The sequence below is a fragment of the Nitratireductor sp. StC3 genome (genome assembly GCF_003015025.1).
In the GTDB taxonomy this organism is placed as follows: Bacteria; Pseudomonadota; Alphaproteobacteria; order Rhizobiales; family Rhizobiaceae; genus Mangrovimarina; species Mangrovimarina alexandrii.
In genome coordinates this window covers 1-55,840 of the sequence record NZ_PYBP01000004.1, presented here as the reverse complement: position 1 = coordinate 55,840, position 55,840 = coordinate 1, and the positions used below count along the sequence as shown (strand labels likewise).

At 66.8% G+C, this 55,840-nt stretch carries 55 protein-coding genes (1 of these 55 cut by a window edge); 21 read left to right on the top strand and 34 right to left on the bottom strand.

Annotation, left to right across the window (positions count from 1 at the left end):
* From C7T96_RS09660 to C7T96_RS09625, 8 genes are all read left to right on the top strand, one after another.
* On the top strand, positions 1-293 hold the 3' portion of the coding sequence (locus C7T96_RS09660; protein WP_106571412.1) for a heme lyase CcmF/NrfE family subunit. The gene continues 1,690 nt to the left of window position 1, outside the view; 293 of the gene's 1,983 nt are visible here — the last part of the coding sequence; its start codon lies beyond the left edge, outside the window; it ends in the stop codon at positions 291-293.
* Positions 290-769: a cytochrome c-type biogenesis protein gene (locus tag C7T96_RS09655; RefSeq protein ID WP_106571025.1), complete on the top strand. Its 480-nt coding sequence runs from the start codon at positions 290-292 to the stop codon at positions 767-769. Before C7T96_RS09660 ends, C7T96_RS09655 begins: the two co-directional genes overlap by 4 nt.
* 37 nt (positions 770-806) lie before the next feature.
* The gene (locus tag C7T96_RS09650; RefSeq protein WP_106571024.1) at positions 807-2,042 is read left to right on the top strand and encodes a bifunctional alpha/beta hydrolase/OsmC family protein; all 1,236 of its coding nucleotides are present in this window, start codon (positions 807-809) and stop codon (positions 2,040-2,042) included.
* 155 nt (positions 2,043-2,197) lie between these two features.
* The gene (locus tag C7T96_RS09645; RefSeq protein WP_106571023.1) at positions 2,198-3,727 is read left to right on the top strand and encodes a Do family serine endopeptidase; all 1,530 of its coding nucleotides are present in this window, start codon (positions 2,198-2,200) and stop codon (positions 3,725-3,727) included.
* Positions 3,728-3,851: 124 nt separating this feature from the next.
* The gene (locus C7T96_RS09640; RefSeq protein ID WP_106571022.1) at positions 3,852-4,526 is read left to right on the top strand and encodes a response regulator transcription factor; all 675 of its coding nucleotides are present in this window, start codon (positions 3,852-3,854) and stop codon (positions 4,524-4,526) included.
* Positions 4,523-5,962, top strand: a complete 1,440-nt coding sequence (locus C7T96_RS09635) for an ATP-binding protein (RefSeq protein WP_106571021.1) — start codon at positions 4,523-4,525, stop codon at positions 5,960-5,962. Before C7T96_RS09640 ends, C7T96_RS09635 begins: the two co-directional genes overlap by 4 nt.
* Positions 5,959-8,925, top strand: coding sequence for a bifunctional [glutamine synthetase] adenylyltransferase/[glutamine synthetase]-adenylyl-L-tyrosine phosphorylase (locus tag C7T96_RS09630; protein WP_106571020.1), 2,967 nt, complete (start codon positions 5,959-5,961; stop codon positions 8,923-8,925). The genes C7T96_RS09635 and C7T96_RS09630 overlap by 4 nt, the downstream gene beginning before the upstream one ends.
* A 61-nt stretch (positions 8,926-8,986) precedes the next feature.
* The gene (locus C7T96_RS09625) at positions 8,987-9,460 is read left to right on the top strand and encodes an acid-shock protein (RefSeq protein ID WP_238720009.1); all 474 of its coding nucleotides are present in this window, start codon (positions 8,987-8,989) and stop codon (positions 9,458-9,460) included.
* Between the two features lie 64 nt (positions 9,461-9,524).
* On the opposite strand, the gene C7T96_RS09620 is transcribed toward C7T96_RS09625, so the two are convergent.
* Together C7T96_RS09620 and pepN are read right to left on the bottom strand one after the other, a co-directional pair.
* Positions 9,525-11,849: an ATP-binding protein gene (locus tag C7T96_RS09620; RefSeq protein WP_106571019.1), complete on the bottom strand. Its 2,325-nt coding sequence runs from the start codon at positions 11,847-11,849 to the stop codon at positions 9,525-9,527.
* A 149-nt stretch (positions 11,850-11,998) separates the two neighbouring features.
* A complete protein-coding gene (gene pepN, locus C7T96_RS09615; protein WP_106571018.1) occupies positions 11,999-14,647 on the bottom strand; it encodes an aminopeptidase N in 2,649 nt (882 codons plus the stop codon).
* 160 nt (positions 14,648-14,807) lie between these two features.
* Between pepN and C7T96_RS09610 the strand changes: the two genes are divergently transcribed.
* Entirely contained in the window at positions 14,808-17,117 is a 2,310-nt protein-coding gene (locus tag C7T96_RS09610) for a xanthine dehydrogenase family protein molybdopterin-binding subunit (protein WP_106571017.1), read from the top strand.
* Positions 17,114-18,067, top strand: a complete 954-nt coding sequence (locus C7T96_RS09605) for a DMT family transporter (protein WP_106571016.1) — start codon at positions 17,114-17,116, stop codon at positions 18,065-18,067. The genes C7T96_RS09610 and C7T96_RS09605 overlap by 4 nt, the downstream gene beginning before the upstream one ends.
* A 5-nt stretch (positions 18,068-18,072) precedes the next feature.
* Here the strand turns inward: C7T96_RS09605 and C7T96_RS09600 are convergent, their stop codons facing one another.
* Positions 18,073-18,897, bottom strand: a complete 825-nt coding sequence (locus tag C7T96_RS09600; RefSeq protein WP_106571410.1) for a helix-turn-helix transcriptional regulator — start codon at positions 18,895-18,897, stop codon at positions 18,073-18,075.
* A 148-nt stretch (positions 18,898-19,045) separates the two neighbouring features.
* Between C7T96_RS09600 and C7T96_RS09595 the strand changes: the two genes are divergently transcribed.
* The gene (locus C7T96_RS09595) at positions 19,046-19,444 is read left to right on the top strand and encodes a hypothetical protein (RefSeq protein WP_106571015.1); all 399 of its coding nucleotides are present in this window, start codon (positions 19,046-19,048) and stop codon (positions 19,442-19,444) included.
* A gap of 51 nt (positions 19,445-19,495) precedes the next feature.
* The gene (locus tag C7T96_RS09590) at positions 19,496-19,927 is read left to right on the top strand and encodes a PaaI family thioesterase (RefSeq protein WP_106571014.1); all 432 of its coding nucleotides are present in this window, start codon (positions 19,496-19,498) and stop codon (positions 19,925-19,927) included.
* 15 nt (positions 19,928-19,942) lie between these two features.
* On the opposite strand, the gene C7T96_RS09585 is transcribed toward C7T96_RS09590, so the two are convergent.
* From C7T96_RS09585 to C7T96_RS09575, 3 genes are all read right to left on the bottom strand, one after another.
* Positions 19,943-20,410, bottom strand: a complete 468-nt coding sequence (locus C7T96_RS09585; protein ID WP_106571013.1) for an MAPEG family protein — start codon at positions 20,408-20,410, stop codon at positions 19,943-19,945.
* A gap of 40 nt (positions 20,411-20,450) precedes the next feature.
* The gene (locus tag C7T96_RS09580; RefSeq protein ID WP_199190442.1) at positions 20,451-21,302 is read right to left on the bottom strand and encodes a uracil-DNA glycosylase; all 852 of its coding nucleotides are present in this window, start codon (positions 21,300-21,302) and stop codon (positions 20,451-20,453) included.
* 69 nt (positions 21,303-21,371) lie between these two features.
* Positions 21,372-21,965, bottom strand: coding sequence for a hypothetical protein (locus C7T96_RS09575; RefSeq protein ID WP_238720019.1), 594 nt, complete (start codon positions 21,963-21,965; stop codon positions 21,372-21,374).
* A gap of 254 nt (positions 21,966-22,219) precedes the next feature.
* Between C7T96_RS09575 and C7T96_RS09570 the strand changes: the two genes are divergently transcribed.
* On the top strand, positions 22,220-23,902 hold the full coding sequence (locus C7T96_RS09570; RefSeq protein ID WP_106571011.1) for an electron transfer flavoprotein-ubiquinone oxidoreductase: 1,683 nt from the start codon (positions 22,220-22,222) through the stop codon (positions 23,900-23,902).
* A 38-nt stretch (positions 23,903-23,940) separates the two neighbouring features.
* On the opposite strand, the gene C7T96_RS09565 is transcribed toward C7T96_RS09570, so the two are convergent.
* From C7T96_RS09565 to C7T96_RS09550, 5 genes are all read right to left on the bottom strand, one after another.
* Positions 23,941-24,933, bottom strand: coding sequence for an endonuclease/exonuclease/phosphatase family protein (locus tag C7T96_RS09565; RefSeq protein ID WP_106571010.1), 993 nt, complete (start codon positions 24,931-24,933; stop codon positions 23,941-23,943).
* A 92-nt stretch (positions 24,934-25,025) separates the two neighbouring features.
* Positions 25,026-26,528 carry an AMP nucleosidase gene (locus tag C7T96_RS09560; RefSeq protein ID WP_106571009.1) on the bottom strand — a complete coding sequence of 501 codons (1,503 nt, stop codon included), beginning with the start codon at positions 26,526-26,528 and terminating at the stop codon, positions 25,026-25,028.
* A gap of 58 nt (positions 26,529-26,586) precedes the next feature.
* Positions 26,587-26,784 carry a hypothetical protein gene (locus tag C7T96_RS09555; RefSeq protein WP_106571008.1) on the bottom strand — a complete coding sequence of 66 codons (198 nt, stop codon included), beginning with the start codon at positions 26,782-26,784 and terminating at the stop codon, positions 26,587-26,589.
* A gap of 57 nt (positions 26,785-26,841) precedes the next feature.
* A complete protein-coding gene (locus C7T96_RS24160) occupies positions 26,842-27,009 on the bottom strand; it encodes a hypothetical protein (protein ID WP_164749965.1) in 168 nt (55 codons plus the stop codon).
* A gap of 327 nt (positions 27,010-27,336) precedes the next feature.
* Positions 27,337-27,681: a DUF2147 domain-containing protein gene (locus C7T96_RS09550; RefSeq protein WP_106571007.1), complete on the bottom strand. Its 345-nt coding sequence runs from the start codon at positions 27,679-27,681 to the stop codon at positions 27,337-27,339.
* Between the two features lie 398 nt (positions 27,682-28,079).
* Here C7T96_RS09550 and C7T96_RS09545 point away from each other — a divergent pair, with 398 nt between their 5' ends.
* Positions 28,080-28,346, top strand: a complete 267-nt coding sequence (locus C7T96_RS09545) for a sel1 repeat family protein (RefSeq protein ID WP_106571006.1) — start codon at positions 28,080-28,082, stop codon at positions 28,344-28,346.
* Positions 28,347-28,463: 117 nt separating this feature from the next.
* On the opposite strand, the gene sugE is transcribed toward C7T96_RS09545, so the two are convergent.
* Both sugE and C7T96_RS09535 read right to left on the bottom strand, forming a co-directional pair.
* Entirely contained in the window at positions 28,464-28,784 is a 321-nt protein-coding gene (gene sugE, locus C7T96_RS09540) for a quaternary ammonium compound efflux SMR transporter SugE (protein ID WP_106571005.1), read from the bottom strand.
* Between the two features lie 43 nt (positions 28,785-28,827).
* Positions 28,828-30,783 carry an acetyl/propionyl/methylcrotonyl-CoA carboxylase subunit alpha gene (locus tag C7T96_RS09535; protein WP_106571004.1) on the bottom strand — a complete coding sequence of 652 codons (1,956 nt, stop codon included), beginning with the start codon at positions 30,781-30,783 and terminating at the stop codon, positions 28,828-28,830.
* Positions 30,784-30,942: 159 nt separating this feature from the next.
* Here C7T96_RS09535 and C7T96_RS09530 point away from each other — a divergent pair, with 159 nt between their 5' ends.
* Entirely contained in the window at positions 30,943-31,539 is a 597-nt protein-coding gene (locus tag C7T96_RS09530; protein ID WP_238720017.1) for a DUF922 domain-containing protein, read from the top strand.
* Positions 31,540-31,745: 206 nt separating this feature from the next.
* Positions 31,746-32,804, top strand: a complete 1,059-nt coding sequence (locus tag C7T96_RS09525) for an ionic transporter y4hA (RefSeq protein WP_199190466.1) — start codon at positions 31,746-31,748, stop codon at positions 32,802-32,804.
* A 96-nt stretch (positions 32,805-32,900) separates the two neighbouring features.
* On the opposite strand, the gene C7T96_RS09520 is transcribed toward C7T96_RS09525, so the two are convergent.
* Genes C7T96_RS09520 through C7T96_RS09505 form a run of 4 tightly spaced genes read right to left on the bottom strand, consistent with a single transcriptional unit; the run spans position 32,901 to position 35,491 of the window.
* A complete protein-coding gene (locus tag C7T96_RS09520; RefSeq protein ID WP_106571001.1) occupies positions 32,901-33,791 on the bottom strand; it encodes an HNH endonuclease in 891 nt (296 codons plus the stop codon).
* A gap of 54 nt (positions 33,792-33,845) precedes the next feature.
* On the bottom strand, positions 33,846-34,307 hold the full coding sequence (locus C7T96_RS09515) for a DUF2019 domain-containing protein (RefSeq protein WP_158264333.1): 462 nt from the start codon (positions 34,305-34,307) through the stop codon (positions 33,846-33,848).
* Positions 34,308-34,338: 31 nt separating this feature from the next.
* Positions 34,339-34,800, bottom strand: a complete 462-nt coding sequence (locus C7T96_RS09510) for a DUF2019 domain-containing protein (RefSeq protein ID WP_106570999.1) — start codon at positions 34,798-34,800, stop codon at positions 34,339-34,341.
* Positions 34,781-35,491: a hypothetical protein gene (locus C7T96_RS09505; RefSeq protein ID WP_106570998.1), complete on the bottom strand. Its 711-nt coding sequence runs from the start codon at positions 35,489-35,491 to the stop codon at positions 34,781-34,783. The genes C7T96_RS09510 and C7T96_RS09505 overlap by 20 nt, the downstream gene beginning before the upstream one ends.
* Positions 35,492-35,899: 408 nt before the next feature.
* On the opposite strand from C7T96_RS09505, the gene C7T96_RS09500 reads away from it, so the two are divergent.
* The gene (locus C7T96_RS09500; RefSeq protein ID WP_106570997.1) at positions 35,900-36,364 is read left to right on the top strand and encodes an ATP-binding protein; all 465 of its coding nucleotides are present in this window, start codon (positions 35,900-35,902) and stop codon (positions 36,362-36,364) included.
* 44 nt (positions 36,365-36,408) lie between these two features.
* Here the strand turns inward: C7T96_RS09500 and C7T96_RS09495 are convergent, their stop codons facing one another.
* The 4 genes from C7T96_RS09495 to C7T96_RS09480 form a co-directional block, all read right to left on the bottom strand.
* The gene (locus C7T96_RS09495; protein WP_106570996.1) at positions 36,409-36,762 is read right to left on the bottom strand and encodes a DUF2200 domain-containing protein; all 354 of its coding nucleotides are present in this window, start codon (positions 36,760-36,762) and stop codon (positions 36,409-36,411) included.
* Positions 36,763-36,866: 104 nt separating this feature from the next.
* Positions 36,867-37,538, bottom strand: coding sequence for a hypothetical protein (locus C7T96_RS09490; protein WP_106570995.1), 672 nt, complete (start codon positions 37,536-37,538; stop codon positions 36,867-36,869).
* Between the two features lie 34 nt (positions 37,539-37,572).
* Entirely contained in the window at positions 37,573-39,180 is a 1,608-nt protein-coding gene (locus C7T96_RS09485) for a carboxyl transferase domain-containing protein (RefSeq protein WP_106570994.1), read from the bottom strand.
* 128 nt (positions 39,181-39,308) lie between these two features.
* Positions 39,309-40,028, bottom strand: coding sequence for an NAD(P)H-dependent oxidoreductase (locus tag C7T96_RS09480; protein ID WP_106570993.1), 720 nt, complete (start codon positions 40,026-40,028; stop codon positions 39,309-39,311).
* A 285-nt stretch (positions 40,029-40,313) separates the two neighbouring features.
* Here C7T96_RS09480 and C7T96_RS09475 point away from each other — a divergent pair, with 285 nt between their 5' ends.
* Positions 40,314-41,471 (top strand): PcfJ domain-containing protein, encoded by a 1,158-nt coding sequence (locus C7T96_RS09475; protein ID WP_106570992.1) that lies wholly within the window; start codon positions 40,314-40,316, stop codon positions 41,469-41,471.
* Between the two features lie 184 nt (positions 41,472-41,655).
* On the opposite strand, the gene C7T96_RS09470 is transcribed toward C7T96_RS09475, so the two are convergent.
* From C7T96_RS09470 to C7T96_RS09435, 8 genes are all read right to left on the bottom strand, one after another.
* The gene (locus C7T96_RS09470; protein ID WP_158264332.1) at positions 41,656-42,036 is read right to left on the bottom strand and encodes a type II toxin-antitoxin system VapC family toxin; all 381 of its coding nucleotides are present in this window, start codon (positions 42,034-42,036) and stop codon (positions 41,656-41,658) included.
* Entirely contained in the window at positions 42,033-42,521 is a 489-nt protein-coding gene (locus C7T96_RS24275) for an AbrB/MazE/SpoVT family DNA-binding domain-containing protein (protein WP_210203188.1), read from the bottom strand. Before C7T96_RS24275 ends, C7T96_RS09470 begins: the two co-directional genes overlap by 4 nt.
* Before the next feature lie 154 nt (positions 42,522-42,675).
* Entirely contained in the window at positions 42,676-43,449 is a 774-nt protein-coding gene (locus C7T96_RS09460) for an inositol monophosphatase family protein (protein WP_106570990.1), read from the bottom strand.
* A 109-nt stretch (positions 43,450-43,558) separates the two neighbouring features.
* Positions 43,559-43,777 (bottom strand): hypothetical protein, encoded by a 219-nt coding sequence (locus C7T96_RS09455; RefSeq protein ID WP_106570989.1) that lies wholly within the window; start codon positions 43,775-43,777, stop codon positions 43,559-43,561.
* Between the two features lie 38 nt (positions 43,778-43,815).
* A complete protein-coding gene (locus C7T96_RS09450; protein ID WP_106570988.1) occupies positions 43,816-44,211 on the bottom strand; it encodes a cupin domain-containing protein in 396 nt (131 codons plus the stop codon).
* A gap of 134 nt (positions 44,212-44,345) precedes the next feature.
* On the bottom strand, positions 44,346-45,098 hold the full coding sequence (locus C7T96_RS09445) for a ZIP family metal transporter (RefSeq protein ID WP_106570987.1): 753 nt from the start codon (positions 45,096-45,098) through the stop codon (positions 44,346-44,348).
* A gap of 131 nt (positions 45,099-45,229) precedes the next feature.
* Positions 45,230-46,393: an isovaleryl-CoA dehydrogenase gene (locus tag C7T96_RS09440; RefSeq protein ID WP_106570986.1), complete on the bottom strand. Its 1,164-nt coding sequence runs from the start codon at positions 46,391-46,393 to the stop codon at positions 45,230-45,232.
* Entirely contained in the window at positions 46,359-47,003 is a 645-nt protein-coding gene (locus tag C7T96_RS09435) for a TetR/AcrR family transcriptional regulator (RefSeq protein ID WP_106571407.1), read from the bottom strand. Before C7T96_RS09435 ends, C7T96_RS09440 begins: the two co-directional genes overlap by 35 nt.
* A gap of 497 nt (positions 47,004-47,500) precedes the next feature.
* Between C7T96_RS09435 and rnk the strand changes: the two genes are divergently transcribed.
* The 3 genes from rnk (at position 47,501) to C7T96_RS09420 (ending at position 50,017) form a co-directional block, all read left to right on the top strand.
* A complete protein-coding gene (rnk, locus tag C7T96_RS09430; RefSeq protein WP_106570985.1) occupies positions 47,501-47,953 on the top strand; it encodes a nucleoside diphosphate kinase regulator in 453 nt (150 codons plus the stop codon).
* A gap of 148 nt (positions 47,954-48,101) precedes the next feature.
* Entirely contained in the window at positions 48,102-48,641 is a 540-nt protein-coding gene (locus C7T96_RS09425) for a nucleoside-diphosphate kinase (protein ID WP_106570984.1), read from the top strand.
* Positions 48,642-48,763: 122 nt separating this feature from the next.
* Positions 48,764-50,017: a D-amino acid dehydrogenase gene (locus tag C7T96_RS09420; RefSeq protein ID WP_106570983.1), complete on the top strand. Its 1,254-nt coding sequence runs from the start codon at positions 48,764-48,766 to the stop codon at positions 50,015-50,017.
* A 16-nt stretch (positions 50,018-50,033) separates the two neighbouring features.
* Here the strand turns inward: C7T96_RS09420 and C7T96_RS09415 are convergent, their stop codons facing one another.
* From C7T96_RS09415 to C7T96_RS09395, 5 genes are all read right to left on the bottom strand, one after another.
* A complete protein-coding gene (locus tag C7T96_RS09415; protein WP_106570982.1) occupies positions 50,034-51,146 on the bottom strand; it encodes a pyridoxal phosphate-dependent aminotransferase in 1,113 nt (370 codons plus the stop codon).
* Between the two features lie 156 nt (positions 51,147-51,302).
* The gene (locus C7T96_RS09410; RefSeq protein ID WP_158264331.1) at positions 51,303-52,400 is read right to left on the bottom strand and encodes a porin; all 1,098 of its coding nucleotides are present in this window, start codon (positions 52,398-52,400) and stop codon (positions 51,303-51,305) included.
* Between the two features lie 272 nt (positions 52,401-52,672).
* The gene (locus tag C7T96_RS09405; RefSeq protein WP_106570980.1) at positions 52,673-53,836 is read right to left on the bottom strand and encodes a serine hydrolase; all 1,164 of its coding nucleotides are present in this window, start codon (positions 53,834-53,836) and stop codon (positions 52,673-52,675) included.
* A gap of 151 nt (positions 53,837-53,987) precedes the next feature.
* The gene (locus C7T96_RS09400) at positions 53,988-54,881 is read right to left on the bottom strand and encodes a site-specific integrase (protein WP_348627234.1); all 894 of its coding nucleotides are present in this window, start codon (positions 54,879-54,881) and stop codon (positions 53,988-53,990) included.
* Positions 54,882-55,169: 288 nt separating this feature from the next.
* On the bottom strand, positions 55,170-55,840 hold a 671-nt coding region (locus C7T96_RS09395; RefSeq protein WP_146149157.1), incomplete at its 5' end, for a porin.

The following is a 55,840-nucleotide window of genomic DNA, read 5'->3' as shown; positions in this document are numbered from 1 at the left end:
ACCGGATCGCCACCATCATGTCGTCGAAACGGCTCTACACGGCGCGCCGGATGCCGACCACGGAGGCCGGTATCGAGACGCTGGGTCTGAGCCAGCTCTACGTCTCGCTCGGCGACGAAACCGATGATGGCGGCGTCGTGGTGCGGATCTGGTGGAAGCCGCTGGTGACGCTGATCTGGCTCGGCGCGCTGGTGATGATGATAGGCGGAACCCTGTCGCTGGCCGACCGGCGCCTGCGCGTCGGCGCGCCGGCGCGTCCCAGGAAGGCCGAGCCGGCGGCCGCCGCTCCATGAGGCCGACGGCGCGCCATCTGGCCGCCGGGCTGTTGGTCCTGGCCTGGGCATGGGCCATCCCCGCCTTGGCCGTCGAGCCCGACGAGGTGCTCGACGATCCGGCACTGGAGGAGCGCGCGCGCGCGCTGTCGGTCAATCTGCGCTGCCTGGTGTGCCAGAACCAGTCGATCGACGATTCGAACGCCGAACTTGCCAAGGATCTGCGCGTTTTGGTGCGCGAGCGTCTGGTTGCCGGCGACAGCGACGAGGAGGTGATCGACTTCGTGGTCGCACGCTACGGCGAGTTCGTCCTGCTCAGGCCGCGCTTCAGCCTGCGCAATGCCGCGCTGTGGGCGACGCCGGCTGTGCTGCTTGTCGTCGGCGGCATGTTCATCTTCCTCAACAGTCGTGCCAAGCGATCCGGTCCGCTTCCGCTGAGCGCGGAGGAGCGGAAGAAACTCGACGCCATCCTGCGCAAGTCGCGCGACACGGACTGAGCCGGCCCGGCGACTGGTTCGGGCAAAGAGGAGTGCCATGAAGGAAACGATCGTGCGCGTGGATTTCGAGGGCCATTCGGGTGCCAAGCTGTCGGCGCGCCTCGATACGCCGAGCGGGCCGGTGCGCGCCTATGCGCTGTTTGCCCACTGCTTCACCTGTTCCAAGGATCTGGTCGCCGTGCGCCGGCTCGCTTCCGAACTGTCGCGTTCCGGGGTGGCGGTGCTGCGTTTCGACTTCACCGGGCTGGGCTCGTCGGAGGGCGAATTCGCCTCGACCGATTTTTCCTCCAACGTCGCCGACATTTTGTCGGCGGCCGCATTTCTGCGCGAGCGCTACGAGGCGCCGTCGCTGTTGATCGGTCATTCGCTCGGCGGCGCTGCCGTGCTGGCGGTCGCCAAGGACGTGCCCGAAGCCAAGGCCGTGGTCACCATTGGCGCCCCGGCCGACACCGGCCACGTGCTGAAGAATTTCGGCTCCAGCCTGTCGGAGATCGAGGCCAGGGGCGAGGCCGACGTGACGCTGGCCGGGCGCAGCTTCCGCATCGGCAAGAAATTCGTCGACGACGTTCGCGCGACCCATCTGGCCGACGCGATCGCGCGCATGAAAAAGCCGCTGCTCGTGCTGCACTCGCCCGTCGATGCCGTCGTCGGTATCGAAAACGCCACGACGATCTTCACCAGCGCCAAGCATCCCAAGAGCTTCGTGTCGCTCGACAAGGCCGATCATCTGCTCACCAATCCCGACGACGCCGAGTTTGCCGCCCAGGTGATCGTCGGCTGGGCCGGCCGCTATATGCGCCGCGACACGCCCCAGGGGACGGAGAATGTCGAGCATGTGCGGGTGACGGAAACCGGCGCCGGCAAGTTCCAGAACGCCGTCCAGGCCGGCCGCCACCGCCTGTTCGCCGACGAGCCCGAAAGCGTCGGCGGCCTGGACACGGGCCCGTCGCCGTATGATTTCCTGTCGATGGCGCTTGGCGCCTGCACCTCCATGACGCTGCGCATGTATGCCGATTTCAAGAAGCTCGAACTCGGCCGGGTCAGCGTCGACGTGTCCCATGCCAAGGTGCATGCGCGCGACTGCGAGGAATGCAGCGACAAGGAACGCTCCAACGGCGGCAAGATCGACCGCTTCGAACGGGTGATCACCGTCGACGGCGCGGTGCCCGAGGCGCTGGCGGACAAGATCGAGGAGATCGCCAACAAATGCCCCGTCCACCGCACGCTGGAGGCGCGCGCCAAGGTCAAGACGGTCGTCCGCACGGGCGCGTGACGGCAAGGACGTGACCCGGCCGGACGGCGAGGCCGCGCCTTGTCAACATTACCAAATTTTCATGCGACGGAAATGGTGCCGTAATGTGATGCCAACTACCTGTCGGGTCCAGAAGAGTTCATCGTGAACGTGGATCCGAAAGGAAACAGCATACCATGACTTCACCGCAAAACACTGCCTCCCGAACCAGCAAGCGGCTCCTGGCTGCGGTCGCCTCCGTCGCGGTCGCCTCGGCGGTCGGCTTTACCGCCATCACCTCCGGCACCCAGCCCGTCCTGGCCGAGGCGGTCAGGGTCGACGCGCCCGCCGCGCCCGGATTTGCCGACATCGTTGAGCGCGTCTCGCCGGCCGTCGTCAGCGTTCGGGTCAAGGCGAAGCTGCAGCCGGCGAACGATCGCGGTCCAGGCTCGTTTTTCGGCGGGCCGGGCTTCGACGACCTGCCGGACGGTCACCCGCTGAAGCGTTTCTTCCGCGAGTTCCGCGGCGACCGGTTCTTCGGGCCCGGGCCGCGCGGCGGCCGCCCCGAAGGACGCGGACGCGCCCGGCCCGTCTCCCAGGGCTCCGGCTTTTTCATCAGCGAAGACGGCTATCTCGTCACGAACAACCATGTCGTGGACGGCGGTTCCGAATTCACGGTGATGATGGATGACGGGACGGAAATCGACGCGACCCTGATCGGCACCGATCCGCGCACCGACTTGGCCGTGCTCAAGGTCGCTGAGGAGCGCAAATTCACCTATGTGGCCTTTGCCGACGACGCCAAGGTGCGGGTCGGCGACTGGGTGGTGGCCGTGGGCAACCCGTTCGGTCTCGGCGGCACGGTCACCGCCGGCATCGTCTCCGCGCGCGGCCGCGACATCGGCGCCGGCCCCTATGACGACTTCATCCAGATCGACGCTGCCGTCAATCGCGGCAATTCCGGCGGTCCGGCCTTCAATCTGAACGGCGAGGTGGTCGGCATCAACACCGCCATCTTCTCGCCCTCGGGCGGCAATGTCGGCATTGCCTTCGCCATTCCCGCCTCGATCGCCAACGAGGTCGTCAAGGAACTGATCGAAGATGGCACGGTCGATCGCGGCTGGCTCGGTGTCCAGATCCAGCCGGTTACCGACGATATCGCCGAATCGCTCGGCCTGGCCGAAAACAAGGGCGCGCTGGTCACCGAACCGCAATCCGACGGCCCGGCGTTCGCCGCCGGCATCAAGCCGGGCGACGTGATTGTCGACGTCGACGGCAAGGAGGTGGCCTCGCCGCGCGAACTCGCCCGCCTGATCGGCGGCATGACGCCCGGCACCAAGACCGAGATCACGGTGTGGCGCAATGGCGAGAGCCAGAAGATCGCGGTCGAGCTGACCGAGATGCCGGGCGTGGAAAAGCAGGCCGCCCTGCAGACCGACGAGCAGTCCGAAGGCGATCTTCTGGAGAATTTCGGCCTGACCGTCACTGCCGCCGACAGCGGCGAGGGCGTGGTCGTGACCGCGGTCGAGCCGGGCAGCGCCGCCGCCGATCGCGGCATCCGCTCCGGCGATATCGTGGTGGCGGTGAATTCCGTACCCGTCGACAGCGCCGACGCCGTCGAAAAAGCGGTGGCGGAGGCCTCGCGCGCCGGGCGCAAGGCGGTGCTGTTCCAGTTGCAGCGCGACGACACCAACCGTTTCGTCGCCCTGCCGGTCGCCCGCGGCTGACGGGGTAGACCAAGCCGGGCGTCCGGGCTTTTGGCCGCGGCGCCCGCCAAAGACGGTTCAAGGCACCGGGCCGCCTCGCCGCGGCCCGGTGCGCGTTGCAAGACTTGTGTCGTATAAGGCCGCCATGAAGATTCTGCTGATCGAGGACGACCGCGAGGCGGCCGATTATCTGGAGCGGGCCCTGAACGAGGCCGGCCACACCACGCATGTGGCCGGCGACGGCGAAACCGGTTTTACGCTCGCCGACGGCGGCGACTACGACGTGTTGATCGTCGACCGCATGCTGCCGCGCCGCGACGGCCTGTCGGTGGTGGCCGGCCTGCGGGCGCGCGGGCAACGCATGCCTGTCCTGATCCTGTCCGCGCTCGGCGAGGTCGACGACCGCGTGACCGGCCTCAAGGCCGGCGGCGACGACTATCTCACCAAGCCGTTTGCCCTGTCCGAGCTTCTGGCCCGCATCGAGGTGCTCAACCGGCGTGCCGGCGCCGGCGACGTGGAAACCGTCTACCGGGCCGGCGACCTCGAGCTCGACCGGCTGTCGCACACGGTGCGCCGCGCCGGCCGCGAGATCGCCCTGCAGCCGCGCGAATTCCGGCTGCTGGAATATCTGATGCGTCACGCCGGCCAGGTGGTGACCCGCACCATGCTTCTGGAAAATGTCTGGGATTATCATTTCGATCCCCAGACCAATGTCATCGATGTGCACGTGTCGCGCTTGCGCGGCAAGATCGAAAAGGGCTTCGACAAGCCGCTCCTGCACACGGTGCGCGGCGCCGGCTACATGCTGAAAGCCGGCTGACGATGCGGCTGCCGGCCATCATGAAGACGACGGCCGCGCGGCTTTCCGCGCTCTATCTGCTTTTGTTCGGCGCCTGCGCGGTGCTTCTGGTCATTTACATGACCTCGATCTCCGTGCGCATCATCGCCGCCCAGAACCAGGAAACCATCCAGGAGGAGGCGCGCAATCTGGCACGCGCCTACGAGCGCGGCGGCATTCCCCGGCTCGTGCGTGTTGTCGAGCAGCGCGCGCGCCAGCCCGGCGCCAATCTCTATCTGATCGCCGATCCCAATGGCCGCATCCTGTCTGGCAATGTCGAAAGCCTGCAGCCGGGCGTGCTCGAGCTGGAAGGCTGGACCCAGCGCCCCTTCGCCTATGAGCGCTACGGCGACAACGGGCTTGGCCAGCGCGCGCCGGCGCCCGAGACCGCGCGCGGACGTCTGGCGCATACCGCCATGGCGCTGGTCATCCGCCTGCCCAACCGCATGATCCTGCTCGTCGGCCGCGATCTCGGCGAGCCGGAGCGCTTCCGCCGGGTGGTCCAGCGCGCGCTGATCCTCGCGCTCGCCTTCATGGGCATCGGCGCCTTCGTGATCTGGTTTTTCGTCGGCCGCGCCGCGCTGCGCCGCATCGACAGTATTTCCGCGGCGAGCCAGCGCATCATGGGCGGCGACCTTTCCGGCCGGCTGCCGGTCAGCGCGGCCGGGGACGAATTCGACCGGCTCTCCGACAATCTCAACGCCATGCTGACGCGCATCTCGGCCCTCAACGAGGGGCTGAAACAGGTCTCCGACAACATCGCCCACGACCTGAAGACGCCGCTGACCAGGCTGCGCCAGCGCGCCGAATCCGCCCTGGCCGGCTCCAAGGACAAGGCCGCGCTGCGCGAGGCGCTGGAGGCGGCGATCGCCGAATCGGACCAGCTCATTCGCACCTTCAACGCCATCTTGATGATTTCGCGGCTGGAGGCCGGCTATTCGGCCGAATCGACCGACCGGATCGATCTCGCCGGCATCATCGCCGACGTGGCCGAACTCTACGAGCCGGTCGCCGAGGAACGCGGCGTCGCGCTCAAAACCCGGATCGCCGGGCCGCAGACCGTGACGGCCAATCGCGAGCTCGTCGCCCAGGCCTTGTCAAACGTGGTCGACAACGCGATCAAGTATTGTGCGGGGCACGCCACGGCGCCGGCCGTGTCGATCGCGCTGGAGAAAACCGAAGGGGAGGTGCGCATCGTGATCGCAGATAACGGCCCGGGCATTCCCGCCGGCGACCGCAAGCGCGCCACCGAGCGGTTCGTGCGCCTCGAGGCGAGCCGCTCCCAGCCGGGTTCCGGCCTTGGGCTGAGCCTGGCCCGTGCCGTCATGACCTTTCATCGCGGGCGGCTCGAGCTCGCCGATGCCGATCCCGGCCTGAAAGTGGCGATGATCTTTCCCGCCGCGGGCGCGGCATCGTGAGTGCCGCCGGCGACAGACCGCGCGACGACGGCCGCGCCTGGTTCGGCGCGCCGGCGCGTGCGATCAACGCACCGTCGGCCGAAGAGGCAGCCGAGCAGCTCGAAGCGCTCGGCGAATCCGCGCGCGAGGCCGATCTGCCGCGACTGGCCGCGCTTGCCGGCTCCGATACGCCGCTCGCCGCCTTTCTGGCGGGTGTGTTCGCCCTGTCGCCCTATTTGCGCGACGTCGCCCGGCGCGACCCGGCGATCCTGGAGCGCCTGTTCGAGCAGCAGGCGGATGCAAGGCTCGAAACCCTGTTCGGCGAGATCGAAAACCTCGCATGCGGCGGCGATGCGACCGAGGCCGGCCTGATGGCGCAGTTGCGCCGGCTGAAGGCCGAGGCGCATTTTTTGATCGCGCTGTGCGACATTGCCGGCGCCTGCGATACCCGCACAACGGTCATGCGGTTGAGCCGCCTGGCCGACGCTGCGATTGGCGCGGCGGTCCGCTTCCTGCTGCGCGAGGCGCACGACAAGGGCAAGCTCGCTCTGCCCGACCCGGACGATCCCGAAACCGGCTCGGGCTGGGTGCTGCTAGGCATGGGCAAGCTCGGCGCGCACGAGCTCAACTTTTCCTCCGACATCGACCTGATCGCGTTTTTCGACCCCGAGGCGCCGGCGGTCGGCGACCCTTATGAGGCGACGAACCTGTTTTCACGGCTGACGCGCCGGTTGGTGCGTATCCTGCAGGACCGCACCGAGCACGGCTACGTCTTCCGCACCGATCTGCGCCTGCGGCCCGATCCCGGCTCGACCCCGCTCGCCATTCCGGTCGAGGCGGCGCTCAACTATTACGAAAGCCGCGGGCAGAACTGGGAACGCGCGGCCATGATCAAGGCGCGCCCGGTCGCCGGCGACCGCAAGGTGGCGGCGCATGTGCTCAAGGAGCTGACGCCCTATGTCTGGCGCAAATATATGGACTACGCCGCGATCGCCGACGTCCATTCGATCAAACGCCAGATCCATGCTCACAAGGGGCACGGCGAGATCGCCGTGCGCGGCCACAACGTCAAGCTCGGCCGCGGCGGCATCCGCGAGATCGAGTTTTTCGTCCAGACCCAGCAACTGATCGCCGGCGGCCGGTTTCCGGAACTGCGCGGACGCGAAACGGTGCCGATGCTCGCCTGTCTGGCCGAACGGGGCTGGATCTCGGACGAGGCGCGCGACACGCTGTCGGCGCGCTACTGGTTCCTGCGCGACATCGAACACGCGCTGCAGATGATGACCGACGAACAGACCCATACGCTGCCGGAGGACGACGGCGGGCTCGAGCGGGTTGCGCGGCTGCGCGGCTTCGCCTCCATCGGGGATTTTTCGCAGGCGTTCCGGGCCGCGCTCAAGGATGTGGAAGATCATTATGCCGCGCTGTTCGAAAGCGCCCCCCAACTGTCCAGCGGCGTCGGCAACCTGGTCTTCACCGGCGATGTCGACGATCCCGGCACGCTCGAGACGCTGAGCAATCTGGGCTTCGAACGGCCGAGCGACATTTGCCGCGTCATCCGCACCTGGCATTTCGGCCGCTATCGCGCCACCCAGTCGGCCGAAGCGCGCGAAAGGCTGACCGAGCTGACGCCGGCGCTGCTGGAGGCCTTCGGCGCCACCAGGCGGGCCGACGAGGCGATCCTGCGCTTCGACGAGTTCATGCGCGGCCTGCCGGCCGGCATCCAGCTTTTCTCGCTGCTGCAGTCCAATCCCGGCTTGTTGCGGCTGCTCGCCACCATCATGGGCGCCGCGCCGCGTCTGGCCGCCATCATCACCCGCCGTCCGCACGTCTTCGACGGCCTGCTCGATCCCGGCTTGTTGTCTGAACTGCCCAACAAGGCCTATCTGGCCGCCCGGCTCGACGCCTTTCTGGCGGGCGCGGTCGCCTATGAGGAGACGCTCGACCGGCTGCGCATTTTCGCCGCCGAACAGAAATTCTTGATCGGCATGCGGCTTTTGACCGGCGCGATCGACGCGACCCGCGCCGGCAAGGCGTTCTCCGATCTCGCCGATCTGACGATCGGTGCCGCGCTCGACGCGGTCTCGGCCGAATTCGCCAGCCGCCACGGCACGGTTTCCGGCGGCCGCGTCGCCATATTGGGCATGGGTAAGCTCGGCAGCCGCGAATTGACCGCGGGCTCGGATGTCGATTTGATCCTGCTTTACGACCATGACGAGAAGGCCGAGGATTCCTCCGGCGCCAGGCCGCTCGCGCCGTCGCACTATTTCGCCCGTTTCACGCAACGGCTGATCGCCGCCGTCTCCGCGCCGACGGCCGAGGGCGTGCTCTACGAGCTCGATCTGCGCCTGCGGCCGTCCGGCAACAAGGGCCCGGTCGCCACCCATATCGACGCGTTCCGCAACTATCAGCGCAAGGACGCCTGGACCTGGGAGCGCATGGCGCTGACCCGCGCGCGCGTCGTGGCCGGCGATCCCGGTTTTGGCGAGGCGGTGGCGGCGGAAGTCGAGGCGCTGCTCGCGATGCCGAGCGACAGGCAGAAGGTGTTCGGCGACGCCCGCGATATGCGCGCGCTGATCGAGGACGAAAAGCCGCCGCGCGGCCTGTGGGACCTGAAGCTCGTTCCCGGCGGTCTGATCGACCTCGAATTCATCGCCCAGACGGCCGTGCTGACCGGCGGATTGGCCGGCGAGCGCTCGACGGCGACCGCGGACCTGCTTGCACGCCTGGCGCCGGATTTCTGCGCACCGCAAATGCGCGACGAGCTGGTCGAGGCGTTTGCCCTGTTCATGGGGCTGACCCAGGTGACGCGGCTTTGCCTGACCGGCGAGATCGAACCGGACGACATGCCGCCGGGTTTGGCCGATCTGATGCTGCGCAACACCGATCTGCCCGAACTGAAGATATTGGAGGCGCATATCGAAGAGACGTCACGGCGCGTTCGCACCCATTTCGACGCGCTGTTTCGTGGGACGCATGGCTGAAAGCCGGGATGCACGGCCATGCTCCGTTCGCAACGGGGGCGACCACCCAAAGGAGCAAACGATGAAGACGAGAACCAATGCGGCGATGACCTTCCTGGCTTTGGCCGGCCTGCTCGGCGCCGCCACCGCCCAGGTCCAGGCCCAGGACGACGACATGCGGCAGGGCTGGAAGGGCGGCCACGGCCACGGCATGCGCCTGGAACGCGCCGACGCCGATCGGAGCGGCGACCTCACCTTCGAGGAATATGCCGCCACGATCGACGCCAGGCTCGCCAATGCCGATGCGGATGGCGACGGCCAGATGACGGTCGGCGAAATCGCCGACGAGATCGTGCGCATCCGCGCCGAACGCCAGGCACGGCGCCTGATCCGGCGTTTCGACGTCAATGGCGACGGCGCGCTGACGGCGGACGAGATCGAAAATCGTCAACGCAAGATGTTCGCGCTTCTCGACCGTAACGATGACGGCGTGATCGACCGGTCCGAGATGCCGCGGCGCGGCAAGGGCCATCACCGCCGGCACCGCCCGCAGTAGCCAAGAGAATGCCCGGGAGCCCCCCGACTCCCGGGCATTGCCGTGGCCCCCGCCACCGGCGGCCTCACGCCGCCATCTTCAGTTCCGCGACCGGTATGCGCACCGATACGATCGTGCCCCGGCCCTGGGTCGATTTGATCTTCAGCGAACCGCCGTGCATTTCGGTGAGCGAGCGCGAGATCGCCAGGCCGAGCCCCGAGCCGCGATGGCTCTTGGAAAACTGGTTTTCGACCTGTTCGAACGGGCGCCCGAGCTTTTTCAGCGCGTCGCGCGGGATGCCGCAGCCATTGTCCTCGATCGACAGCACCAGCGCGCCGCCGGCCTTGCGCGCCCGCACGCTGATGCGTCCGCCTTCGCCGGTGAACTTGACCGCGTTGGACAGCAGGTTGAGCGCGATCTGCTTGACGGCCCTGCGGTCGGCGTGAAGCGTCGTGGCCTGGGCGATATTGGTCTCGATCTCGATCGCCTTTTCCGAGGCCTGAACCGAAATCACCCGCACCGCCTCCGACATCAAGGCGGCCAGTTCGATCTCCTCGCGCTGCAGCGAGAACTGACCGGCCTCGATCTTGGACATGTCCAAAATGTCGTTGATCACGCCCAGCAGGTAGTTGCCGCTGGCGTGAATGTCGCGGGTATATTCTTCGTAGCGCTCCGAGCCGAGCGGTCCGAACAGGCTCGACTGCATCAGTTCCGAAAAGCCGATGATGGCATTGAGCGGCGTGCGCAGCTCGTGCGACATGTTGGCCAGGAATTCCGATTTCGCCCGGTTGGCGGCCTCGGCGCGCTCGGTTTCGCGCATATATTTCCGGTTGAGGTCGACCAGCTCGCGGGCACGTTCTTCCTCCGCCCGGCGGGCGAGGCTCAAATCGTGGATCGTCGCCATCAGCCGGCGCTCGCTTTCCACCAGCTTTTCCTGGTGCAGCTTCAACTGTGTGATGTCGGCGCCGACCGAGACCGTGCCGCCGTCCTTGGTGGGAAGCTGGTTGACCTGCAGCCAGCGCCCGTCGGCCAGTTGCCGCTCGTAGGTCGCCCCGCCGCCGCGCCCCTGCGGGCTCGCCAGTTTGCGCTCGAAGGCGTAGCCGTTCATGCTTGCCTCGAGATTGGGGCGCGACGTGCCCGAGACCACCTGCGAGGCCGACAGGCCCATCTGCTCCTGGAATTTGGTGTTGCACATCACCAGCCTGTCGTTCGGATCCCACAGCACGAAGGATTCGGATATGCTTTCGATGGCGGTGCGCAGCCGCATGTCGGCCTGTTCGGACTGGCGTGCCAGATTGTGCTGCTCGGTGACGTCGACGGCGATGCCGATCAGGTGGACGTCGGCGGAATCGGGGTCGATCACCTGGGCGCGCGCCCGCATCCAGACCCAATGGCCCTTGGCGTGGCGCATGCGGAAGATCTGGTCGATCTGGTCGACTTCGCGCGAGACGATGCGGTTTGCAATGCCGAACAGGTCGCCGTCGTCGGCGTGGATGATCCCGGCGACGTCGCCGAAGGACAGCATGTCCTCGCACGGCTCGTAGCCGAGCATGTCGTACATCGAGCGCGACCAGTACATCTTGCCGCGGCCCATGTCCCAGTCCCACAATCCGCAACGTCCGCGCACCAGCGCCAGGTCGATGCGCTGGTGCGCTTCGTTGTAGATGCGGTCGGCGGCCTGGGCGCGGGCGGCCTGGCTGAAATAGGCGTAAAGCACGACGATCAGCACGCCCGACGTGATCACGAACAAGGTAACGTTCAGCGACACGGCGCGGCGCCATTCGGCCAGCATCGTCTCGCGCGGCAACAGCGCGGCGGTGGCGCCGCGATTGTCGGCAAGCAGCCTGACGGTGGCAAGCCACGGCTCGCCGCCGATCGTCACCGGCATCACGCCCGCCCGCTCGCCGAACAGAAACAGCGGCTGGCCGGCCGAAATCAGCTCTTCCAGCGACTGTCCCGTCCACGACAGCAGTTCCGGTGTCGCGGCCACCACCTGGAAGCGTCCGTCGGTGATCAGCAGCGCGTGCTGGTTGCGCAGCGCCGCAAGCGGCGCCGAGCGCTCCAGAAAGGCCTGGCTCGGTCCGTGCGGCTGCGGGTCGTGTCGGGCAGCCTCCACGGCGCTGGCGATCTGGGCCGCGCCCAGGCCGAGCGTCATGTGCGCGGTGCGCTCGATATCCTCGCGCCACGACATCAGCGACGTCGCCCGCGCCGCTGCCACGATGACGAGAAAGACAATGATGAGGGTAGGGATCGAACGACGCAGATAGGGCTCGGCGGCGATCAGCCGTTCATAGGCGGGGGCCGCGATGATGCGCGCGTTTCCCGAAAGTCCGCGCATCGGTCGACGGCGCCCCGTTCGCCGCGCAAAAATATCCGCCTCGGGCGCGCTACGCGCGTCCGTCTCCGCCATAGGCTTCTCGCCTCTCAATGTCCCCGAAAAGATCCGGCTACGCCGCACGCCCGAATCGCTATTAAAGAATCAAACGCGATTCGCCTTGTCCAGAGCCGGGAGGCGAAATTCGTAAAATTTTAAGGTTTTCGGCCGGGCGATTCGCGCGCTCAGGCGAGTGTCCGCTCGACGATGTCGCGCAGATCGACCGACAGCCCGTCGGCAGAGGCCAGACGCAGCAGCGCCTCGCGCGCCACGGCCTTGCGCTCCGGTTCCAAGGACCGCCAGGATCGCAGCGCCGTTGCCAGCCGCGCCGCGACCTGCGGGTTCTTGCGGTCGACCGCGAGGATGATGTCGCCGAAGAAACGGTAACCTTCGCCGTCGGCGCGATGAAATCCGGTCTGGTTGGCGCTGGAAAAGGTTCCGACCAGGGCGCGCAGCCGATTCGGGTTGGCGACCGAGAAGGCGGGGTGAGCGGCAAGCGCGCGCACCGCTTCGAGCGTTTCCGGCCCGGGCGCGGCCGCCTGGATCTGGAACCATTTGTCGAGCACCAGCGGATCGTCGCGATAGCTGCGCTCGAAATCCGCCAGCGCCTGCATCGTTTCGGCGCTGCCGGCGTGGCGGTTGACGAGCACGGCGAGCGCGGCCGCCCGGTCGGTCATGTTGGTGGCCCCGGCATAGTGTTGCGCCGCCGGCGCGGCGTCGGCACCGCGGGCCGCCAGATAGTCGAGCAGCACGTTCTTCAGCGCCCTGCGTCCTGCGCTTTCGGCGTCGGGGCTGAACGGTCCGGCCTGCGACATCTCAGCGTGCAGCGCCTCGAAGTCGGCGCCATGCGCGTGTGCGATCGCTTGCACCAGCAGGGTCCGTGCCGCCAGGATCGCGTCGGGGTCGATATTGCTGCCCATCTCGCGCGCAATGTCGGCTTCGCTGGGCAATGTCAGCGCTAGCGCCCGATAGGCCGGCTCCAGCGCGTCGTCTGCGGCGATATCGCCGCACAACGCCACCAGATCCTCCGGCAGCACGGCGTCGCGGCCGCCGCGGATATGGCGCGCGCTGCGGATCAGCGTATCGACCAGCAGCGTGTTGAGCGCCTGCCAGCGCCCATAGAGATCGCCGTCGTGGCGCGCCAGAAACAGCCGGTCGGCGCGTTTTTCCTCGACCGACAGCGTCACCGGCGCCGAAAAGCCCCGATTGAGGGACAGCCGCGGCCGTTTCGCGATTCCCCCGAACCGCAGCCTGTGCTTGCGTTTGCGCAAATGGATGACGCCGTCCTTGACGGTCGCCCCCTCGACGTGATCCCAGCCCATATCCGCGCCGTCCGGCCCGACCAGGCCGAAGGCCAGCGGGATATGCATCAGGCGCTTGCGGCTCTCGCCCGGCGTCGGCGGAACCGACTGCTCGATCTCCAGCACCAGTTCCTTGTCGGCGGCCGAATAGCTGGCCTTGGCGGTGACGTTGGGCGTGCCGGCCTGCTGGTACCACAGGAAGAATTGCGACAGGTCCTGGCCGGAGACGTCCTCGAACGCCCTGACGAAATCCTCCACCGTCGCCGCCTCGCCGTCATGGCGCTCGAAATAGAGATCCATGCCCTGCCGGAACGTTTCCGCGCCGACGACGGTGCGGATCATGCGCACGACTTCCGACCCTTTTTCGTAGACGGTCGCGGTGTAGAAATTGTTGATCTCGCGATAGCGGCGCGGGCGCACCGGATGGGCCAGCGGCCCCTGGTCCTCGGGAAATTGATGCCCTTTCAGAAGCCGCACCTCGGCGATGCGCTTGACCGCGCGCGAGCGCTGGTCGGCGGAGAATTCGTGGTCGCGATAGACGGTTAGCCCCTCCTTCAGGCAGAGCTGGAACCAGTCGCGGCACGTGATGCGGTTTCCCGTCCAGTTGTGGAAGTATTCGTGCGCGATGATCGCCTCGATATTGGCGAAGTCGGCGTCGGTGGCGGTGTCTTCGTCGGCAAGCACATATTTGTCGTTGAAGATGTTGAGGCCCTTGTTCTCCATCGCGCCCATGTTGAAGTCGGATACGGCGACGATGTTGAACACGTCGAGATCGTATTCGCGCCCGAACACCGTCTCGTCCCAGATCATCGAGCGTTTCAGTGCGTCCATGGCATAGGCGGTGCGGCCTTGCTTGCCGTGCTCGACATAGATGCCGAGCTCGACCGGCCGGCCCGAGCGCGTGACGAAGCGGTCCTTGACGACCGCGAGGTCGCCGGCGACCAGGGCGAACAGATAGGACGGCTTGGGAAAGGGATCGTGCCAGACGGCGAAATGGCGGCCGTCGGGCAGGGGGCCGGTTTCGCCCGGATTGCCGTTGGACAAAAGCAGGGGCGCCGACCCGCGATCCGCCTCGATGCGCACCGTGTAGACCGACAGGATGTCCGGCCGGTCGAGGAAATAGGTGATGCGGCGAAACCCCTCGGCCTCGCATTGCGTGCAGTAGACGCCGTTGGAGCGGTAGAGCCCCATCAGCGCCTCGTTGCCGGCCGGTGCGAGTCGGGTCGTGACGGTGAGCGTGAAGCTGCGGGCCGCAGGCGGCGCATGCAGGCTCAGCCGGTCTGGAGAAACCGTGTAGTCGTCCCCGGAGACCGGCGCCCCGTCGATTTCGAGCGAGACCAATTCAAGCCCGTCGCCATCGAGCACCAGCGGCGTCTTGGCCGCTCGCGCGCCGTCGCGCCGTTCGATCGACAATTGGGCGACGACGATCGTCCGATCGGGGTCGAGCCGGAAGGTCAGGTCGGTCTCGGGGATAAGATAGTCGCAGGGCCTGTAGTCCTCGAGTTTAAAAACCTGACCGGTATCCGAACGCATGCGCCGACCTTTCCTGGAGCGCGCCCCCGCCGTTGCCGGTTTCGACCTGACGTGGCACAACAAATTCGTTCGCCTGCCCTTTACACGACACGGCGGCTCGACAAAACTGAGGCGTGGCTTACCCCGCCCTGGTTCTCCAAAGCAACGATCGGACTATGACATGACGGTGTTGACGCCGAAATTCGGAATGGGCGCTTCGGTCCTGCGCGTCGAGGACGCCGCCTTCATCACCGGCAAGGGCCGGTACACCGACGATTTTGCGCCCGAGGGCACGCTGCACGGTTACGTGCTGCGCTCGCCGATGGCCAATGCCGGGTTCGAGATCGCTTCGACGGACGCCGCCAGGGCCGCGCCCGGCGTGCACCTGGTGCTGACGGGCGCCGATATCGCCCATCTCAACCCGCTGAAATCGCCGGCCATGCAGCGCCAGCCCGACGGCACGCGCGCGCCGACCCGCGATATTCCGATCCTGTGCCGGGACCAGGTGCGTTATGTCGGCGACGCGATCGCCTTCGTCGTCGCCGAAAGCCGGGCCCAGGCCCAGGACGCCGCCGAGCTGATCGATGTCACCTATGAGGACCGGCCGGCGATCGCCGCCACCGCCGACGCCCTCAACGCCGGCGCGCCGCTGGTGTGGCCCGAGGCCGGGTCCAACAAATCCTTCGAATATCTGCTCGGCGAGCGCGACAAGGCCGAGGCCGCCTTCGCCAAGGCGACGCGCTTTGCCCGTATCGCCTTCCACAACAACCGGCTGGTCTGCAACTATATGGAGCCGCGCGCCGCGCTGGGTGAATGGCATGCGGACGAGGACCGCTTGGTGCTGACCACCGGCTCGCAGGGCGTGCATTCCATGCGCCGCATCATCGCCGAGCAGGTGTTCGCCATGCCGGCCGAGAAGCTGCGGGTGGTGACGCCCGACGTCGGCGGCGGGTTCGGACCCAAGACCTTCGTCTATCGCGAATACCCGCTGGTCCTGGAGGCGGCCAAGCGTCTCGGCCGTCCGGTCAAGTGGACCGGCGACCGGGCGGAGCATTTCATGACCGACGCGCAGGGGCGCGACAATCAGGTCGAGGCGGAAATGGCCATGGACGACGACGGTCGCTTCCTGGGCCTGCGGGTCGCCATCGTCGCCAATATGGGCGCCTACAATTCCCAGTACGGGCCGTTCATCCCGTTTGTCGGCGCCACCATGTCGACCGGCGTCTACGATATCGAGGCCCTCGACGTTTCGATCACCGGCGTGTTCACCAACACCTGCCCGGTCGACGCCTATCGCGGCGCCGGACGGCCGGAAGCCGCCTTCTTGTTGGAAAAGCTGGTCGACGAATGCGCGCGCGAGATCGGGCTGGCGCCCGACGAGATCCGGCGGCGCAATTTCATCCGCCCGGAGCAGTTTCCCTATCGTACCCAGACCGGGCGTCTTTACGATGTCGGCGAGTTCGAGGGCCATATGGACCAGGCAATGGAGCGGGCCGACTGGACCGGCTTTGCCGCGCGCGCGGCCGACTCGCGTGCCCGTGGCCGGCTGCGCGGGATCGGCATGGCGACCTATATCGAGGCCTGCGCCTTCGCCGGCTCCGAGCCGGCCCATGTCGAGTTGAACGGCGACGGCACGGTGACGCTCAGGATCGGCACCCAGTCGAACGGGCAGGGGCATGCCACCGCCTATGCGCAATTCGTGTCGGAAAAGCTCGATCTGCCGATCGACCGTATCACGGTGCATCAGGGCGACACCGACGCGCTTGCCGCCGGCGGCGGCACCGGCGGTTCGCGCTCGATCCCGCTCGGCGGGGTGTCGGCCGCGCGCGCCGGCGAGGATCTTGCCGGCAAGATCCGCAAGATCGCCGCCGACGAGCTGGAAGCGGCCGCCGCCGACATCGAACTCGTCGATGGCACGGCGCGCATCGTCGGCACGGACCGGTCGATGGACTTTGCCGCGATCGCCAAGGCGGCCAGCAAGCCCGAGGACTTGCAGGGCATGGGCGAGTTCGTCCAGGACGAGGCCACCTATCCGAACGGCACCCATATCTGCGAACTCGAAATAGAGCCGCAAACGGGCGACGTCGAAATCCTGGCCTACACCATCGTCGACGATTTCGGCGCCACGGTGAACCCGCTGCTTCTGGCCGGCCAGGTCCATGGCGGCGTGGTTCAGGGTGCGGGCCAGGCCCTTGTCGAAGACACTGTCTACGCCGAGGACGGCCAGCTCATCACGGCGAGCTTCATGGACTACGCCATGCCGCGCGCGGACGACGTGCCGTCCTTTTCCTTCGAGACCCGCAACGTGCCGTCGACCACCAATGCGCTCGGCATCAAGGGGGCCGGCGAGGCCGGCACTATCGGCGCCACACCGGCGGTGATGAACGCCGTCACCGACGCGCTTTATCGCGGCTACGGCATCCGCCATATCGACATGCCGGCCACGCCGTCGCGTGTCTGGCAGGCGATCAAGGACGCTGCCACGGCGTGAGTCCGCTCCCGGACGACGACGACGACCGAAGACCGCTCACCGGGATCACGCTCAAGATCGCCTCGGTGTGCGCCTTCGTCGCCATGTCGACCTTCATCAAGGCGTCGGGCGAGGTGCCGCCCGGCCAGACCGTGTTCTTCCGTTCGCTGTTCGCCGTCATCCCGGTGGTGGCGGTCATGGCCTTTCGCCGGGAGCTGGCCGTCGCCTTCCGCACCAGCCGGCCGCTCAGCCACGTCGCGCGCGGTGTCGTCGGCGTCATCGCCATGGGGCTGGGCTTTTTCGCCCTGACGCGTCTGCCGCTGCCGGAATGGATCGCCATCAACTACGCCCAGCCGCTGATCGTGGTCATGCTGAGCGCGCTGGTGTTCGGCGAGACGGTGCGCATTTTTCGCTGGAGCGCGGTGATGGTCGGGCTGGTCGGGGTCACCATCATTTCATGGCCCAAGCTGACGCTGTTGTCGTCGGGCGCCGAACTGGGCCGCGGCGAGGCGCTGGGCGTGCTGGCCGCCCTGGTCGGCGCGGCGGTTTCGGCGGTCGCCATGCTGCTGGTGCGTCGGTTGGTCAAGACGGAGGGATCGCCGACGATCGTGTTCTGGTTTTCCATCACCGCCACCGTCGCCGGACTGCTGACGCTGCCCTTCGGCTGGGCGGCACTGACGCCGTTGCAGGCCGTCATGCTGGTGATGGCGGGGCTGTGCGGCGGCATCGGCCAGATCCTGATGACGGAAAGCTATCGCCATGCCGACATGTCGACCATCGCCCCGTTCGAATACACCTCCATGCTGCTCGGCATCGCCATCGGCTATACGGTTTTCGGCGACGTTCCCACCATTCACGTCATGGTCGGCGGGACGATCGTCGTCGGCGCGGGCCTGTTCATCATCTGGCGCGAGCATCGGCTCGGCCTGGAGCGGGGTGCTGCCCGCCGGGTGACCCCGCCGCAGGGCTGAGCGCGTCACGAGGCCGTGCCGTTCGTCCACCCGGCAGCGAGCGCGCGCAGGATTTCGCCGGAGCAGGCATCGGCGGGAAAAAACGATTCGATCGCCAGTTCCGACAACGATATGTCGAGCGGCGTGCCGAAGACGGTGATCGTCGAAATCAGCGACAGCACGTTTTCGCCGATCTTAAGCTTCAGCGGAACCGCCACCAGCGGACCGTCCGGCTGAGGCCGTTCCGGCCGTTCACGCGCGGGCGCCGGATAGCCCCGCAATTCGTGTTCCAGCGTCGCAAGCCCTGCGTCGGCCACGGTTTCGTTGAGACGGCGCAGGCGTTCCAGAAGGTGGTCGCGCCATGCGACGAGATTGACGATACGCGGCGCGAGCCCGCCCGGATGCAGGCTGAGCCGCAGCACGTTGACGGGCGGCTCCAAGAGAGCGGGATCGGCAACGGCCTGTAGAAACGGCGCGATCGCCCGGTTGGCCTTGACCAGGTTCCAGTGGCGATCGACGGCGATCGCGGGAAACGGCTCATGGCCTTTCAGCACCTGCTCGACGGCGGCCATTGCCTGGCCGAGCGCGGGATCGTCGAGCCGACGCTCGGTGAAACCCGGCGCATAGCCGGCGGCCAGCAAGATGCGGTTGCGCGCGCGCAGCGGCACCTCCAGCCGTTCGGCCAGATGCAGCACCATGTCGCGCGAGGGCGTGGCGCGACCGCTTTCCACGAAACTCAGATGGCGCTGCGATATCTCGGCCTCGAGCGCGAGGTCGAGCTGGCTCATCCGCCTGCGGGTGCGCCATTCTCGGATCAGACCGCCGACGGTCGGCGAGGGTTTGGTGCTCATACCCGATAGATAGCCGAGCACGGCGCGCAATCCCATTACCTTGCGGGTAATCGCCAGCAACACGATCCCGCGCCATGCTTCCTCCAGTCGGGCGCAGACGCCTCACAAAGGCCATGCCGCCGGCCAGCTCGCATCAAGGAGATTTGCCATGACCGTCGCCATCACACCCTTACTGCGCAACGCGCTTTATCTCGACGCCGCCGTCAGCGGCGCGGCCGGCCTGTTGATGGCCGGCGGCGCGGGGGTGCTGTCGCCGTTGCTCGGCCTGCCGCAGCCGCTGTTGTTGTGGGCGGGTCTGGTGCTCATTCCTTTCGTCGCCATGCTGGTCTTCACCGCCCGCAAGGAGCGGGTGCCGCGCCTGCTGATGATCGACATTGTCGCTCTCAACGCGCTGTGGGTTGCGGCGAGCCTCGGCATGCTGGTCGCCGGCCTGGTCGAGCCGAGCCTGCTCGGCATCGCCTTCATTGCCGCCCAGGCGCTCGCCGTTGCCGGCTTCGCTGGGCTGCAGGCGGCGGCTGTGCGCGCGGCCGGAGCGCAACGCGTCTGATCGCGGCCCGGTCTCCGGGCGAGGTCGGGCGTGAAACGGAGGGAAAGGCCGATGGTGCATGAGGATGCGCGACGCTGGATCGACCGCGTGCTCGCCGGCTCGCCGGTCGCACGCGGGATCGGTCTGCGGTTCACGACGATCGAGCCGGACCGGATCGTCGCCACGCTTCCCTTCGGACCCGACCGGGTAACCCTCGACGACCTTGTCCATGGCGGCGTCATCGCCACGCTGATCGACATTGCCGGCGCGGCCGCGGCCGCGTCGGGGATCGGCGACGGCGTTGCCGGCGGGGCCACCGCGACCATGAGCATCGCCTATCTCGCGCCGGCGCGCGGTTGCGACCTCACGGCCGAGGCGGTCGTGATTCAGCGCGGGCGCATCCAGACCGTGACCGATGTCTCGGTGCGCGACCCGTGCGGGCGGGCGATTGCCAAGGGCATCGTCACAAGTCGCCTCTTCTTGCGCAAAAAGGCTGCGGGGTGAGGGGCTGGGCCTGTATCAGAACCCGACGGCGGCCAGCAGGACGCAGCCGCTCATGAACGCGATGATCAGCGAGCCGGGCGTCCACAGTGCCGCGCGGATATCGTGGGTCTGGCCAGTGGCATAGGCGGCGAAATGCAGGAGCCGCGTGACGACGTAGCCGTAGAACAGGAGCTGCGCCAGCCAGAGCGGCGGCGTTGTCAACGTGTAGAGAAAGCCGGCGGCCAGGAAGAACGGCACGTTTTCCAGATCGTTCATCTGGATGCGCCGGATGCGCTCGACGCGTTCGTTGGGGTGAAGCTGCGTGGGATCGGGCCGGGGGTTGAGCCGCGTCGGCTTCAGATCTTCCGGGGCGCGCAGCCCGGCATTTTCCTGCTTCATGCGGACCACCGTCAGCCACGACATCGCCACGACCTTCAGGATCATCAGGCTTGCCGCGATCGCGTAGGTGGCAAGGACGGGGTCGGACAGCGACAGCAATTGCATCGTCTCCTCCGAATGTGCGGCCTGCCGTTTCGACCGGCCGTCAGGCGTCGTCCTTCAGCTCCCGCAATTTCAGTTTCAGGGCCAGAAAATCCCGCCAGGCCAGCCGTTTGTGGGCCGGATTGCGCAAAAGATAGGCCGGGTGCAGGGTCGGCATCGTCGGAATTTCGACCCCCGAGGCGGTGATATGCGTGCGCCAGTTGCCGCGCATGCGCAAAATCCCTTCCTGGGTGCGCAGCAGCGCCTTGGTCGATGGGCCGCCGAGCGTGACGAGCACTTTCGGCGCGGCAAGCTCGATCTGGCGTTCGATGAAGGGCCGGCAGATTTCCGTCTCCAGCGGCGTCGGCGTACGGTTGCCGGGCGGGCGCCACGGGATCACGTTGGCGATATAGGCCTTGCCGCGGTCGAGGCCGATCGCGGCCAGCATTCGGTCGAGCAGCTTGCCCGAGCGCCCGACGAAGGGCAGGCCCTGAATGTCCTCCTCGCGTCCAGGCGCCTCGCCGACCAGCATCACCTCGGCGGCGGGGTCGCCATCGGAAAACGCCAGGTTCTTGGCGGTGAATTTCAGATTGCAGCCGTCGAAATCCGCCAGCAAGTCTCGCAAATCCTCCAGCGAGCCGGCGCTGCGCGCAAGCTCGCGCGCCCGTTCGGCCTGGCGTTCGTCGGGAACCGCCGCCGATACCGGCCCGGTCGGCGGGCGCGGCGCGGCCGGCACCGTGCGCGCGGGCGCGGCCTGGCGCGGGGGCGCCGGCGCGTCGCGGTCGCCGACGGCGGGTTCGGCCGGTTGCGGGGGCGCCGGCTGTTTCGGGGCCAGGCGGTTGACGGGCTCGTCCTCCAGCGCCTCGTCGGCGCCGCTGTCGGCATAAAAGAAAAGCAGTTCGCGCAGGTCGCTCACGCCGTCACCTTGTCCTTGCTCGCCGATCAGTAGAGCTTTCGCGCCGCGATGAAAACGGTCTGCGTTGTCTCATGACAGCGGGATGCGTGGATCCTGGACCAGAAAGAAGGTCAATTTCGGCGTAAAATCCGAAATCAGGAAGCCGAAATCGGTCTGTTTGCCGGGATCGACGGTGCCTTCTGTGAAAAGCAGCCGGTCATAAGGTTCGAAATCGCGCTGGTGACGGGAAAATCCGCCGGAAAACACCGTGTCCCGTGCGGTGTCGCGCTGGTTGAAGGACAGTCCGTCGCCGAACACGCTCGGCTGCCCGAGTCTTTCTTGAAGCTCGAACTCGAATTCGGTCCAGGCAAGTCCGCTGGCGTTGCGCGCCACCACGACCAGCCTGAGGAAGCCGTTGGCGAACTTGCCGTCGAAACTGTAGAGCCGGATCGGCGCCTCGGCCCGGATCACCAGCGTCACCGGGCTGGCGGAATAGAATTCCTGCGTCAGCACGACCGGATCGTCGCGCGTGCCGACGCCGCGGGCCGACAAGATCCTGAAACCGCCCAACTCGTCGGAAAAGGAATAGGCGCCGGCGCGCCAGCGTTTGCCGTCTTCCGCCGCGGCGGGCAACGCCAGGGCGGTCAGCCACAAAAGGGCGGCAAGCCGACGAACCAGTCGCATGGCCGCGCGCCGTTTGCGTGCCGTATCCATCGCTAAAGTATGCCCGACTTTGCGGCCCGGGCAAGGCGGCGCGTCGGCTTGGCATATTTTGACGTTTACGTTAAGGTAACTAAATAGATGCGCGAAACAGCGGCGCTGTGTCGCCATCGCGGTTTCTTTCGTTCGTGCCGGCACTAAGGTATGGCGAAGCGAGCTTTTTTGTGACAGGCGATGGCCGCAAGGATAGTGCCGCGCGCGCCGATTTGGAGGAGTGAATGAGCGAAGCCGAACGCGAAAGCATGGAATTCGACGTGGTGATCGTCGGCGCTGGGCCGGCGGGACTGTCCGCGGCGATCCGTTTGAAGCAGCTCAATTCCGACCTGTCCGTCGTCGTTCTCGAGAAGGGCGGCGAGGTCGGCGCCCATATTCTCTCCGGCGCCGTGGTCGACCCGGTTGGCATCGACAAGCTGTTGCCGGACTGGCGCGACGATGCCGAACACCCCTTCAAGACGCCGGTGACCGACGACCAGTTTCTGCTTCTGGGGCCGGCGGGGTCGGTCCGTCTTCCCAATTTCCTGATGCCGCCGCTGATGAACAATCACGGCAACTACATCGTTTCGCTCGGCAATGTCTGCCGCTGGCTGGCCGGCCGCGCCGAGGCGCTCGGCGTGGAAATCTATCCCGGTTTCGCCGCCGCCGAGGTGCTCTACGACGATGCCGGCGCCGTCATCGGCGTGGCCACCGGCGACATGGGCGTCGAGCGCGACGGCAGCAAGGGGCCGAACTACGCGCCGGGCATGGCGCTGCTGGGCAAATACACGCTGATCGGCGAGGGCGTGCGCGGCTCGCTCGCCAAGCAGCTGATCGCCAAGTTCGACCTCGATCGCGACAGCGAGCCGCAGAAATTCGGCATCGGGCTCAAGGAACTCTGGCAGGTCAAACCCGAAAACCACAAGCCGGGCCTGGTCCAGCATTCCTTCGGCTGGCCGCTCGACAAGCAGACCGGCGGCGGTTCGTTCCTCTATCATCTGGAAGACAATCTGGTCGCGGTCGGTTTCGTCGTCCACCTGAACTACAAGAACCCCTACCTGTCGCCGTTCGCCGAGTTCCAGCGTTTCAAGACGCATCCGGCCATTCGCGACACGTTCGAGGACGCCAAGCGCGTCTCCTACGGCGCCAGGGCGATCACCGAGGGCGGGTTCCAGTCCGTGCCCAAGCTCGTCTTCCCGGGCGGCGCGCTGATCGGCTGCTCGGCCGGCTTCGTCAACCTGCCGCGCATCAAGGGTTCTCACAACGCGGTGCTGTCGGGCATGATGGCGGCCGAAAGCGTCGCCGAGGCGTTGGCCGCCGGCCGCGCCGGCGATGCGCTTACCAGCTATGACGAGACCTGGCGGGCGAGCGAGATCGGCCGCGACCTGAAGAAGGTGCGCAATGTCAAGCCGCTCTGGTCGCGCTTCGGGCTCTATCTCGGCGTCGGCCTCGGCGGCTTCGACATGTGGCTGAACACGCTGTTCGGCTTTTCGCCGTTCGGCACGCTCAAGCACGGCAAGACCGATGCGGCAGCACTCGAGCCGGCCTCCGCGCACAAGAAGATCGACTACCCCAAGCCCGACGGCGTCCTGACCTTCGATCGTCTGTCCTCGGTGTTCCTGTCCAACACCAACCACGAGGAGGACCAGCCGGTCCACCTCCAGGTCAAGGATATGGACCTGCAGAAGGAGTCCGAGTTCGACAAATTCGCCGGGCCCTCGACGCGCTATTGCCCGGCCGGGGTCTACGAATGGGTCGACGCCGACGGCGATTCCGTTGCCGACAAGCCGGGCGCGGCCGGTGCGCGCTTCGTCATCAACGCGCAGAACTGCGTGCACTGCAAGACCTGCGACATCAAGGATCCGAACCAGAACATCAACTGGGTGCCGCCGCAGGGCGGGGAGGGGCCAGTCTACCCGAACATGTGATCCTGGCGCGCCGCGCCGGCCGCGTCAAACACGCCCCGTCACCGGCCGGCCGCGCGCGCGACCGTGGTGGCCGGCGCCGCGTTGGCGGGAGCGTCGAGGACGAAATCCGCCACGACCGGCACATGGTCGGAGCCCGCATCCGCGCCGCGTCGGGTTTGCACGAGCCGGACGCCTTGCCGGGTCATCACATGATCGATCGGCAAGCCGAGCGCCGGCCTGAGCGCCTGCGGCAAGGCATGATATAGCCAGGTGGCGCCGAGGCGCGGCGGCGGCTCGAACCCGCCATCGGCCACGAACCGGCTGAAAAACGCGCTCCACGGCGTGGCGTTGAAATCGCCGGCCAGGATCGTCGGGCCGTCCAGTGCGGCGATCACCGGGGCAAGCCTGGCGGCCTCGGCAGCCTGTCGCGACGGCCACGGCCAGCCGAAATGCACCGCCGCCACGCGAACCGTCGTGCCGCCGAGATCGATGCCGGCATGCGCGAAGCGGCCATTGAGGGTGCAGGCTCGCCGCGCATCGGCAGCAAACGGCCGGCGCGACAGGATCGCCACGCCGCCGACGCCCGCGCTCGCCGCGCAAACAAGTCGGTATGGATAGGCGGCGGCGATCGGCTCGAGCGCCGCGCGCCACCGCGGCGACACCTCGTTGAGGGTGACGATATCGGGGTGCTCGCGGGCGATCAGCGACAGCACCCGTTTGGGATCGGGGTGGTCGAAACGCAGGTTCAACTGCAAAAGCCGGTAGCGCGCCACATCCTGCTGTAGAGTCCCCGCTCCGGCGGCGGCCGGGCTGTGCCAGAACGGGCCCGCCAGCGTCGCCACCGCGGCCAGGATGGCCACCGTCGCCGCGCCGGCCCCGGTCCGGCGGGCGCCGAGCCAGGCCATGACCAGACCCGCGACAACCAGCAGCCCGGCGACATGGAGGCGCAGATGCGCGAAGGAATCGAACGCCGGGTGCAGCGCGCCGGCGAAGCCGGCCGCCAGCGCCAGCGTCAGTCCGAGCGCGGCGGCCATGGAGAGCTTGGCGAGCATGCGTCGCCCACGATGTCGTTTATGCGTCGATCCGGTCATGCCTCGCCTTGAAGCCGGCAAGTGCGGCACGATCATGGTCGCGCCGCGCCACGCTACTGGAAGGCTGTTTCCGAAAAGCTCCTGAGCTTGCGCGAATGCAGCCGCTCGGGCGGCATCTCGGCAAGCTTTTCCAGCGCCCGGATGCCGATGGTCAGGTGCTGGGCGACCTGGCGCTTGTAGAAGTCGGTCGCCATGCCCGGCAGTTTCAACTCGCCGTGCAGCGGTTTGTCCGAAACGCATAGCAGCGTGCCGTAGGGCACCCGGAAGCGGAACCCGTTGGCCGCGATGGTGGCCGATTCCATGTCGAGCGCGATCGCCCGCGACTGCGACAGGCGCTGCACCGGCCCGCGCTGATCGCGCAGTTCCCAGTTGCGGTTGTCGATCGTGGCGACCGTGCCGGTGCGCATGATGCGCTTGAGCTCGTAGCCGGCGAGCCCGGTGACTTCCGCGACCGCCTCCTGCATGGCCACCTGCACTTCCGCCAGCGCCGGGATCGGCACCCACACCGGCAGATCGTCGTCCAGCACGTGGTCCTCGCGCACATAGGCGTGCGCCAGCACGTAATCGCCGAGCGCCTGGGTGTTTCTCAGTCCCGCGCAATGGCCCAGCATCAGCCAGGCATGCGGCCGCAGCACCGCGATATGGTCGGTGATGGTCTTGGCGTTGGAGGGGCCGACGCCGATATTGACCATGGTGATGCCGGAATGGTCGGGCCGGGTCAGGTGATAGGCCGGCATCTGCGGCAGGCGCGGCGCGGCCTGGCCGCTTCCCGGCGCGCTTTCGCCGGCCGCCGTCACCAGATTGCCCGGTTCCACGAAGCTCGTGTAGCCTTCCCCGCCCTTGGCCATCAGCGTGCGCGCATGGGCGCAGAATTCGTCGATATAGAACTGGTAGTTGGTGAACAGCACGAAGTTCTGGAAATGGTTCGCGCTGGTGGCGGTGTAGTGCGACAGCCGGTGCAGCGAATAGTCGACCCGCTGGGCGGTGAACGGCGCGATCGGCAGCGGCTCGCCCAGGCCCAGCTCGTGCGTGCCGTTGACGATATGGTCGTCCGTGCCGTTGAGGTCGGGCACGTCGAAAAGATCGCGCAGCGGCCGCTTGATGCTGTCGGCGACCGCCGCTTCGACATAGGCGCCTTCGCCGAACGCGAAATGCACGGGGATCGGGGTTTCGGATTCGCAGACCGTGACCGGCACGCCGTGATTGCGGATGATCAGCGCCAGCTGGTCGATCAGATAGTTTTCGAACAGGTCCGGCCGGGTGATGGTGGTCGAATATTGCCCCGGTGTGGGCATGTGACCGTAGGCGAGGCGGGTGTCGATCTGGTCGTGGCTCGACACGGTGACGCCGATTTCGGGGTAATAGGCGCGGTAGCGCCGGTCGACCGCGCCGCCGTCGGCGAGGCCGTTGAAGGAGGCGCGCAAAAACGCGGTGTTGCGTTCATAAAGCGCCTTGAGCGCCTGCACCGCCGCCTTGGCGTCGGTAAAGCTCTGGCGGATATAGGGTTCGGGTCGCGCGATCGTCTCGATCGGTTGTGGGTAGATTCGCTTTTCCATATCCCATTATAGAGAGACTTGGCGCGCTCGGGGAGGGGGGCAACGATGTCGCGGCGGTTTATCGCGCCCGGCGCAGCCCGACGACGATCACCAGGCCCGCGCCGCTGGTCGCGTTAATGTCGCCGCCGACCAGAATGGCTTCGTTCCCGCCCTTCGCCGGCATGGCGAGCAGCGGCACGCACAGGGCCGCGGCGAGAAGCGCGAGGCGGGCGCCGGCGGCAAGAGCGGCCGGGAGACGGGCGATGACATCGTTCATGGGGGGCTTTTCCGGACTGGAACTCTACTGGAACTGTTATCTTTATGGACGGCGGCTTCAGCGCGCCGGCGGCGTGCAGACGAGGCCCTGTTCGAACACACACGGGATGAACAGGCCGATTTCGAACGAGCGCGCCGGACGACTGCCTTCGGCGACGAGGATCGAGAAGCCGAACCCGAAAATCAGGATGAGCAGCGAAACGATGGTGAGGCGGCGCGCGAGCATGTGGTTTTCCCTTCTTGCGCCCCCTTGTGCCACCGCCGGCCTGAACCCGCCCTGAGAGCGGCGTTCATCGGCCGTTCATGTGGCCGCGGCGTGGTGGGAAAAAGGCGGCTCGCATGCCTCCGCCCACCATACGCGAAGAAAAACCCCGCCGCGCGGCGACGGGGTTTGCCAAGGTTTTTTCGAGGAGACCGGCGGCGCGCACGGTCATGCCGCCGCGTCGCGGCCCAAAAAGGCTCCAGGCGAAGCGCAAGCCGGTTCGCCATTCGCAAACGCGTTGAACCGATCGGTTAGAGCCGGACTGCGAATCCGCCAAAAAGCAGAGCGGTTCTAAAGTTTTTGCCAGGACTGCGACTGGCACAGCAGCCCGCCGAACACGCAGCCGCTCATCTTCATCGAGGATCCCGACAGCGATGCCTTGCCCGTATAGGTCTTGTCTTCGGCCGGGTCGGTGATCTTGCCCTTGTATTTGCCGTTTCCGGTCGCCTGCATCTTGCCGATCTGCTTGCCCTTGTGGTCGCCGGTCTTCAGCGTGATGCAGAAACTGCCGCCGCATTTGGCGATGCCGGCGGTTTCGCCGGACTGCGTTCTCCAGTTTCCCTCGATCGGATCGGCCAAGGCCGCGCCGACCGACATGATCACGGTGGCAAGGGTGATCGCGAAAAGTCTCTTCATCCGTTTCCTCCCTGGTCGGGCTTCAGCCCCTCGTCTTACGCGAACGTTAACGTAAACCAGCCCGGGCCGCGGCGAAAGCCGTCATGGGGAGGAATTTGCCGCCTGCCGGCGCGCGCAAGATCGCGCCTTGCCGACACGCCCATTCGCGCCCGTGGTTAGCCAAACCTTGCCGGCGGCCATCGGCATTTTAACGACAAGGGCGCCGATTTCCCGGAAATCCGCGGGGTTCGATCGTTAACGAATCCCTTGGTTTACCTCTTGTTTTCATTTCATTTTCTCCAAATTAAGCACGCCATTTAACGACGGATTCAAGCCTCGTCGCCATTCTCGGAACCATCGAAACGGCGGCACACCGAACGCAACCAGGCCGCCACAACGCGACAACAGGGGACTGAAAAATGGCGCGATATGAGATGCTTGAAGCCGGTGCCGGCGACATCGGAAACACGGCCCAGGCCGACATTCTGTTCGAGCTCGGTATGATGTATGCGACCGGTCGCGATTGCGACGTCGACATGGTGGCGGCGCATAAATGGTTCAACATCGCGGCCATCAAGGGCTCGGAGCGCGCCGTGGCGCTGCGCGGCGAGATCGCCGCCTCCATGTCCAAGATGGAAATCGCCCGCGCCCTGCGCGAGGCGCGCGAATGGATGACCATGCATTGAGCCCGGCCATCACGGCCAGGCGGTGCGCGGGGGCGGGGGCTGCCGGGGCGCTGCCGACGACGAAAGCCGCGCTGGCCATTGACGGGCCGACGCGGCTTTCCTGTTTTGGGCCGCGCCTCAGGTGCCCGAAAAGATCTTCAGGCCCAGAATGCCGGCCACGATCAGCGCGATGCAGGTAAGCCTGGCCGCCGTCGCCGGCTCGCCGAACAGCACGATGCCCAGGATCGCCGTGCCGACCGCCCCGATGCCGGTCCACACCGCGTAGGCCGTGCCCACCGGAAGGGTGCGCAACGCCGCGCTCAACAGATAAAAGCTGATCGCCATCGCCGCCACCGTCAGCACGGACGGCACCAGACGGCTGAAGCCTTCGGTATATTTGAGCCCGATCGCCCAGCCGATCTCGAACAGACCGGCAAAAAACAACATCACCCAGGCCATCTGCGGTCCTTTCGATAAGCGAACCGTTCGCCGCGAAGGGCAATCAATCGGCGGCGAAGCGTACCAGTACCGTGCCGTCGGTGACCTGCGCGCCCTCGGTCACGATTTCGGCGATCGTGCCGTCCTGGCCGGCTGCGATGGTGTGTTCCATCTTCATCGCCTCCAGCACCAGCAGCGCCTGGCCTTTCGTGACCCGCTCGCCCTCGGCCGCGCGCGCCACCTTGACCAGCCCCGGCATCGGGGCGCGGATCGTGTCGGTTCCGGCGGCCTGTTCCTCGGCCTCGGCCACCGGGTCGGGGATTGAGAAACTGTGTCCGACCGCGCCCTCGAACACGGTCACGTGGCCGGGCCACAGCGCGACCGCTGCCGAACTGGCATGCAGCGCGTCGAACACGAACTCGTTCTTGGCGCCGAGCCCGACCGCGAAGGCGCCGCCTGGCCGGGCGGTGACGCTGGCCGTGATCTCCTCGCCGTCGCGGACAAGCCGCACGCGCCGGGCGATCGGGTTGAAATGCGCATAACCGGCAAGCGTGTCCCATGGATCGGCCGAGGTCGCGTCGTGCACCGCGCCGGAGGCGGCGAGCGCGGCGCGCGCCACGATCGCCGCGCCGGGCGGAGCGATCGCGGTCAGGGCCTCCTGCTTGCGCGCGATCATGCCGGTGTCGACGTCGCCGGCGGCAAAATCGGCGTCGCCGGCAAGCGCGGCCAAAAACGGGATGTTGACGGTCGAGCCCGCGACCTGGGTTTTTTCGAGTGCCGCGACCAGGCCGCCAAGTGCTGCCGCGCGGTCGGCGCCCTTGGTGATCAGCTTGGCGATCATCGGGTCGTAGAAGGGCGAGATCGCGTCCCCGGCCGCAACCCCGGTGTCGACGCGCACGCTCGTGTCGTCGCCGAGCCGGCGCGGAAACTCCAGATGGTGCAGGGTGCCGATCGCCGGCAGGAAATCGCGCGTGGCGTCCTCGGCATAGATCCGCGCTTCGAAGGCGTGGCCGTCGAGCCGGATTTCCTCCTGCGTCTTGGGCAGGGTCTCGCCGGCGGCGACGCGCAACTGCCACTCGACCAGGTCGACGCCGGTCACCATCTCGGTGACGGGATGCTCGACCTGCAGTCGCGTGTTCATCTCCATGAACCAGAACCGGTCCGGCCTGAGCCCGTCCGAGGCGTCGACGATGAACTCGATCGTGCCGGCGCCGCTATAGTCGATCGCCATCGCCGCCTTCACCGCCGCCGCGGTCATGGCCGCGCGCATCTCGGCGGTCATGCCCGGTGCGGGCGCCTCCTCGATCACCTTCTGGTGACGGCGCTGGGCCGAGCAGTCGCGTTCGTAAAGATGGACCGCATGGCCGTGATTGTCGCCGAACACCTGCACCTCGATATGGCGGGGTTTTTCGACATATTTTTCGATCAGCACCCGAGGATCGCCGAAGGCCGCCTTGGCCTCGCGCTGCGCGGCCGCCAGCGCCTCGGCGAAATCGGCCGGGTCGTCGACGCGGCGCATGCCCTTGCCGCCGCCGCCGGCGCGCGCCTTGATGAGCACCGGATAGCCGATCTCCTTGGCCTTGCCGGCCAGAAGCACCAGCGCCTGGCCGTCGCCGTGATAACCCGGCACGACCGGCACCCCGGCCTTTTCCATCAGCCGCTTGGCGGCGTCCTTCAGGCCCATGGCGCGGATCGAATCGGCCGACGGGCCGATGAACACCAGCCCGGCGGCGACCACCTGGTCGACGAAATCGGGATTTTCCGACAGGAAGCCGTAGCCGGGATGGATCGCCTCGGCGCCGGTCTCGCGCGCCGCCTCGATGATCCGGTCGCCGACCAGATAGCTTTCCGCCACCGGCGCGGGGCCGATCGCCACCGCCTCGTCGGCCATCGCCACATGCATGGAGCGCCGGTCGGCCTCGGAATAGACCGCGACCGTCTTGACGCCGAGGCGCCGGGCGGTGCGGATGACGCGACAGGCGATTTCGCCGCGATTGGCGATCAGAATCTTGGAAAACATTCATCCTCCACGAAAGGCGCCGAACGACCCGCCGGTTAAGCCATGTCCGGGCGGCCAAGTCCAGCCGGCGCCGGCGCGGGAAGCTTGCCAAATCGGGCCGTTTGTGAACAGTGCCTGTCACTGCACCCCGTCGAACCGAACGGCAAAGAGGATCATCGATTGCGGACCGGCCTGCGCGCGCTCTGTCTCCTTGCCGGTCTGGCGGCCTCGTCGCCGGCGGCCGCGGGCGACTGGAAACCGGTCGAGAAGATCGTGACCTACGCGATCTCGGGGCGAACCGGCATCGAGCTTTATCGCTCGATCGGCGAGAACGGCCCGAAGATCGGCGTCGGCCGCGCCATCGCCTACACCGATTTCGATCTGAAATGGTCGCGCAACTACGTGCCGGAGCGGGGCGGCTGCACGCTCGCCGCCGCGCGGCCGCATCTCGTCATCACCTACCGGCTGCCGAAGCCGAAGGGCACGCTGCCGCCCGAGACGCGTCCGCGCTGGAAGCGCTTCATCGACGGAATCGAAAAACACGAGCGCGTGCATGGCGCGCTGATCGTGGAATTGGTCGAGCAGATCGAGGCGGTCTCGGTCGGGCTGCGGACGGAAAACGATCCCAAATGCCGGAAGATCCGCGCCGAACTGACCGAAAAACTGGCCGCGCTGTCGCAGGAGCAGCGCCGCAAGAGCCGCGAGTTCGACCGGGTCGAAATGAGCCAGGGCGGCAATGTCCAGCAATTGGTGCTGGCGCTGGTCAATGGCGGCTAAGGCGGTCGCGCCGCCCGTCGTGGAGCCGATTTTCTTAACCCTCTGGACAGCTTCAGCCCGTAAGGCGTGATCTTCGGCAATGGGGCCGGCGGCGGCCGGGCGCCGCCACGGCGCAAGACCATCGGAGGGCGGAGGGTGACACGATGAACAGCGCAACCGAACCGGAGGCTGCGCATTCGGCCTCCCACGGCGCCGCCTGGCGGCCGATGCTGGCCCCGCTCGTCGCGGTCGTGCTGATCGCGCTGGAGCATCTCCACATCGTCGACGCCGCGTCGGTGCCGTTCCTGGCGCTTGCCGGTCTCGTGCTGGTGGCGACGGTGTTTTCGGCCGTGCATTTCGCCGAGATCATCTCCGCGCGCATCGGCGAGCCGTTCGGGTCGATCGTCCTGGCGGGTGCGGTCACCGTCATCGAGGTGGCGCTGATCGTGTCGATGATGCTGGCCCCGTCGGAGGGCGACGTCACCGTCGCGCGCGACACCGTGTTCGCCACCGTCATGCTGGTGCTGAACGGCGTGGTCGGCCTGTGCCTGCTGACCGGCGGCATGCGCCACCGCGAGCAGTCCTTCCAGAGCCACGGCGCTGTCGCCGCCTTTTCGGTGGTCGGCGTGTTGGCGACGCTGACCCTGATCCTGCCGAATTTCACCCTGGCCGTCGAGGGGCCCTATTATTCGACGGTTCAACTCGCCTTCGTCACCGTCGTGTCGCTGGTGCTTTACGGCACCTTCCTGTTCGTTCAGACTGTGCGTCATCGCGGCGACTTCCTCGACATCTCCACCCCGGGCGAGGCCTCCGGCCACGCCGTGCCCTCGAACGGCCAGACCGCGCTCGGCGCGGCGTTTCTGGCCTTGTCGCTGGCCGCCGTCATCATGCTGGCCGAGGCGCTGGCGCCGGCGGTCGAAAAGGGCGTTACGGCGATCGGCTTCGCCGAGGCCTTTGTCGGGGTGGTGATCGCCGCCATCGTCTTGCTGCCGGAAGGCATGACGGCGGTGCGCGCGGCCGCCCTCAACCGTCTGCAGACCAGCCTCAACGTGTCGACCGGTTCGGCGATCGCCAGCGTCGGCCTGTCGATCCCGGCGATCGCGATCGCCTCCTTCCTGCTCGGCAAGCCGCTCACGCTCGGGCTGGAGGGCGAACATGTCGTGCTTCTGGCGCTGACCCTGTTTTCCGGCACGCTGACGCTGGCGACCGGCCGCACCACCATCCTGCAGGGCGTGGTGCACCTGGTGATCTTCGCCTCCTTCGTGCTCCTGGCCGCCGCGCCGTAGCGGCGGCGAAGGCCGGCCGTCGAAAGGCCGTAATCGCGAGGGCTGGCGAGCGGCGGTCGGCGGCGCGGATCATCGGCGCGTTCCCTGCCGCGTCGCTTACGCCTTGAAGCAGTGGGCGCGGTGCCAGGCGAGAAATCGCGGATGCGGGCGTTGCAGGCTGCGATCGGGAACGAGGGCACGCCCGCTGCGGTTGATCATCGCCCGCACGCTGTCCTGGTCGTTGACCTGCCGCGACACCAGGATGCCGAAATCGTCGGCAAGCGAGATGAGCCCGCGATCGAACATCCAGTGGACGGTGCCGGAAAGCGCGATGCCATTGCGCAGACTGTCCGGCCCATTTGCCTCCACCGGGCGGATATGGGCGGCCTCGACCTCGGCGCGCCCGCGCCCGTTGATCAGCTTCAGGCCGGTGACGGCGCAGCGCTCGCCATAGGCACGAAGCACGACGCGGCGGAAGACGCGGTCGCGCACGATCCGCGACGTCAATTGTATCACGCGCTCGCGCTCGTGCTCGAACGGCACCTGCTCCTCGTCGATCTCGTAACGGGCCGCCTCGCCGACCCGCGGCAAAAACGCGTCCTCGTCACCTAGTCCGGCGGCAAGGATGCGGTGGAAATCGGCCGGCGCGAGCGGGCGCACGGCAGCCTGGGCACGGCCGGAGATCCTGCCGGCCTCGTTCAGAAGGCCACGCTCGATGACGCCGTCAGGACTGCTGAACGGCACCGGATCGGCAAAATCGAGATAGCTGCCTGGCTCGATGATCGCGAGATACATGCCGGGCACTGCTGGATCAGCGATCACCTCTTGAACTTTTGCCACCGCAAAATAGCCGCGCGTGGCAGGGACCTTGGTCGGTTCCAGATAGACGATCCAGCCGCCGACGCAGGCTTCCACACGGCTGAGATACATCGGCGGGAACTGGTAGCGCTCCGATGGGCTGTCGTCGTAGATAGAATCGGAGCGGTGAATGAAGACGCCGAAGGACATGAAGCCTTCGTAGCGCGATATTCGCGTGCCGACTATCTCCCGCTAGGCGGCAGCCTAGCGATCGAAATGCGGCCGGTAGGGCCAGTCGATGCCGTAGGCCTTGAGCGGCTCGATGAGATGGTTCGGATTGAAGCTGCGAATGCCGAAATGGCGGTAGAGCAGACCTTTCGCGGTCAGGCGGACGCTGCCGCTCTCGGCGGGGGTGTAGGCGGGTTTGAGGTCCTCGGTGTAAAGCCGCCCCAGAACCGGGATTGCCTTGTTCGGAGCCCAGCCGAGCACCTTTGCCGCCGCCGACAGGCGAACGAAGGCCGAGGAATGCTGAAGCAGGGCCTCCAGCGCGTCGCGGCCCTCGGGCTCTCTCAGCACCAGTTCTTTCAGGATGGGGACCGTCTTGTCGTAGAGCCGGTTTGCGGCCGGCGTGTCCTCGCGGCGGATCGCGAGCCGCCGCTGCTCCTCGTATTCGACCAGGGCGGCCACGAGCGCGCCAGTCGGCTTGTCAGAGATTGTCCGGGTCATAGCCAAGTCTGCCCTCCCGCTTGGCGGCAGCCTAGCGATCGAAATGCGGCCGGTAGGGCCAGTCGATGCCATAGGCCTTGAGCGGCTCGATGAGATGGTTCGGATTGAAGCTGCGAATGCCGAAATGGCGGTAGAGCAATTCTTTCGCGGTCAGGCGGACGTCACCGCTCTCGGCGAGGGAGTAGGCGGGTTTGAGGTCCTCGGTGTAAAGCCGCCCCAGAACCGGGATTGCCTTGTTCGGAGCCCAGCCGAGCACCTTTGCCGCCGCCGACAGGCGAACGAAGGCCGAGGAATGCTGAAGCAGGGCCTCCAGCGCGTCGCGGCCCTCGGGCTCTCTCAGCACCAGTTCTTTCAGGATGGGGACCGTCTTGTCGTAGAGCCGGTTTGCGGCCGGCGTGTCCTCGCGGCGGATCGCGAGCCGCCGCTGCTCCTCGTATTCGACCAGGGCGGCCACGAGCGCGCCAGTCGGCTTGTCAGAGATTGTCCGGGTCATAGCCAAGTTCTTCCGCTGCCTCTCTGATCAAGTCGATGCCGTGATTGTATTGGTCGCGAAACGAGAACCGACTTACGTAGAAGCGGCGAACGATATCGTTCGTGGCCGACGACTTGCGGCTCATCTTGCCATTGATGTGGCGGTGCAGGTCAACCGGCAGGTTGATGATGTTGTCCGTGCTGTGAATGAGTTCAGGCGAAAAAAGCACCTCCAGTCTTTTCTCGACGATGTGATGCCATTCACGGCCGGGACCTGCGGGTCCGAGGTAATTGCGCAGTTCGCGCTCGTTCCGGAACCGCAGCACCGGCTGGCCCGGCCGTTGCCGCGACATGGGGCCGATCCTGCGTGTTTCCGTATCGAATTCCTCCTCGTCGGGAAACTTCGACTTCTCGCCCCATTGTTTCGGCAGCCGGCGGAGCGTCGGCCCGACGCGGCGAGCGATCTCGCGGAAGAGGCGCACGGCCTTCGGGCCCAGGCGCATCAGGACGGGCAGGATCGATGCGGCGCCGGCGGTAAGATAGGCGATCCACTGCCCACCCTCGGGCGTTCCTGCCGGCGCTCGCGGCTGGAGGTGCCAGTTTGGGTTCGCTTTGATGACCGATCGCATCCCGCTGCTGGCACGGCGCACGCGTTCCGCGGCGAGATGCCAAACGAGCCGGTTGTATTTCACTGTGAGGTCGGGTCCGCGCATTCCATGTCCTCGGTCACTTCGGGAAGGATACCGGCGAGCAGGAAGGCGTGGACAAGTTTGGTGTCGTAGGCGTCGGTCGGGACCGTTCAGGCATGGATCCTCGGGTCAGGCCCGAGGATGACGATCACGACCGGGTCGCACGCTGGCGCGGCGTCGCGGACTGGACGCTAGGTGCGTCATCCGCCGGGGCGACGTCGGCGCGGCATCGCGGGTCGGGCGCTGGGCGCGATATCAACGGGTTGGTCCCTGGAACAACCGGCGCGGAACCGGACCTCGTGTCGGTTCCAGTCCGAACGGAACCCCATCGCCAAGCTTGACGACCGATCCAAAAATTCCTGTGATCCGCGCCGGCCCTGTCAAGTCGGGCTTACCAGAACGGAAAAGCAATTGTCTCGTCCAAAGCTCCTGATGATCTGCGGCAAGATCGCCTCCGGCAAGTCGACGCTGGCGGCGAGGCAGGCGCGGGCGCCGGACACCGTGTTGATTAGCGAGGATTTCTGGCTGGCGCGGCTCTATCCGGGCGAGATCGCGACGATCGACGACTATGCGCGCTGCACGCGGCGGCTGCGCGAGGCCGTCGCGCCGCTGGTCGCCGACCTGCTGCGCTCGGTGTCCGTCGTGCTCGACTTCCAGGCCAACACGCCTGCCTCGCGCGCCTGGATGCGCGCCATCTTCGAAAAGGCGGGTGCGGCGCACGAACTGCATTATCTCAGGGCGAGCGACGCCGTGTGCAAGGCGAGGCTCGCCGGCCGCAATGCGACGGGCGAACACGAATACCGGGTGAGCGAGGCCGAGTTCGACCTCTTCACCAGCCACTTCGTCGAGCCTTCGGCTGACGAAGGGTTTTCGATCGTCCTGCACGATCAGGGGTAGGGGCGAGCGGCGCGCCCGGGGGCGGCGAATGCGGCGCGGGCGCGTCAGGTCGTCCGCAAAATCTTCTCCATCGCCTTGCCCTTCGCCAACTCGTCGACCAGCTTGTCGAGGATACGGATTTCGCGCATCGTCGGCTCCTCGACCTCCTCCACGCGCACGCCGCAGATCACGCCGGTGACCTTGTCACGGGCCGGGTTGGGCTTCGGCGCCTCGGCGAAGAAGGTCTCGAAATCGGTCTTTGCCGCGAGCACGGCGTCGAGCTCGGCGGGGCCGTAGCCGGTCAGCCAGGCGATAATCTCGTCGACCTCCTGCTTCGTGCGCCCCTTCTTCTCGGCCTTGGCGACATAATGCGGATAGACGCTGGCGAAACTCGTCGTGTAGATGCGGTGCCTGGCCATCAGGGCTCCCCGGTGATCGTGGTGCGCGGTGCGGCGGAGCCTGCGGTGGGCGGCCGCCAAATGCAAGGCCTGCGCGGCGTGAGGCAAATGGGGTGGCGCAAAGGTCACGCCTTGCTGGCCAGCCAGATGACGTGGCGGGCGCCGCGTCTGGTGGTGCCGGCGCGCACGGAAACTTCCTCCACCGCCAGGCCGGTGTCGCGCAGGCGGCGGGTAAACCCACGGTCGGGTCCGGCCGACCACACCGACAAGACGCCGCCGGGCGCCAGCGCGTTGTGGGCCGCGGCCAGCCCGCTGGCGCTGTAGAGCGCATCGTTGCCGGCCCGGCTCAGCCCTTCGGGGCCGTTGTCGACGTCGAGCAGGATGGCGTCCCATCGCGACCGCTGCGCCCTGATGACGGCGCCGACATCGGCCTCCACGATTGACACGCGCGGGTCGATCAGACTGTCGCCGTGCAGCGCGGCGAGCGGGCCGCGCGCCCAGGCAATCACCGCCGGCACCAGCTCGGCCACGGTGACGTGGGCTTTGGGCGGCAGACGGGGCAGGGCGGCGCGCAGCGTGAAACCGAGACCGAGGCCGCCGACAAGCAGCCGCGGGGCTGGCGATGTCAGGCGCTCGATGCTCAGCCGGGCGAGCGCTTCCTCCGAACCGCTCAGCCGGCTGTTCATCAATTCGTTGCTGCCCAGCATGACGGAGAACTCGCCGCCGCGCCGTTTCAGCCGCAGCGTCTCCCGGCCGCCGGGCACGGCGGCGGTGTCGAGTGTTTCCCAGGGGATCATCGGGACGGCTCCGAAGGCGCGCGCAAGGTCGCGCTCACATTCTGAAGACGCCGAATTTCGTCTCCTCGCGTTCGCCGTTGAGCGCGGCCGACAGGCTGAGCGCCAGCACCTCGCGCGTCTTGGCCGGGTCGATGATGCCGTCGTCCCAGAGCCTTGCCGATGAATAGAGCGGGTGGCCTTCCTTCTCGTATTTTTCCAGGATCGGCTTTCTGAATTCCGCCTCGTCCTCGTCCGACCATTCACCGCCCTTGCGCTCGATGCCCTCGCGCTTGACCATCGACAGGACGGTGGCGGCCTGCTCGCCGCCCATCACCGAAATGCGCGCGTTCGGCCACATCCACAAGAAGCGTGGCGAGTAGGCGCGCCCGCACATGCCGTAATTGCCGGCGCCGAACGAGCCGCCGATGATGACGGTCACTTTCGGCACGCGCGCCGTGGCCACCGCCGTCACCAGCTTGGCGCCGTCGCGGGCGATGCCGCCGGCCTCGTATTTCTTGCCGACCATGAAGCCGGTGATGTTTTGCAAAAACACCAGCGGAATGTCGCGCTGGCAGCACAGTTCGATGAAATGCGCGCCCTTGAGGGCGGATTCCGAAAACAACACGCCATTATTGGCGATGATGCCGACCGGCAGGCCGTGGATGCGGGCAAAGCCGGTCACCAGCGTCGTGCCGTAATTCTGCTTGAACTCGTCCAGTTCGGAACCGTCGACGATGCGCGCGATCACCTCTCGCACGTCGTAGGGCTGCCGCGTGTCGGCCGGCACCACGCCGTAAATCTCGTCGGCTGCGTAAAGCGGGGCGACCGGGGCGCGGGTCTCCAGCCGGGCGGGTTTTTTCCGGTTCAAATTGGCGACGATGCGGCGCACCAGGCCGAGCGCGTGCTCGTCGTCGATGGCATAGTGGTCGGCCACGCCCGACTGGCGGGTATGCACCTCCGCTCCGCCCAGTTCCTCGGCGGTGACGTCCTCGCCGGTCGCCGCCTTGACCAGCGGCGGGCCGCCGAGAAAGATCGTCGCCTGGTTGCGCACCATGATCGATTCGTCCGACATCGCCGGCACATAGGCCCCGCCCGCCGTGCACGAGCCCATCACGCAGGCGATCTGCGGGATGCCGGCGGCCGACATGTTGGCCTGGTTGAAGAAGATGCGGCCGAAATGCTCGCGGTCCGGGAAGACCTCGTCCTGATTGGGCAGGTTGGCCCCGCCCGAATCGACCAGATAGATGCAGGGCAGGTTGTTTTCGCGCGCGATCTCCTGCGCCCGCAGGTGCTTTTTCACCGTCAACGGATAATAGGTGCCGCCCTTCACGGTGGCGTCGTTGACCACCACCATCACCTCGCGACCCGACACCCGGCCGATGCCGGCGATCATGCCGGCCGACGCGATGTCGCCCGAATACATCGCATGCGCGGCGAACTGGCCGATTTCCAGAAATGGCGAGCCGGCGTCGAGCAGCTGCGCCAACCGCTCGCGCGGCAAAAGCTTGCCGCGCGCGGTGTGGCGCTCGCGCGCCGCCTGCGGGCCGCCGCGCTCGATCTCGGCCGCCGTTTCGGCGATCTCGGCCACCAGCGCCTTCATGCGGCTGGCATTGTCGCGAAAATTCTCGGCGGCGGGGGAAATCTGGGAGGAAAGCGTGGCCATGATGATCCTTGCACTGTCCGGTCGGGGGCGGAGCCCCGGCATGACCTATCGATAGGGGGGCAAGCGGAGCCTGTCCAGCATTGCGGCCGCGACCGCGCGGCGCGGCCGCCGCCAGAGACGTCCGATCTTCAGGAGGCGGCGGTGTTGCCGTGCGCGGGCAGGCCGCCGGCCCGTTTGAGCAGGCGCGCGACATGCATCAGGTTCCACGTCATGAAGGTCAGGTTGCGGCGGGTGAAATCATTGTCGAAACCGGCGCGGCTGCCGTCGTCGAGCGTGTCGCCGTAGGACGGGCCCGGCCCGGCCTCGCCGATCCAGCCGCAATCGGCCTGCGGCGGGATCGTGTAGCCGACATGCTGCATGGCGTAGAGGCAGCTCATCGACACATGCTTGATGCCGTCCTCGTTGCCGGTCACCATGCAGCCGCCGGTCTTGCCGTAGAAAACATACTGGCCCTTGTCGTTGCGCTGGGCGGAATGGGCGTAAAGCCGCTCGATGATCACCCGGCACAGCGAGGATTCCTCGCCGAGCCAGATCGGCGTGCCGAGCACCAGAATGTCGGCGTCGCGTATCTCGGGCCAGAAAACCTCCGGCCAGTCGTCGTGGCTCGCGCCATGCTCGCGCATGTCGGGCTGGACGCCGAAGGCGAGGCGATGGTCGGCCGCGCGCAGGTTCGTCACGGCGACGCCGTTCTGCCGCATGATCGCGATCGCGTCGTCCATCAGCGCCTGCGTGTGCGAGGCGCCCTGGTGCGAGGCCTTGAGCGTGCAATTCACGAACAGGGCGGTGAGGCCGGAGAAGTCGAAATCGTGGCCGCGATTGAGCCGTTGCTGGGCGTCGCTGAGCGTCATGGTTCGTCTCCCGTTGCTATGCTGTCGTGCTTGGCCAACGCGGGCTGGATGGCGCGGTTCCAGCGCACGATACCAGCCCCGCAGGGCGCGAAAAGGCCCGAGGCACGGCTTCGGCGCCGCCCTTGCCGGCCGCGGCCGCCATATCTTTGCCGCCTTGTCCGCCTATCGAGCCGGTCCATTCCGGCCCCAAGGAGCCTGTCATGAGATCGCATTCGAGTTCGCCACGTTTCGTGCCGACGCTCGTAGTGCGTCCGGCTGACAGCAATCCATTGAGGCCCGAAGGCCATGGCCCGTTCCATGATCCAGCGCCGGCAGGAGGCCGCGCGCGAAAGAGATGAAGCTTACGACGCCACGCTGAAGCGCGTTGTCCGCGCCGCGCGTCCGGCTCCCGATTTCAACAAGGCGCTCGCCGAGGCGAGGGGCGGTTTCGTCGGCGAGGCGATCCGCGACCCGGCCGCCTGGCGTCCGCGCATGAAGTCGCGCGATCCGGCCCGGCTGCGGCTTGCCGCTGCGCGTCATCTTTATGCGCGCTATCCGGTCTCCGGCGCGCTCGAGCGGATCTGGATCGATGCCGGCGGGCTCGACGTCGGCGAGGTGCGGCTGCGCAAGAGCTGGTACGTGATCGCCGCACGCGGCGGCTCGCTCTACAAGGAGGCCGCCGGCCGCTGGCTGACGCGCAAGGAGGTGCACCGGTTTCTCAATCCGCCGGGCGATCTTTCCTTCGAGGCCGCGTTCTGGCAGGCGGTGGCGCGCAGCTATACCGACGATCTCGGTCTGGCGCTGAGCATCGCGCACAGCAAGATCGCCCATACGCCGCGCCGCCAGTTCGCCTTCTGGCGCGAGGTTGTGTGGTTTTTCTGCGCCAATCCGGCGCCGCGCGCGCTGGTCGACGACCTCGTCGACTACCTGGCTGCCTGCCGCCGGCGCGACCGCGGCTACAGCCTCAAGGGCCGCACGCTGGCCTCGCTCGAGCGCCAGATGCACGACTGGCATCGCGACCTGGCGACGATCGCCCGCATCGAGGCTGCCCGTCGTCGGGCGGGGCGGGCGGCGGCGCGCGCCGGCATGGCCGCACCCGAGGGCGGACGCTGGGACGGGTCCGCGCTCGCCGACTGGTCGTGGAAGCCATCGGCGAAGGAACCGCGCGCGCGGCGCGAGGAATATGTCGTGCGCCAGCTCTCCTCGGCCGCCGAACTGGTGGCCGAGACCCGCGCCATGCGCCATTGCGTGTCGACCTATGCGGCGAAATGCATTGCCGGTTCGGCGTCGATCTGGTCGCTGTCCCGGCGCGGTGCGGGCAAGGCCGAGCGGCTGTTGACCATCGAGCTCGACAGGTGCGACCGCCTTGTCCAGGTGCGCGGTTTCGCCAACCGGCCGCCCCTGCCCGACGAGCAGAAGGTGCTGGCGCGCTGGGCCAAGGCGCGCGGCGTGGTGGTGACGTGAGCAGGCCCCGCGCCCGAGACAGTGCGCCGGCCCATCGCCGGCAGGCGCTTGTCTGCGGGTGGACCCGGCGATGCTTCGGGCACAGGCGCCGCGATGCCAGGGAGGCGTTGCCTCCTTGCGACACGTTTCAGGTCGCCGGTGGTGCGCGGACGTCCCGAAACGGGCGCCTGCAGGGGCAGCCGGCCTAGCGGATCAATTCGACCGTGCAGGGCAGCGCGAGCTCGGTCCAGGAGCGGTCTGCCGTGATGGCCGGCAATCCCTCGCGCGCGGCGAGAGCGATACAGACCCGGTCGGCCAGCGACAGACCGCGCGACCGGGTCGCCGCCCGCAACGCGACCGAGGCTTGCGCCACGTCGTGATCGAGACCGACGAGGGGAATGTCGATCAGGTCGAGCGTTTCTCGCGCCTGGCTTTCCGACAGCCCCTTGTCGACGAGCTTGGTCCCGACCTCGATGGCGTTGACGAGGCTCATCAGCGATCCGCCCAGGCGGGCGCGCACGAAATCGCTTCCCGGTTCGTCGTTGAGCAGAGCCAGCACGGCCGACGCGTCGAGGACACCGCTCACCGCTCGTCGTCCCGGCGCGCTTCGAGGCGGCGCTCGGCAATCAATTCATCGACGAGGCTGACGCCTTCCGGCACGACCTGGCGAACGAGAGCCTGCGCCTTCTGCAGCGCGGCATCTTGCGACAGCAGCCGCAATTCGCCGTCGATGACGCGCGCAAGCAGGCTGTCGCCCTCCGAGACGCCCATCGCGGCGCGCATCTCGGCCGGAATGACAATACGGCCGCCGGCGCCGATCTGAAGGCGTCCTTTCAGCCGTTGCCGGGCCGGGCGGTCGACGGGGTCGGCCGTCGATGTCGCCCGAGGCGGATTTTTCGCAGCCGGGGTGCCGGCGACCAGAACATTGCGCACGTGCTGGTAACGCTTGCCGAGAAAGCGCGCGATGTCGGCACGGGCGAACCCGGCCGCGTCGAGAGCGCGGATCTTGTCGGACACCGTGCTCTGCCCCTGGATCACCGCGCGCATGCGGTCGGTTTCCAAACTCGCCATGTCTCGTATCCCGCTCGCATAGCAACCGAGCAAACATGGTATATCCATAATAAATGTCAAATTGATATGTTTTTTGTCATTTGTGGTTGCTTCCCATCTTCGACCCCGGCCCAGCGGTCGGCGACGGTCGTCCGGCGATCCGCGTTGAGGCTGCTCAGCCGAGCGTTGCCAGAACGATGCCATGGAGTTCCGGCGAGGCGCTTGCCACGATGGCGCCGCTGGAGGCCAGGGAGAGCGGCCGGCCCGACCAGTCGGAGATGACGCCGCCGGCCTGCGTCACCACCGGGCACAGGGCGCAGATATCGTATGCGTCGAGGTCGCTGCCGTTCAGGCAGACATCGATCAGGCCGCGCGACAATGCGCCATAGGCCGGTGCGCCGCCGTCAAAGACATTGAGCCGGCCGGTCGAACGCAGCCGTTCGAAGGACCGTCCGGCATCGCCGGCGAAACTGTCGGGATTGGCCAGGCTGATCCTGGCGTCGGCAAGCCCGGTCTGACCGCTGCATCGCACGGTACGGCCATTGAGCTTGGTGCCCTCGTTTTCGGCCGCTGCGTAACGTGCGCCGGAAAGGGGCAGGTCGATGATGCCGATGACGGGCACCCCGTCGCGGCATACGGCAATCAGCGAGGCGAAATTCAGCAACCCGGTAGCGAATTGCCGGGTCCCGTCGATCGGGTCGAGAACCCAGGTAAAGGCGCTGGAACCGGCGTCCGTGCCGTATTCTTCACCGAGAATTCCGTGCGAGGGGAACAGGCGCCGGATCGTTTCGCGCCAGTTGGTCTCGATGGCCAGATCGGCATCGGTCAGCGACGAACCGTCGGATTTGTACCGCGCGGCGGCGTCTTCGAACCAGGCCTTGCGGGCGAGTGTCGACGCGGCGTCGGCCAAAGCCATTGCGGCGGCGAAGATTGTCTTGGATTCGCGCATACCGGTTTCGTAGAGGGGGCCGATGTCGAAACGATTACAACCGCGCAAGCCAACCGGCACCAGAGGAGGCCGGCGCCGGTCTTCGTCGGGGGCGGGATGAAGGCAGACCCTATCGCGACTCGCTGTCGGCCTGGCTTTTGAAGGTCAGATACATCAGCAGCAGGTACACCGCCGGCACGATGCCGAGGATCATGAATTCCAGAAAGCCGGCCGGCGCGCAGTCCAGGCAGGCAAACCGGTAGGCGACATAGACAATCACCGCCACGGTGAGGGCGAGACCGATCCACCAAGGAAGCAATGGGTTGCGCCGTTGTTTCGTGTTGGCCATGGCGAGAACTCCCTTCGGCACCGGCTTCCGACGTGCGGTTATTCCGTCGTGACGCCGTCGAAATGCTCTTCATGCGCCTCGGCTTGCGCCTTGGTCGCGTGCACGGTCCCTTCGCGGTGCTCCGGCGGTCCGTAGACCGTGTAGAGGCGCAGCGGTTGGTTGCCGGTGCATTTGACATTGTGGCGGGCGCCGGCCGGCACGATGAAGGCATAGTCCGCTTTCACCGGGGAGCGATTGCCGTCGATCCAGGCCTCGCCCTCGCCCTGCTCGACGCGGAAGAACTGGTCTCGATCATCATGGACTTCCTCGCCGATGTCGTCGCCCGGCTGAATGGACATCAAAACGAGCTGCAGGTTCTGGCCGGTGTAGAGAACCCGGCGGAAATCCGTGTTTTCCTCGGTCAGCTTTTCGATATCGTCCACAAAGCCACGCATCTCGTCTCTCCTGCTCGTCAATCGTGCCGTATTGCTGCAGGCTGGATAGCAAAACAGCATCCGGCCCGTATTGACCTCCGTCAAGTCGCGGTCTCGCACGCCCGAAATGCGGCGCCAACGCTTCGGACCGGAGTTCACCACGTGCCGAACAACACCAGCTGGAATGCCCAGAGCGCGACGATGGCGAGGACCACGGTGGTTCCAACCGCATCGCCCGAGGCGTTCTCCGTGGCATCCGGTATCAGTTCCGAAAATACCATCCAGATCATGGCGCCGGCCGCGATGCCCAGGCCAATCGGCAGGAAAGGCTCGAACGATTGCACAAACAGGAAGGCCGGTACGGCCATCAACGGCTGCGGCAGGCTGGTGAAAATGCTCCACAGCGATGCCTTCCAGATGGATGTGCCGCGCGGGATCAGCACCAGGCAAATGGCAAGGCCCTCGGGGATGTTGTGGATCGCGATGGCGGTTGTGATGAAGGCGCCGAGTTCGGGCGTGCCGGCGAAGGAGACGCCGACCCCGATCCCTTCGGCAAAGGAGTGCGCCGTCATCACGCCTAGAATGAGAAGTGCCCGTGTCGCGCTCCTGCCGTGCAGGTCGGCGATGTCGGCGGTGTCGCGCCGCCGGAGCAGCCGATTGGCCGCGAGAATGGCGGCAAGACCGAGCAGGATGCCGATAAGAACCCGGTCGAGGGCGATGTCCGCGCCTTCGTCGATCAGATTGTAGCTTGCCCCCAGCATGAGCCCGGCCGCCACCGCATTGGCGATGCTGAGCCGCCATCGGTCGATGCGCTTCACGAACACGAAGGGCAGGGCGCCCAAGCCGGTGGTCACCGCCGTCGTCATGGCCGCAAGGAAAACGAGAACGACATCGGCGTCCATGGTCATCTCTCGATCCGTCTTCCAGCGCGGCGCTCCGGTCGCGCGTGCGGCTCGGTTCCGGAAAACCTGTTGGGCCAGCGACCCCCGGTTGAGACGTCAGCCGTCGAAACCCCGCGAATGGGCGGCATTTGCCGGCCTCAAGCGCTTTCCGCCATCATCTCGCGGCCGATCAGCCAGCGCCTGATCTCGCTGGTGCCGGCGCCGATCTCATAAAGCTTGGCGTCGCGCAACAGCCGGCCGGTCGGATAGTCGTTGATATAGCCGTTGCCGCCGAGGATCTGGATGGCGTCGAGCGCGCATTGCGTCGCTTTTTCGGCCGAAAACAGCACGCAGCCGGCCGAATCCTTGCGTGTCGTCTCGCCCCGGTCGCAGGCCGCCGCCACCGCGTAGACATAGGCCCGGCTGGCGTTGAGCGCGGCGTAGATGTCGGCGAGCTTGGCCTGGACGAGCTGGAACTCGCCGATCTTCTGGCCGAACTGCTTGCGTTCGTGGCAATAGGGCACGGCCACGTCGAGGCAGGCGGCCATGATGCCGACCGGCCCCGCCGCCAGCACCACGCGCTCGTAGTCGAGGCCGGACATCAGCACCTCGACGCCCTTGCCCTCCTCGTGCAGCACGTTTTCGAACGGCACCTCGACATTGTCGAACACCAGTTCGCCGGTGTTGGAACCGCGCATGCCGAGCTTGTCGAGCTTCTGCGCCACCGAGAATCCCTTCATGGTGTTTTCCACGATAAAGGCGGTGATGCCGCGCGAGTGGCGCTCGGGGTCGGTCTTGGCGTAGACCACCATCGTGTCGGCATCCGGGCCGTTGGTGATCCACATCTTGGTGCCGTTCAGCACGTAGCGGTCGTTCTTCTTTTCCGCCCGAAGGCGCATGGAGACGACATCGGAGCCGGCGCCCGATTCCGACATCGCCAGCGCACCGACCTTGTCGCCCGCGCACAGGCCGGGCAGATAGGCCGCCTTCTGCGCGGCCGTGCCCCAGCGCCTGATCTGGTTGACGCACAGATTGGAATGCGCGCCGTAGGAAAGCCCGACCGAGGCCGAGGCGCGCGAAATCTCCTCGATCGCCACCACATGGGCGAGATAGCCCATGCCCGATCCGCCGTGCTCGGGATCGGCGGTGATGCCGAGCAGGCCGAGCGCGCCGAGTTCCGTCCACAGCCCGGCGGGAAATTCGTTGCTGGCGTCGATCTCGGCCGCGATCGGGGCGATCTTGTCGGAGGCGAAGCGGCGCACCATGTCGCGCAGCGCCTCGATTTCCTCACCCAGTCCGAACTGCATCATGTGCGTGTACATCGTTTCCCTCCGCATGCCCGGCCGCTGCGACCAGGCGCATTGTCATGGTGTGGTATGTGTCGGCCACTTCGCGCACCGACAGTCTTTCGTCGGGGCGGAACCAGACGATCACGCCGGTGATCATCTGGAGGATCGCCATCGCCGTCAGCGCCGGATCGTCGACGGTGAACGCCCCCGCAGCCGCGCCGGTGCGCAAAATCCCGCGCAGTTCCTTTTCGTAGGCTGCGCGCAGCCGCAGCACCGCCGTCAGCCGCTCGGGCGAAAGGCTTCTCAGTTCCATGTTGGAGACATGGGTGGCGTGCCGGCGTGCGACGTGAAAGATGATGTGATTGCGCACGAAGGCGGCGAGCCGCGCGGCGCTGTCTGCCGGGCCGGGATCGGCCGTCTTCCAGGCCGCGATCAGGTCTTCCATATGTTCGCGCATCAGCGTGAACAGCAAATCTTCCTTGGTCGGGAAATAGCGGTAGAGGGCGGCGGCCTGGACGCCGACCTCGGCTGCCAGCCGGCGCATGGAAACCGCTTCGTAGCCATGGCGCGCGATCAGGTTGACGGCAGCCTCGCGGATCGCCGCCTCCGTCTTTTCGCCGTCCGAGCCGATCGTGCGCGCCATTGCGTTCCTCCCGGTCGGAATAATAAAACGAACGTTCAATTAATTCAAGGAAGCCGTTGCTGGCCGTGACGGGTCCCCGGCCGCGCCCGCAAGGTTGGGGCGCGCGGCTTTGGGCGCGGTCGCGCATGGTCATCAGGCGGCGGGAGCCAGCCGGTCGGGTGCGACGGGGCTGGCGCCTGCCGGTCGCGGAGGCCGGGTTGGGGCGGACGGCTGGTCCAGAGCCGCGTGAGGCTTGACATTCCCGCTGCCCTACACCAAGTCTCGAACCATGTATTGGACCGAGCTGCCCGTAATGAGCCTTCACAGGGTGTGTCCTATCGCGGGACACTGACCCCGGGCCCGGTCGCGTCGCGCCCCGGCTGCGGGGGCACAGGCAAGTTTCCCCGCGGGGCGGGTCGACGCAAGCCACACAGGCGACACTTCATTCATCAGAACAAACCAGGGTGCCGCGCATCGTTGATGCATCGGCGGCGCCAGATTGACGAGGAAGTCCAGGAATGGCTCCCGAAACCAAGAAAAAGCGCAAGCCGGCAATTGCCATGACCCGGTCCGACCACGAGCGGCTCTCGCGGCTGGCGGAAGGTTTTGCCGAGCGCAATCCCGCCGTCGCCGACCAGCTCTTCGCCGAGCTCGACCGCGCGCGCACCGTGGACGATTCGAAGCTGGCCGCCGACGTGGTGCGCATGGGCTCGCGTCTGCGTTTCACCAGCGATGTCGGCGAGGACCGCACCGTCACGCTGGTGTTTCCCGGCGAAGCCGATATCGCCGAGGGCAAGATCTCCGTGCTGACGCCGATCGGCGTTGCGCTGATCGGCCTGGCGGCCGGTCAGTCGATCGACTGGACCGCGCGCGACGGCCGCACCCATCGCCTTACCGTCGAAAGCGTGGACAATACCGGCGGCGTGGTGTCCGCGTCCGGGCCGGTGCATGAAGCGGGCCGGGCCTCATGAGCGGGGCCAGGCCCTTCTGTCGCCTCACGCTGTTCGGAGGCTGTCTCCTCGCAGGATCGTAGCCCCTGCGCCGCCCGCCAGCGGCCAGGGGATTCTCCATTGTCGTCAAACCGCAACCGCTCCCCGGGCGGAGCGCTGGAGAACTGCGATGTCTGAGCAAAGCTGCATCCTCACCACCAAGGATCATACGATTCTCGAAGTCATGCTCGAGCGCTGCCTGGGTCAGGACGATCCGATGGCGGCGCTGCTGAAAGAAAAGCTCGACGCGGCGCGTGTCGTCTTCGGCGACGACGTTCCCGCCACCGTGGCGACCCTCAACAGCCGGATCACGTTCAGCGTCGACGGCCGCGAGCCGGACACCCGGGTGATCTCGCATGAACGCATGCAATCGCCGGTCGGACTTTTCCTTCCGCTGACCTCGCTGCGCGGGCTGGCGCTGATCGGTCTCAGCGAAGGCCAGCTGTTCCGGTTCGCCGGACAGGACGGCGTTCAAGAAACGATCGTCCTGGAAAGCGTGCTCTATCAGCCCGAGGCCGCGCGGCGCGAGAAGGAAGCGCTGACGCGCATGGCGCCGCCGGTTCAGAAACGGCCGACGCTCACGCTCATCCAGGGCAGCGCCCGGACCGTGTGCCGCCCGGCTTCGCCCGGTCCCGGCGGGTTCGACGATCCCGGCCCCTCCGCCGCCTGAAAGGACCTTCCAGCTTTCGCGGTTTCCGGTCTCCGGCAACGGGCCCGGCCAGGCCGCTTTCCCCAAGGGCGCCGTCCGCCGGGCGGCGCCGTCTTCATCCAAACAACCGGAGAACGAAAATTATGAAAGTGCTGGTCCTCGGCGGAGGCGTCATCGGCGTGACCACCGCCTACTATCTGGCCCGGTCCGGACACGAGGTCGAACTCGTCGAACGCTGTGAGGGGCCGGGCAAGGAGACCAGCTTCGCCAATGCCGGCCAGGTTTCGCCGGGCTACGCCTCGCCCTGGGCGGCTCCGGGCGTGCCGCTGAAGGCGCTGAAATGGCTGCTGATGCGACATGGACCGCTGGTGGTGCGTCCCGGCGTGGATCCGGCCCGCTGGATCTGGCTCTTCAAGATGCTGCGCAACTGCACCGCGGACCGGTATGCGCGCAACAAGGCCCGCATGGTGCCGCTCGCCGAATATAGTCGCGACTGCCTGAAGCAGTTGCGGGCCGAGACCGGTATTGCCTATGACGAGCGCAGCCGCGGCACGCTGCAGCTTTTCCGTACCCAAAAACAGTTCGACGGCATCGCCCGCGATGTCGAGGTGCTGCGCCAGTTCGACGTCGCCTACGAGGCGCTCGACCGCGCGGGCTGCGTGGCGGCCGAACCGGGACTGGCAGGGGCCAAGGCCGATATCGTCGGCGGTCTGCGGCTGCCCGGCGACGAGACCGGCGACTGCCATCTTTTTACCACCCTGCTGGCCGAGGCCGCCGCCGCGCATGGCGTGGCGTTTTCCTACGGCACCGAGGTCCAGGCGCTGGTGAGCGACGGCCGCGGGGTGACGGGCGTGGTTACCTCGCGCGGCTTTCGCGAGGCCGACGCCTATGTCGTGGCGCTCGGCAGCTACAGCCCGGCGCTGATCGGCCCGCTCGGGCTTAAGCTGCCGGTCTATCCGGTCAAGGGCTATTCGCTGACCATGCCGGTGGCTGACGAGGACGCGGCCCCGGTCTCGACCGTGATGGACGAGACCTACAAGACCGCGATCACCCGCCTGGGCACGCGCATTCGCGTCGGCGGCACTGCCGAGATCGCCGGCTTCGACCTCGGCCCGAGGCAGAGCCGCCGGGCCGCGCTCGAGCACTCCTTCAATCACTTGTTTCCCGCAGGCGGGGATACCGCAGCGGCCACGTTCTGGTGTGGGCTGCGTCCGATGACGCCGGACGGCCCGCCCGTGGTCGGGGCCACGCCGGTGAAGCGCCTCTATCTCAACACCGGCCACGGCACGCTCGGCTGGACCATGGCCTGCGGCTCAGCCCGCGTTCTGGCCGATTTGGTCGGCGGCAAGGCGCCGGAGGTCGATGCTGGCGCTTTGAACCTGTCGCGCTACGGCTGATCGGGCTTCCGGTCGCTCAGCCGGCCTGCGCCGCCGCGCGCGCGCCGGGCAGTTCGGCGGCGAAAAGCGCCAGCTCGGCCTCGGGGCCGGTCGAGACGCGGATGCAGCGGTCGAGGCCGGGCGCCATCGGCTTGCGCACGAAGATGCCGGCGCCGAGCAGCGCCGCCATCACCTTGTGCGCATAGGCGCCGTCGCGCCCGCAATCGATGGTGACGAAATTGGTCGCCGAGGGCAGGGCGGCAAGTCCGTTCTCGGCGGCAATCGCCGCGATGCGGTCGCGCGCGGCCGCGACCTCGCCGACGACGCTGTTGAGCCAGGCCCGGTCGGCAAGGGCGGCGAGCGCGGCCGCTTGGGCCATGCGATTGACCCCGAAATGGTTGCGCACCTTGTCGAAGGCGCGGATCTGTTCGCGTTCGCCGATCGCGTAGCCGCAGCGCAGGCCGGCCAGCCCGTAGGCCTTGGAGAAGGTGCGCATGCGCAACACGTTGGGCCGTTCGACGTCGAGCGGCGGCAGGGTGCCGGCGGGCGCGGTCTCGCCGTAGGCCTCGTCGAGCACCAACATGGTGTGTTCCGGCAGCGCTTCGATGAAGCGCATCACCGCCTCCGCGTCCCACCACGTGCCCATCGGATTGTCGGGATTGGCGAGATAGCACAGGCTCGCGTTTTCGCGTCGCACCGCCTCGGCCAGGCCGTCCAGATCCTCGCGGTCGTCGCGATAGGGCACCGTGACGAGCCGCGCGCCGAAGCCGGCGACATGGTAGTTGAAGGTCGGATAGGCGCCGAGCGAGGTCACCACGGTGGCGCCGGGCGCGGCGAACAGGCGCACGACCAGGCCGAGCAGCCCGTCAATGCCCTCGCCGACCGCGATCGTGTCGGGCGCTACGCCGAGCTGTGCCGCGAGCGCCTGTTTGAGGTCGAAATTTTCCGGGTCGCAATAGCGCCAGGCCAAACCGGCCGCCCGCGTCATCGCCTCGATCACGGACGGGGCCGGTCCGAAACCGCTTTCATTGGCGCCGAGACGGGCGCGAAACGGCGCGCCGCGCGCGCGTTCCTGCGTTTCGGGTCCCACGAAGGGCACGGTGGCGGGCAGCGACTGGGCAAGCGGGGTCAGGGCGGGACGGGAGGACATGGGCGCGGGGATCCGGCTAAAGGAGGGAAAGGGCAATATAGCCGGATTGCGACCGGACAGGAACCGCGTCGTCAAGCGGCGGAGCGGCCGCCTGACAAAAACGGCCCGGCGCGAACGCCGGGCCGAAAAGCGATATCTCGCAGGCGCGAGGGTCGGTTAGAAGCCGCGCGTGAACGACAGGAAACCGCCGACCGAGCCGTCGCGGGTGTCGATCTTGTCGTAGGTCACTTCGGTGCGAACCTCGAAATTGTTGATCGGTTCCCACACCATCGACAGTTCGGCGACATACCCGTTCAACCCGGTGCTGACGCTGGAATTGCCGGCATAGAAATCGTTGAAATATTCGAAGCCGACCGAGCCGCCCACCGTCGAGGTGAACTGGTGGTAGTAGGAGGCCAGCGCGGCCCATTCGGCATTGCCCATGCCGCCGGAAATCGCGCCATAGGAGCTGCCGGTGCCGTAGACGTGATCGCCATCGGCGTAATAACCGACCAGACGGATCGAGGAGCCGGTTGTGTTGGGGATGTTGAGCTCAACGCCGATCGACGCGCCGAAACCGTCGAAGGATTCGTCGTAACCGACCCGGCCCCATACGCCGCCCCAGCCCTGCTGGTAGGAGAGCACGCCGACGACGTCGGGCAGGTAGCCCTCGCCGGAAAGCGCGTCGTCTTCCAGCGAGATGACGCCGAACAGGCCGACATCGCCGCCGAAATTATACTGGATCAGGTGGCGCTGCTGGTCGCCGTACCACAAGGCGCCGTCGGAATGCGTGCCGGTGGTGTTGACGCCGGCAACCGTGTCGCCCCAGGCCGATTCGGTGTAGCCCATGCGCAGGCCGCCGAGGCTGATCCAGGCCTGGTCGACGGAGACCGCGCCGTCGCTCGGCACGCCCCAGGTCGACTGCAACCGCAAATAGCTGCGCAGCATGCCCCATTCGGTGTCCTGGCGAGCGTCGATATTGACCCGGGCGCGGGTTTCCTTGTTCCAGCCGTCCGGTGCGTATCCGTTGAAGTTCGGCGTGTCGGTCAGCCCGTCATCGCTGGTCGCGCCGACCCGGTAGCGCACGTAACCCGAGATGCGCAGGCAGGTCTCGGTGCCGGGGATATAAAAGAAACCGGCTCCGAAGGCGTCGCAGACCCGTACATATTCCACCGGCTCCGGCTCGGCGATGACCACCGCGTCGGCTGCCATCGCGGCAGCCGGCGCGAAGGCCAGCGTCGCCGTGGTGCCGACAAGCAACTTCCTGATCTTCATGTCATTCTCCAATGGTGGACGGGGCTTGGGACCCCCGCCCGAAACGCGTTTCATGCGTCCGGCGGCTCAGCGAAGGCGATGAGGTCGTCCGGAACATCGAATCGTAATGTTATAACAAATTATGACTCGATGGCTCAGCAATAAGCAGATTGTTGTGGGGTTGGCCAGAGCGAAATTGCGTCGCAGCCGACCGTTCCGCGCCGATCAGCGGACGCGGGCGCACAATCGCCGAAGCGTGTGACATCTGTGCTACAGAATGGGGAAGGCGGCCGTCACAACCCGCGCGCGATCCGGGCCAGCATCGCGGCCTCGCGCCGGGTGGCGGGATCGTGGCTCGGCTCCGGCCGCGAGGACAGCTTGGCCAGCACCACCCGGCGCTGCGGGTCGATCCACAGCCATTGCTCGTGGATGCCGATCGCGGCCAGGCTGCCATGATCGTCGCCGACCGAATACCAGCACGAGCGGTAGCGCCCCTGTGCGAACAGGTCGACGAAATCGCCGTCCGCCCAGGCGCTCCGGCTGCCGTTTGTACGCAGGTCCGAAATCCAGTCCGCCGGCACAACCTGGCGGCCGTTGGCGACCCCGCCGTCGAGCACGAGCTGGCCGATCCGGGCCAGGTCGCGCGCCGTCATCGCGATGCCGCCGGCGGCCCGCGCCGTTCCGATTCGGTCGACGGTGACAAGGGCCTCGCCCGTGGCCCCGATCGGCCGCCACAGCCTGTCGCGCAAAAGGGCATGATAGCGCTGGCCGGCCGCGCGCTCGACGACCAGGCCGAGCATGTCGGTCACCGGCGAGGCGTAGCGAAAGCGCCGGCCATGGGCTCCGTCGGCGCGCGGCAGCGCGGCAAGCACCTGCGGCAGGGTTTGCGCCGCGTCGGGATCGTGCTCGGGATTCCACAACATGGCGCGGCGATAGCGGTCGAAGGCGCTGTGCCGGTCGAGATAGTTTTCCTCGAAATCCAGACTGACGGTCATGTCGAGCAGGTCGCGCACCCTGGCGTCTGCAAACGCCGAGCCGGGCTCGACGGCGACATGGTCGGTCACCGGCTGGTCGGGATCGAGCAGGCCGTCGCCGACCGCGATCCCGGCGAGCAGGCCGGTGACGGATTTCGAGATCGAAAACACGATATGGGCGCGTGCGGGGTCGCAGTGCGGCGCGTGCCATTCGGCCACCAGCGCCCCGTCGCGCAGCGCCACGAAGGCGTCGCCATGCGAGGCCTCCAGATGGGCCGTGGCACTGATCCTGCCGCCGTCGTCGGTCTCGATCATCAGCGCGTCGAGGAGGCCGGACCCCGGGCCGGGCGCCGGTTTGCCGGCTGGCGCGCTGATCGGCGCGCACGGCACCAGCTCGCCGACATTCTGGAACGCCCAGGTGCTGGCGGGATATGTGCGCCAATTGCCGAGATGGATCCGGTCGCGGGCAGGGGGCTGGGACATGGGGCGCGGTCCGATGGTCGAGTTCGCACCCCATTAGGCGCCGGCGGCCGCCCATGCAAGCCGCGCGTTCCTGCCGCGTTCAGGCCGGTCGTGACGCCGGCGCGGCGAGCGTTTTCGCAGGGATTTTTGGCCGAACGCCCGCGCAGGTGCCTCAACAATCGTTGCAGCGCTCGTGTTCCAGCACCTTGACGCAGGAATCCAGATCGTGCGTGGCGAGATGGGCATAGCGCATCGTCATCTGCAGGGTCTGGTGGCCGAGCCACATCTGCACCCGGCGAATGTCGATGCCGCCGCGCACCAGCCGCGAGGCGCAGGTATGGCGCAGAATATGCGGCACCACGTCCTTGTCGGCACCGAGCCCGACGCTGGCCTTGGCCTCGTTCCAGATCGCCCGGTAGCGCACCTGGGTCAGCGTCGCGAACGGGCCGTTGGCGATCCCGCGCTGGCGCTCGATCGCGTTTTTGGCCCGTCGCGTCAGCGGCACGGTGCGATAGCGGCCGGACTTGGTGACCCAGAAGGTGACGCGGCCAGAATCGATATCGTTCCAGATCAGGCCGAGCGCCTCGCCGAGGCGGCAGCCCGTATCGACCAGAAAGACGGAAAGCCGGTAGGCGTCGCCGCTGCGCGCCTTGATGGCGGCAAACAGCCGTGCCTCTTCCTGTTGTTCCAGGAAGCGGATCCGCCCGGCTCTTTCCTTTTGCCGCCGGAATTCCGGCAGGCTGTGAATCTTACCCATCTTATGCGCCTTGCGCAGCAATTTGCTCAGGGCCGCCATCTTGCGGTTGATGGTGGCGTTGCTGTTGCCGCGCTCGCGCAGGGCTCCGATCAGGTCGTCGAGCATGTCCTGGGAAAATACGCTGAATCGCCGGCCGAGCAAAAGCTCGTTCAATTCCCCGATGAACGCGGCAACATTGGTTTTATGACGCCCATCGTCCCAGATGACATCGCCGAAACGTGCGTAAAGCTCGGCCAGGGAGTTGTTGCTTACGGGGCGAGGCGAGCCATTCCAGGTAAGCGAATATTTTGCGGTGCAATCGGTGGATATGCTATCAAAAGTTGTATTCGCCGATATGCCAGCGACGCACCTACTCACATCAATCCCTCCTGCGAGCGAAAAATTAGAAAGTTCTAAATAGTTCTCGCGGTGGGGAATTTGCAATGGCGCTTCTCTTTTTGCTGTGGAGTGTCCGGCTCTCACCGGGTTCCAGCCTAGGGCGCGTGACTCGCGATTTTCCTTGGGTTGCCTTTCGAACTCCTTCGCCTTTGCCAGGTCGGCCTTGTCCGTGGAAGAAAAATGGCCCGGCAATTTGCCGGGCCATCTGTTTGATATTGATCAGAAGTAGCGCGTGAAACGCAGATAGCCCGAAACCGTGCCATCCGGGTTGAACCCGCCGATGCTACCAACGTCGTCGTAGTGGATCTCGGTGCGGACTTCGAAGTCCGAAACCGGGAACCAGACCAGCGAGAACTCGGCACCCCAAGCGTCGACGCCGGTCTTCACGTCGGTACCGGCCAAATAGAGGTCGTTAAACCACTGGAAGGCCACCGATGCGCCCAACGTCGAGGAGAACTGGTGGTTGTAGGAAGCCAGGATCGACCATTCCGAACCACCGAACAATCCACCAGCATAGAGCGACACGCCCGGGATGAACGGCGGCAAGCCGGTAATGCCGGCTGCGACGTTGATCGTCGGAGCGCCCACGTTGAAAGCATGCGAGCCATCGGCATACGACGCCATCAAGCGAAGCGAAGAGCCCGGCATGTTCGGGATGTTGATCTGCGCGCCAAGCTGAGCGCCGAAGCCGCCGCTATTGACAGTTCCGGTTAGCGCGTTGAGCGTTCCGGTCGAACCGTCGAAACTCTCATCGTAGGCGACTTTGGCCCAGACAGCGCCCCAGCCCTGCGAGATGCCGATCTTGGCGACGACGTCGGGCATGTAGCCTTCACCCGACAGCGCATCGTCTTCGAGCGAGATCGCGGCGAAGAAGCCGTTGCCGCCGTCGA

Bases quoted from the DNA above. Each gene is read 5' to 3' on its own strand.
- C7T96_RS09565 (WP_106571010.1), bottom strand. From the start codon at position 24,933: ATGCTCGCCAAGCTCTCCATGGCCGCCGCGCTCGGACTGACGCTGGCG.
- C7T96_RS09525 (WP_199190466.1), top strand. From the start codon at position 31,746: ATGCTGGCCCCGCTCGTCGCGGTCGTGCTGATCGCGCTGGAGCATCTC.
- C7T96_RS09425 (WP_106570984.1), top strand. From the start codon at position 48,102: ATGTCTGAGCAAAGCTGCATCCTCACCACCAAGGATCATACGATTCTC.
- C7T96_RS09640 (WP_106571022.1), top strand. From the start codon at position 3,852: ATGAAGATTCTGCTGATCGAGGACGACCGCGAGGCGGCCGATTATCTG.
- C7T96_RS09455 (WP_106570989.1), bottom strand. From the start codon at position 43,777: ATGGCCAACACGAAACAACGGCGCAACCCATTGCTTCCTTGGTGGATC.
- C7T96_RS09545 (WP_106571006.1), top strand. From the start codon at position 28,080: ATGGCGCGATATGAGATGCTTGAAGCCGGTGCCGGCGACATCGGAAAC.
- C7T96_RS24275 (WP_210203188.1), bottom strand. From the start codon at position 42,521: ATGGCGAGTTTGGAAACCGACCGCATGCGCGCGGTGATCCAGGGGCAG.
- C7T96_RS09420 (WP_106570983.1), top strand. From the start codon at position 48,764: ATGAAAGTGCTGGTCCTCGGCGGAGGCGTCATCGGCGTGACCACCGCC.
- C7T96_RS09435 (WP_106571407.1), bottom strand. From the start codon at position 47,003: ATGGCGCGCACGATCGGCTCGGACGGCGAAAAGACGGAGGCGGCGATC.
- sugE (WP_106571005.1), bottom strand. From the start codon at position 28,784: ATGGCCTGGGTGATGTTGTTTTTTGCCGGTCTGTTCGAGATCGGCTGG.
- C7T96_RS09625 (WP_238720009.1), top strand. From the start codon at position 8,987: ATGAAGACGAGAACCAATGCGGCGATGACCTTCCTGGCTTTGGCCGGC.
- C7T96_RS09535 (WP_106571004.1), bottom strand. From the start codon at position 30,783: ATGTTTTCCAAGATTCTGATCGCCAATCGCGGCGAAATCGCCTGTCGC.
- C7T96_RS09575 (WP_238720019.1), bottom strand. From the start codon at position 21,965: ATGCGACTGGTTCGTCGGCTTGCCGCCCTTTTGTGGCTGACCGCCCTG.
- C7T96_RS09550 (WP_106571007.1), bottom strand. From the start codon at position 27,681: ATGAAGAGACTTTTCGCGATCACCCTTGCCACCGTGATCATGTCGGTC.
- C7T96_RS24160 (WP_164749965.1), bottom strand. From the start codon at position 27,009: ATGCTCGCGCGCCGCCTCACCATCGTTTCGCTGCTCATCCTGATTTTC.
- C7T96_RS09560 (WP_106571009.1), bottom strand. From the start codon at position 26,528: ATGGAAAAGCGAATCTACCCACAACCGATCGAGACGATCGCGCGACCC.
- C7T96_RS09460 (WP_106570990.1), bottom strand. From the start codon at position 43,449: ATGCGCGAATCCAAGACAATCTTCGCCGCCGCAATGGCTTTGGCCGAC.
- pepN (WP_106571018.1), bottom strand. From the start codon at position 14,647: ATGCGTTCGGATACCGGTCAGGTTTTTAAACTCGAGGACTACAGGCCC.
- C7T96_RS09620 (WP_106571019.1), bottom strand. From the start codon at position 11,849: ATGGCGGAGACGGACGCGCGTAGCGCGCCCGAGGCGGATATTTTTGCG.
- C7T96_RS09555 (WP_106571008.1), bottom strand. From the start codon at position 26,784: ATGAACGATGTCATCGCCCGTCTCCCGGCCGCTCTTGCCGCCGGCGCC.
- C7T96_RS09510 (WP_106570999.1), bottom strand. From the start codon at position 34,800: ATGACCCGGACAATCTCTGACAAGCCGACTGGCGCGCTCGTGGCCGCC.
- C7T96_RS09440 (WP_106570986.1), bottom strand. From the start codon at position 46,393: ATGTACACGCACATGATGCAGTTCGGACTGGGTGAGGAAATCGAGGCG.
- C7T96_RS09480 (WP_106570993.1), bottom strand. From the start codon at position 40,028: ATGACGCTCAGCGACGCCCAGCAACGGCTCAATCGCGGCCACGATTTC.
- C7T96_RS09445 (WP_106570987.1), bottom strand. From the start codon at position 45,098: ATGACCATGGACGCCGATGTCGTTCTCGTTTTCCTTGCGGCCATGACG.
- C7T96_RS09610 (WP_106571017.1), top strand. From the start codon at position 14,808: ATGACGGTGTTGACGCCGAAATTCGGAATGGGCGCTTCGGTCCTGCGC.
- C7T96_RS09475 (WP_106570992.1), top strand. From the start codon at position 40,314: ATGGCCCGTTCCATGATCCAGCGCCGGCAGGAGGCCGCGCGCGAAAGA.
- C7T96_RS09590 (WP_106571014.1), top strand. From the start codon at position 19,496: ATGGTGCATGAGGATGCGCGACGCTGGATCGACCGCGTGCTCGCCGGC.
- C7T96_RS09485 (WP_106570994.1), bottom strand. From the start codon at position 39,180: ATGGCCACGCTTTCCTCCCAGATTTCCCCCGCCGCCGAGAATTTTCGC.
- C7T96_RS09490 (WP_106570995.1), bottom strand. From the start codon at position 37,538: ATGATCCCCTGGGAAACACTCGACACCGCCGCCGTGCCCGGCGGCCGG.
- C7T96_RS09650 (WP_106571024.1), top strand. From the start codon at position 807: ATGAAGGAAACGATCGTGCGCGTGGATTTCGAGGGCCATTCGGGTGCC.
- C7T96_RS09600 (WP_106571410.1), bottom strand. From the start codon at position 18,897: ATGAGCACCAAACCCTCGCCGACCGTCGGCGGTCTGATCCGAGAATGG.
- C7T96_RS09405 (WP_106570980.1), bottom strand. From the start codon at position 53,836: ATGTCCCAGCCCCCTGCCCGCGACCGGATCCATCTCGGCAATTGGCGC.
- C7T96_RS09495 (WP_106570996.1), bottom strand. From the start codon at position 36,762: ATGGCCAGGCACCGCATCTACACGACGAGTTTCGCCAGCGTCTATCCG.
- C7T96_RS09595 (WP_106571015.1), top strand. From the start codon at position 19,046: ATGACCGTCGCCATCACACCCTTACTGCGCAACGCGCTTTATCTCGAC.
- C7T96_RS09655 (WP_106571025.1), top strand. From the start codon at position 290: ATGAGGCCGACGGCGCGCCATCTGGCCGCCGGGCTGTTGGTCCTGGCC.
- C7T96_RS09415 (WP_106570982.1), bottom strand. From the start codon at position 51,146: ATGTCCTCCCGTCCCGCCCTGACCCCGCTTGCCCAGTCGCTGCCCGCC.
- C7T96_RS09645 (WP_106571023.1), top strand. From the start codon at position 2,198: ATGACTTCACCGCAAAACACTGCCTCCCGAACCAGCAAGCGGCTCCTG.
- C7T96_RS09500 (WP_106570997.1), top strand. From the start codon at position 35,900: ATGATCTGCGGCAAGATCGCCTCCGGCAAGTCGACGCTGGCGGCGAGG.
- C7T96_RS09585 (WP_106571013.1), bottom strand. From the start codon at position 20,410: ATGCAATTGCTGTCGCTGTCCGACCCCGTCCTTGCCACCTACGCGATC.
- C7T96_RS09520 (WP_106571001.1), bottom strand. From the start codon at position 33,791: ATGTCCTTCGGCGTCTTCATTCACCGCTCCGATTCTATCTACGACGAC.
- C7T96_RS09450 (WP_106570988.1), bottom strand. From the start codon at position 44,211: ATGCGTGGCTTTGTGGACGATATCGAAAAGCTGACCGAGGAAAACACG.
- C7T96_RS09570 (WP_106571011.1), top strand. From the start codon at position 22,220: ATGAGCGAAGCCGAACGCGAAAGCATGGAATTCGACGTGGTGATCGTC.
- rnk (WP_106570985.1), top strand. From the start codon at position 47,501: ATGGCTCCCGAAACCAAGAAAAAGCGCAAGCCGGCAATTGCCATGACC.
- C7T96_RS09505 (WP_106570998.1), bottom strand. From the start codon at position 35,491: ATGCGCGGACCCGACCTCACAGTGAAATACAACCGGCTCGTTTGGCAT.
- C7T96_RS09515 (WP_158264333.1), bottom strand. From the start codon at position 34,307: ATGACCCGGACAATCTCTGACAAGCCGACTGGCGCGCTCGTGGCCGCC.
- C7T96_RS09410 (WP_158264331.1), bottom strand. From the start codon at position 52,400: ATGAAGATCAGGAAGTTGCTTGTCGGCACCACGGCGACGCTGGCCTTC.